This window comes from Psychrobacillus mangrovi, from assembly GCF_037104765.1.
Lineage (GTDB): Bacteria > Bacillota > Bacilli > Bacillales_A > Planococcaceae > Psychrobacillus > Psychrobacillus mangrovi.
The window spans coordinates 1-45869 of record NZ_JBAWSY010000024.1 but is presented as its reverse complement, the minus strand read 5'-3'; the positions used below and the strand labels follow the sequence as shown (position 1 = coordinate 45869).

Here is a 45869-nt window from a genome sequence, read left to right as displayed (position 1 = left end):
TCCAAAAGCTTTATAAGCCCTAACCCAATGTTTGATTGGCGTTGAAGATGGAATACCATGTTTTTGTGCTAATAATAAGTATCCCAGGTGTCCTTTTAAATACTCTTGAACAATCTTTAATTTAAAACCTTGGCTATATTTCGCCATATAAAAACACCCCAAAGGTTAGATTTATTACTCTAACTTTTGGGGCGCAGCACCAAAACGATGGTCTTGTTTAACTACAGCACCCGCTACTTGAAGAATTTTTTTAGCCTTGGTCCGAATAAGGTTACCGAAACCCCAACTAAATAATACCGGCACATATCCAATCGTATAAACCAGGTGTTTTTTTATCAATATTGTAGTCCATCATGAGTCAATTCCCAAGAAAAACTATTACATCAAGTGTTTTAGCGACTATTAGCTAAAATCATTGCGTGTTATTTATACAAACATCGGTCCATTCAATCCGCCCTCACTCTTTGGGATGAAGAAATACTAGGATTTTACCATCCTGAGCGTCATAAGAATAGCGTTCAGCTTCATCATCTGGGACTCCAATTTCCATAAGAGCATGCTTTAATCCGCCAGCACCAGAGTTTGCCCCTACCACCGCTCCTCCAATTGTTGTAATTATAGGACCTGCAGCCAACACTGCGCCAAATCCGGGAATCAATACAGTGGATAACCCTGCTATCACGCCCGCTATGCCAATTGCTCCTCCAGTTACAGCTCCAGCAATAGCTCCATCCTTAGTGGAGGGTTTTACTTCCTGTGTGATTTCAGATAGTTCTTTTGTATTTTTAGCAATAACTGAAATTTCGTCAGTTGTATAACCTTTCACTTTTAAATCTTCAACAACTTCAGCCGCTTTTAAAAATTACCTCCTATTTGCTTCAACTAAGTATTCTTTACCCGTTCTTTTGTTATTCTAGACACATTTCATTTTCAAGCTAGGGTATATGGAATTATTCTATTATATATTTATCAATTTCACTAAGAGGATCATAATTTTTTAATTTAGATTTATTAAAATTCATCTCTATCGCCTCATTTGTGAGAATATACTCAAATTGTTTAACATCATCATGAGCAAAATAAATATATTTTACATACGGTTCATCTTCAAAAACTACAACTACATAATATGGAGGCAATTTTACTCCATAAATTCCATCAACAGATTTTATATCTTTATTTTCATATCCCTTTTCATCCACTAGATAACTAGTCACTCTGTTTTCATATTCAGTTTTAGTGTTTTCTATTTTTAGATACCCTCCAAAGAGAACCACACAAATAAGCACAATTAATATGATTAAAATTCTAATTACTTTCTTACTCAAAATCTCACTGTTTTTTTTAACATAAAAACACCTCTTGTCTTCTACCATTCTTCATTACATTCATTATTTCCTTCTTAAACTAACCCGCTCTGTTAGTTGTGTGTAACATTCCACACGTGATCACCTTAATTTACTTTGTTTTGGACATAAAACATCGAATTGATGTTTGGGAAATTATCCTTGGGATTGCTGGTTACACACATGGCCAAATAAGGCGGGTAAGTCTGATGTTGGTTCTTGTCTTTTTTGTGTTAATATCTTTAATTTCACATAATAAATGGATAATCTTTAAATTTTCGCACAACATATATTTAGAATGAAAATATTATGAAAAGGCGAGGAGTGCAATTGTGGGAATATTAAGTGGAAATCCAAAAGATGAACCATTACATTATGGTGAAGTGTTTTCTATTTGGACGAATATTGCAACAAACAACGGTCTAATAGCCGCATATCAAACATTCGTTAATCACACTGGCGACGAAGATTTAGCAAAAATCATCAATGAATCAATTGAGTGTATGCAAGATGAAAACAAACAACTGGAAGTAATACTCAAAATTAATGGAATAGGACTTCCTCCGGCACCTCCAGAACGTCCAGAAGCTAGACTAGAGGAAATTCCTGTTGGCGCTAGATTTAATGATCCAGAAATTAGTGCAGCACTTTCTATGAATTCATCAGCTGGTTTAGTTGCTTGTAGTCAAGCTATGGCAATGTGTATTAGAGAAGATATAGCATTAATGTTTGGTCAATTCCAACTGAAGAAAGTACAAATAGGCGCCAAGCTCTTACGACTTAATAAAAACAAAGGCTGGCTTGTTCCACCCCCATTACATGTAAAAATTCCAAATTAATAACATCTTCTTTTTGGGCGATCTATTATGATTGCCCTTTAACTTTGTTTTACACGTCAAATGCAATGTAATTTTTCCACATAATTTAATACCTTCCCTAATAAAGTTTTCTAATGATAATAATTTCCAAATGCTTATAAAACTAAACTGCTTCGTTTGTGAATAAGAGTGTGTCTATTTCTACATGTCAAATGCCAAACTGTTAATCTTCCACTCATTGTTATACATTTTAAAAGTTAAATACAGGAATGTTGGAGGACTTTCAGGCTCTCCGTTTGAATCAAGATAAAATTCCCTTATAGCTATATTAAATGTATTCGTTTTACCATCATACTCATATCCTTGGATTACCCAATCAACGAATTGACCCTTGGCATCCTTATTAAATAATTGCCATTCATATCCATTAGAGTTATTCATTCTAGCGTATAATTTGTTTTCTTTTTCTACAAGAACGACGTCTGCTGATAGTAACTGGTGAAGTTTAACTTTATCCCCTGTTGTATGTGCTTCAACAAACTCCCTTGAATTATTACTCACGAAAGCGTAATGTTCTTTTTCCATATTGGAATCATCAATCTGTACATTCAATTGCTCTATACGTTGAGTTAATTCTTTAATCTTTTGTTCTTTTTCATTTAATTGTTCAGCAAGTTTAAGATTCTTTTCTTCAAGCTGGCTTTCATTCCCATTTAATTCTTCAGAACAAGCCGTTAAAAGCGTAAATCCACAAATTAATAGCAAAAATTTTCTCACCATTATCCCCCTATTCCTAAAATTTTTATCTTTTTGGAAGTATTCGACAAGTTGTAGCGCATTTCTTGTTCAACTTCAGCATCTCACTGTTCTTCAACTAAGCACCCGTTAGTGGAAATTTTAAATTAGATTAAAAATTAGTTTCATATTAAGTGCAGATTGTTAGAAATAATTTGTATAGCATCTACCGTCCTTGGTATATAAAAAACTAAATATCCGGTAATTACAATCAAACATATAGCTTTAATTAACCTGTATCTCTCCTCTGTCAAAGACTTCATCTCCCATCAATTTTATTTAAAAATTTTAATATTCTTCTAAAGTAACCTGCTTTGTTAGTAAAAAAAGACTCTACTCCTTATTGAAGTAAAGCACTCGTTAGTTGAATAACAACCCTATACAAAATATTTATGGTAGATATATCTCAGAAATGAAAACAACTTTTCCATTCTTTTCGTAAATTTGTAGTAAGCCTCTATGAGTAACAACCTTTTCCCATTCTACTTGAATTATTGAGGATGGATCCTTCAATAAATAAATCGGAACATTTTTAGAAATACTTAAGGTTAGAGTACCTCCCTTTGTCTCCTTCAAATGAAATCCATTAGGAGCGTCCTGATCATCGATCTTCTCTGTATAGGTAATATTTAGATTTAGTTTATCTCCATCAATCTCTGCATTATTTAGCATAGCAGTTTTGGAGTCTATTGTAAGATTAACCAGTTCATTCAAAGCATGAAAGTTATTATGCAGAACTGTATTGGAATCCTCAAGTGTTTCCATTTTCGATTCATTTAGCATTAATTTCTTCTCTTGTTCTTCATGTAACTGTTGTTGTTTTTCAATTGATTGACTAAGTATCAAAACTTCACTTTCTAATTTAATTATATCTTTCTCTAAATCTTCTGAAGCGACATTTTTATTCGTACAACCAACAATCGACAATAATAAAATCAAATAAAAAAAGGTATACAAAGTATTCTTTTTTGTCAAGTTACCCCTCCAAAATTCGAATTTAAATGCCCAACAATTTAATACCTTATCCTACTTCGCCATCCCTCCGAAAATACCTCCTTGTTCAACTAACCTGCTGTGTTAGTTCAATTGGAAAAAAACTACCTTTACAGGCAGCCACTTGTTCAAATAAAACATCCGTTAGTAAAAAACTCTCTGTCGAAGCAATTCCTTCTATTAAAGTTTGCACACGCATAACTAAAAAAAAGAGAGAAGTATAAACACTTCTCTCTTTCTGAAGATATTATTCTAACTCAATTGTTTTCCTAAACAAATTCTGATTCCTTAAAGCCATAATACTAACTATTGCAAGTAAAATACCAGAAAGAATAAAGATACTACGTACACCGAAGTAATCAGAAAGAATCCCCATTATTAGTGAGGCAATTCCAAATGTACCTGTTCCAATAGTGCCAAGAGAAGTATAAACAGTTGCTAATTGTTCTTTGGGTACACTTGTTTGAACCAATGTTTGTTGAGGTATATTTTTCAATTGTCCAAAAAGCCCTATTAAGGTGGATAGAATCATTGCGATTATAGGGAAACTAGTCAATCCAAATACAACTGTAAAAATGCATGTCATAAACGCTCCTATGATGATAAAAACATGCCGTTTTTTATCTACAAATAAGGAAAACTTAATGCACATTAAACTTCCCACTACTAAGCCTATAAAAAAAGCAGCATTAATAAAACCCCACCAATATTCTTGTGCGTTTAATGCCTGATCGACATAGACCAATATAATTGCTGCTATCCAAACTGATCCAGCAATAGTTTCAAAAAATTCCATACAGACCACTGTTTTTAATAACGGAGTCCGTTTAATAGTTTGCCATCCTTTTGTTAATTGAGACCACTTTTTTTCTTGTCTTTCTTCTCTGTGCACTACATTTTTTATCAAACTCAAGATCATGCTTGAAAAAACAAATAGTACAGTAACCAGCCAGATAAGTTGGTTTGGATTGAATACGATTAACAGCATACTCCCAAAAAACCAAGTCCCTATTTGGATAGACTGAGTAACTGTTTCTGCTACTCCGTTTGCTTTTACTAAGCTGTCCTCCTCAACATAATAAGGAATTAAAGTCTGTCTTATTGGATTTGCACAACCATCAAGAAGAGCAATGAAACAAATCACTACAAATATGAATATAAAGTTAATTGAATCAAACCCTATCATCAAAAAAATTCCTAAGCCAAATAAAAATAATGTTTTTCCAATTTGTGAACCAACTAATAAATGTTTCAAATTAAACTTACCTATTAGCAGCGGTGTTAAAACATTTGAAATAAACATAGAAAAAGTAATGGTAAACGGAACGAAAGCTGATGCGGTAGCTGACTCAGTTAAACTGTAAATAATGCTGATAACACTGACAATGTATAAAACATCACCTATATTTGCTAGTGATTGACCAACTATTAAATAATGAAAATTACGATTTGATTTCAATTTTATCCCCCATTTCTAAATTGTCTTTAAAAACAGGGAAGTTAAATTGGACTATTATGCAAAATGCTTTGCTCCTTTATATACGCAGAATGACAAAAATCACTGGGGGACATCAAGATTTATCATACTACGTTAGATTATTAACCTAATTGTACTTTAAAAATTTATTAAACTAAACTGCTTCCTTAGTTTAAGTGCAACATTTCACAATGGTATGACGCTTTAGATTCGAATTGTGTCACATACTATTGGCAATTACCTTAAAATAAAACTCAATTTAGGGAATAAATTTAACAACTAAGGTACATTCCATGGAAATAAGCTCTTTTAGCACAACTTTAAATCATTTCTCTTCATAAAATTACTACCCTTCATGAAATGTAGTGTAATTGGGAAATTATTTACCACTTTCATTTTTCAACTTAATTAGTTCTGATACAGTTACAAATTTATACCCTTGTTTTTGAAGTTCGGGCAATATTTTCTCTAGAGCCTTAACAGTCTGACGACGGTTCCCTCCACCATCATGAAATAAAATTACATTCCCTGGTTGTATTCCATTTAACACTTTTTTTTCAATTCGATGAACACCTGGGTTTCTCCAATCTTCTGTATCCTGATGCCAAGACCACATAACAACTTTGTATCCATTTTTGACCGCACTTTGAATTATACTGTCTGTATAATGCCCTTCCACTGGCCTGAAGAGTGTTGGATAATTACCTGTTATACTATAAATTAAATCATTTGTTTTTTTTAACTCTAACTCTAAATTAGCTATGGATGTTTTTAAAGGATGAGTATAGGTATGATTTGCGATTTCATGACCTTCGTTGTGTTGTCTTAATATTAGCTCTGGTTTTTTAGCTGCATTTTCACCAAGTATAAAAAAGGTTGCTTTTGCATTGTATTTAGCCAATAGATCTAATATTTCCGTTGTATATTTAGGGTGCGGACCATCGTCAAAAGTAAGAGCAACTACTTTTTCTTCCGTATCAATTTCCCATAGCACCTCTCCAGTTTTTTCATAATAACGTCGATCTTTGTCTGCTGAAGCCTTGTAGTTTAAGCTAAGTACAAACATAAAACCAACTAAAAATAAGACCAATATTGATAAATATTTATTTTTCATCTCATCACAATCCAATCTTTTTATTATTCACCAACCTTTTATTATTTTTGGTTATCTTACTTGATTTATACTGACATGCTTTTGTAAGTTTTTCCTAAAAACCTTAAGTTTTTATAGTGTTCGTAATGTGTATATCACTCTCTTCTTTTGTCTTTCTTACTATTGTTCTTGTAGCTATTTTTCTTCTTGAACTTGTACTGAAGAATTGACACCATATGAAGTTTGGATGATTGCCCTAGTTCGTATCCCTCTTTTGATTGATGTACCGCAAAGGCGTTTTCTATAACGCTTCCTCGTTCATCGATAAAGCAGGCGTAATGAACCCGTTTTGCAATGTCCATGCCAACGACGAGCCTATTTTCAATCACTTGTTTAATTTTGTAATTCATTTTAAAATGCATTTAGGACTCCTCCTAGTAGATTATGGGTCAATGGTCGTTGACGCTCAAAAACATACTAGAGAACTCTTTTTTCTGCATGACACTGAACATCTTTCAAGCAGGAATGCTGCCCCGTTAGCCCTACACTGGTTATTGCACCAGCCTTGCCTTTATTCTATATAATCAATTTTCAAAGGAGTTTAAGTTTAACATTTCACAATGGATTTCTGAGATCTACTTGTTGTTATGGATAAAAAATAGACCATCAAAATTGATGGTCTTGTTTAACTAAAGCACCCGTTAGTTGAATAAGAAAGGAGACGCTTATTAAACAATCGAACCCGATAGTTGAAGATAAGTACTTTCAAATACTTTACTCATTTCTACCGGATTTTATCGATAGATAAAGCAAGTTTGTAATTTGTAAACATAAGAAGTCCTCTAAAAGGACCCCCATTCAGGAAATCCACTGCATACCATAACCCTTCGGTTAAAGGATGACTTTACTTAATTCTAATCTCTTGTTTTAGAGCCATGTTTATCGTCATCAGCAGTACCTTCCCCCACCTTGTTGTCCAACGCTCTGCCAGAAACAGCAACAGTACCAAATGGATCAAGAGCAGAAGCCATGGTATCCCCATTAAAAGCACCTACACTAGTTCCTACTGCTTCGCCAGTATCGTAATTGTCACGTTTCCGTTTGTTTATATCAGCCATCTATTTCACTCCCTCGTTTTTTATAGGGAAGTGCTATTATTTTAGCAGCACTGGTCCCGTAACATATTTTGTCCAATCGGTATAAATTTATGAGGAGTGTTTAATAAGCGGACAGATAGTGACAAAACCAATTCATTTGATCACCGAAATTTACTTAATGTTTTGGACATAAAAAATAGACCATCGAATTGATGGTCTTGATTAACTAAAGCATCCTTTAGTTGAATAAGGCCATCTTTTCTATTACACATTATGTTAGCAATCTGTACATTTATTTTTCCTTCCTATTAATACGTTCTAGACAATTGTTTTAAGTTCATAAAATGATGAAAAAGTAGGAGGTGTATTTTGTGCAAGACCTTCTGAGTATTTGCAACCAATTTGTTCAAATTGTTAATGGTAAAGCAAATATGAAAAATGGTCTTTGTTCAGTGGAGCTTGAGCGAAATTTTCCACTTACAATACAAAACCACCAAAGTCGTAGTGCACTTCCTGCTGGAATAACTTTTGAGTCATTGGATTACGAAGGGATTACACTTAACTTTAGTGAAGTGGTAATACTTCGAGAGGAATTATCATCATTCATAATGAGTACTCGTAAAAAATAATTTAATTGTTAGTGCTATTCAAAATCACTGGATTTTTACTAATCCAACAATTTTATATGCTCACTTTCAGTCTGTAGAGTCTCCTCTATCTTTTGCACAAAAATTTGCAGAAGCGTTTAAAGTGTTAAAGCACTAAGATAGTGAATACAAACATTGCCTCTTTCAATTTAATCTTTTTCATATAAATTATTACAAAGCATACAATTATGTTGAGTTATTAAATTTTTTATATTAGGAGGATACTCAATATTGTCAATCGGTGAAGGTGTCAATCAAAATAATCAAAATTCCGATACAGAAATTCACGCGGTACAACGTTCTGTGATGGAGGCATTAATAACTACAATTTGCGATGCAATTTCTGCCACCTCTATAATACTTACATCAGAAGAAGAAAATCATAATGAACAACAAGGTAAAATAGACGACCTTAAAAATATGATTCAACAAGTTAGCAATTTAACTGAAAAAGTAAAGAATCTTAATCAACAAATTTACAAGAGCAAGGACATTGTTTAATAATTCAGTCGTATTGGAGGCTACTTTCTAAATGAACAATAGTGAAAATAATAATAAAAATAAACAAAATTCCAATTCATTTATTCGTGCAGCTGAACTTGCTGTCGTCGGCGAACTATTATCGACAGTCGGTGAAGTGATATCCACTATATCCGCTGTTCTAGCATTAGAAGAAGAACGACAAGAACAAAGTGAAAATAAAAATGTGCAGAAACAACTTGACTATTTAAATTCTGAAATAGAAAAACTAAAAAAACAAGTCAATTTCCATAATCATTAATTAAGGTTATATAATTATTTTTTTACACTTAATTAGCAAGCCAGCAAGCATAATAAAATCAAGGGTGTGTAAAAATGAAAAATGGGAATGATTTTCGAACGGAGGATAATCCTGAATCACCAGAAATTTATGCAGCTAGACTCTCATTACTTGGAACGACTCTTTCTACATTGGGTGATGCTATTCAGACAATCGCTGCCGGGATTACATTACAAGAATTAGAAAAAACAAATAATCAAAACTCCCAAAACCAACCGGACCAATCCAAAAAAATAGAAAGTATGCAAAAGCAAATTGATCAATTAACTAGAAAAATAGAAAGAATGGATCGTAGAAATAAGTAAACATTTTTTGGAAACAGGTCTATTAATCTTCAACATAACAGTCCAATTAAGTTGGGAAACCCGTATCACAATATTTGTCAAATGGGACCTTCAATCTCCACTTTTTTTATTAAACTAACCTGCACCGTTAGTTTAAGTGCAATATTTCACAATGGTTTTCTGAGGTCTACTTATGTTTTGGATAAAAAATAGACCATCGAAGTGATGGTCTTGTTCAACTAAATCACCCGTTAGTGAATATGAAAAAAGTGAAGACAGCAGACTATTTTCTTTAACTCCACATCGGATTATCTCATCATTTGAAATTCCATTCATATTGTATATCAGGTAAGTTTTCTTCATTTTCATTCCCTCTTTCAATAATTTTAAATCCATTTTTTTCATAAAATCGTTGTGCATTTTTATTTACCTCAAATGTTGATAGCTTTAATCTTCCGCTTGATTGTGCTTTTACTTAATGTCTGACCTATACCAATTCCTTGATAATCTATGTGAACATAAAGTTGACTTATTTCCGTTTCGTTATAGGTAATCATTCCAACTACTCTTTCTTCTATTAACGCTAAATCTATTTGAAACTGTTCAGGTATTATGTGGTTTAAAAAATATATGTGACTTTCTAGGCTATGAATTTCTTTCTGACCAATCCCCAGTTCCTTACTATTCCGCCACATTTCCACTGTTTGTTCAGCAATCTTGGGATTATACTGAGCAAATATGATTTGGTGTTGGTTCACTATAATACCTCCTCCGTTTGTTTTCTCCCTTTTTGTTGTATTCTTGTTAGGAAAATGCCACCTTCCTGTGACATTATTTATTCTGGAGGAAATTGTGAAGTATCAATACATAATAAGAACCTGCGCTTTCACGGCCCGATAATTTACTGTTACAATTAATAAATAACTACTGTTTATAATGAAAAGAATAGGATGGTACATATGGTTGGAATGGGATTTCGGACAATTAAAACTGCAATAGGGGCAGGGTTAGCAATTTGGATTGCGAGTTTACTCGACTTGGAATTCGCATCATTTGCGGCCATAATCGTCATTATGTGTATTGAGAAGACAAAGAAAAAGACATTGCATTCCATTCAGAAAAAGTTTTTTGCTTCACTTTTATCTTTAATTTTTGGTTCCATCTGTTTTGAAATTTTAGGATATCATCCAATCGTCTTAACTCTATTTACCTTATTATTTGTCCCAATCCTTATAAAAGCGCGTATTCAGGACGGTTTGGTCACAAGCATTGTTATCGTTTTACATATTTATACAGTAAGGGAAGCCAACCTGGAAAACTTATTGAATGAACTTTATATTATTTTCATTGGTATAGGAATTGCCTTACTCGTAAACAGCATTATGCCAAGCTTTAAGAAAGACATTGAAAAATATAAAACAGAAATTGAAAATAAATTTAGCGTAATCCTATACGAATTCTCTGCATTTTTAAAGGATAGTAAGCGAAACTGGGACAAAAAAGAATTGATCGAAGTAGAAAATATCCTTAATCGGGCTAAAAGCATAACTATACAAGATGTAGAAAATCATCTGTTAAGAAAAGAAAATAAAGATTATTATTATTTTGAAATGCGCGAGGATCAACTGGAAATTCTAAAACAGATGGCAACCATTGTAAGCATTGTTTCTTCATCAGAGTTAAATATCAAACAAAGAAGAATGCTTGCTAATATCTTTCTGAATATCAGTAAACATGTTGATTCAGGAGATACCACTATTGCATTAAAGCAATTAGAGGAGTACGAAGAGTCCATACGTGAAACAGAATTGCCGAAGACAAGGGAAGAGTTTGAAATTAGAGCAAATCTGTTTTATTTAAACTTTGAGATTAAGAACTATTTAATTATTAAGAAAAATATTTTTAATAGAAGCAAACAATAGGTCCAGTGGCTAGTCATCATTCTGGCAATGGCCACCAAAAGATAAAAACAACACTCTTCATCTAACTTGCTGCCTTAGTTCAATAAGAAAAAAGAGTTGCCTAAGCAACCCATAAATTTTAACTAAAGCACCTTTTAGTTGAAGAAGAACAAGAGACTAGAAACAATTGATTACGAAAATTATTTTACTTCTTTATACATGTTAATTTCTGTACTTTCTCGAAGTTTTCTAAGCTCTGGAACAATTTTTAAAACATGTTCACTTTTATTGTGTTGATTTAAAGCCTCTTCATCCATCCATTCTTCAATCATAGTAAGGATGGTAGGATCATTGATATCTTCGTGAAGAGTGTACATTATACAACCTTTTTCTTTTCTGGTTTTTGAAATAACTTCTCTAGCCATTATTAAATATTCTTCAACGTTTACACCCGATATTAATTTGGCTTTACATACAACTCTAATCATTTAATTAGCTCCTTCTCCTTTTTATGTTGTCTTATTACGAATCTAGCTAATCTTCATATATTTCTTATTTATCATAAATATCCAATTTCCATTAAATTGTTATTCAAGAAAATGGACCGATTGTTGAACACAAGTTAAACAGCACTGCTGCGAATTCACCTACTTATTCTATTAAAAACAAAATTTCTCAAGGTATCCTCGCTTTATCTAGAAATAATTTTATCATAGGGAAAGTTTCATATTTTTCTTTAACTAAACTCCCTCTATAAACATTGAGATATCAACGGTTTTCATCACTTCAGTGATGTAAGAAAAATATTTTTCCATCTCTTATCTAAACAGAGATTTGAATTTATAGTTTTTATTACCAAATAGAGCGTACGCTTCGCTAAAACTAATGAAAATCATTAGTTTTTTTTCTCCACTATTTGATGCACAATGGATCTCTGCGATGCTTATGACGACTTACCCTCCCATGTCTCTTAGCGTCAGTGCGCTTACATTCCTTCGTTCGGTCTATTCATAAGGCAGAGGCCTGCTAAGCTGCCCCGGGAACTCTTGGTCTAAGTTTAGTTATGTTGCTGGCTTCTCCGTGTCATCCTTCTTGGAATAGTTCGATGAAAAGAATTTGTTTACGCTGCCTCTGCGAGACAGTAGAGGTCTTTCATCATATGTTTCTCGTTAAAACGTACTTTCTTTTTACAAATACCATGTAATACCTTCAGTAATTTACCACACAGTACCACCATTGATTGCTTTCCACGTAAGGGATTTTGTTGGCGTGTTGTGTAATATTCATGAAGTTGCTTGAAAGCTTCGTTGTGACGAATGAGTGGTACTATTACTTTGAAAAGAATATATCTAAGTCTCTTTCTTCCTCGTTTGGAGATATGTTTTTGCCCCTTATGCTGCCCAGATGAGTTTTCACGTAATGTTAATCCCGCTAGTTTGATGAGTTGGCGTGGATTTTCATAAAGTGAAAAGCTTCCTACTTCTGAAAGTAAATCCACAATCGTCGCATCTCCTAAACCTGGAACCGATGCAAGTAGGTCATATTCCATCGTCATTTTAGCCATTTCGGCTAGTTGATTGTTTAAAGATTCAATTTCGTTTTCTAATAAGCGATACTGACGTAGGAGCGTGGCGATTTCACGTCGGGCCATCTCTGTTCCTTCTGTCAGTCCAATAGAGTTTATCGCAGCCTCAATGAGAAGCTGTGCTTTAGGTAACTGTGGAACTCTCATCCCCTCTACCTGACGGTAGAGAAAAACAAGCTGTTCAGCGGTTTTCCGTTCAATATCCTTTGGCAACGGAGTCTTTTCCAGCGTGGCAAGTGCCATCTTCCCAAAAGACGGAAAGACTTGAGTAAACTCTGGAAAGTAACGATCCAACCAACGAATGATTCGATTTTTAATACTTGATAAGTCCTCCGTTAATTTGGAACGAAGGGTAGAACCAATACGCAATTCAGCATCTATGTCTTTTAATAAACGTGGATAACTAAAACGTCCGTCTTTCACTAAACGAGCGATGACTAGCGCATCTTTTTTATCGTGCTTGGTCGGTAAATTATCGTCCAGTTCTTTCGAACGTTTGACGTGCATTGGATTGACCATGACGAGTGGAATTCCATATTGATCTAAGAAATATGCTAAATTCATCCAATAGTGGCCCGTAGGTTCAATTCCAACAACTACTTCTGTCTTCTGAGTTTCTTTCATCGTTAATCGAATCTTTTCATACAAACTTTCGAAACCTTCTTTTGATTGATGTACCGCAAAGGCTTTTTCTATCACGCGTCCTCGTTCATCGACAAAACAGGCGTAATGCACACGCTTCGCAATGTCTATGCCAACGACGAGTGTATTTTCAGTCACTTGATTAATTTTGTTATTCATTTTAGAATGCATTTAGGAGTCCTCCTTGTAGATGATGGGTCAATGTGCGTTGACACTCAGCATCATACTAGAGGGCTCTTTTTTCAGCAAGACCTCGAATAACTTTCAAACAGGAATGCTGCCCCGTTAGTATAAGTAAAATCCTGTAGGTTTTGAATAAAGTTTGAGTAAAAGTATTGGACCAACCCTTCTTTAGCAGCCAAAGTAAAGAAACTATTTTGAAAAAGGTTGTTCAAAGTGGTTTCTTTTAATATCAACGAGTTTGCTGTTTTGATAAAAAAGATTGGATATTTTATATGATTTCCTCAGCCAGCTCCAAAATAATTCCTTCTGGACCACGAACGAAGCATAATTTATAAGCGTTTTCGTAGTTTTGTATCTCACCAATAAGTCCTGCGCCTTTCATTGTCAATTTGGTAACAAGGGCTTCAATATCTTCAACAGCAAAGGCAATATGCTGGATACCCAGAGTATTTGCTAAAGGACGATGTATGCCATTTTCATATGATGGCGTGTGAAATTTTACTAGTTCTATATTTGTCTCACCGTCTGGCGTTCGCAACAATACTAGTTCTATATTTGCATCACCGTTTGGCGTTCGTAACATTTCAACTTCCCCTTTAACGTCTTGAAGCCCTATTATCCGCTCCATCCGCTCCACCCACTCGCCTTCCACTTTTCCTTCCCCCAGTATTTCAAGGCCAAAGTCAAGAAAAAACGTTTTCGCTGCAAGTAGATCATTGACGATTATACCGACATGATCTATTTTATGGATTTTCATATCTCAAACCACCTTTTTCCTAATTTTATCATATATGTCTCCTAGAGATTTCTTCTTGATTGCTTAATAGCTTTTCATCTTTTTCAACAAACTGTCACTTTAAGGGAACAATTTATTTTCAATTAAAAATTCATTAATCCACCTTTTAATTCAGATGTTCATTCCTTTTATTATAATAATGCCCCTTTAGATAAACATATCCAAAGGGGGAAAACATCGCAACTTTTTTACAAACGCACAACTTTATTCAAAACATCGTATCTTTTTTATAAACATCGCTACTTTATTTCAAACCTACAAATCCTTCACAATCTCTTTTAAAAGTTTGTAAGGTAACTTCCAATCAGACACCCAAGCGCAATCAATAAATAAATTGTTTTTGTAAACCAATATGGTAATTTATCTATCCAACTCGTTATAAATTCAAGAATGACAGAATCACTTGAACCAAACCCTTCTTCTGAGTGAATATTTTTATTGTGTCTAATCCCAAAAGCAATAAATCCTATACCGAAAATTAATAATGAAATAATTTCCATTAAAAATTCCTTTCTAAGTTAAAACCAGATACAGGTTTTTAAATCATAAATCGGTTCTACTGCTAATCCGCTGATAGATTTAAGTGTTGATGGTGGTACTTTTGCTAACTTGAATTGGGTTCAAGCATTAAAAAACTAAGAATACAGCATGCTTATTTTATTTGTTTACCCATATAGAAAAGTCTCCATCCCAAGAGAAATTAAATTTAAGAGTTTAGTTCTTAAAAATTGAGGTACATATAGACTAAGTATACAAATATTAAATATAATACTGGAGGTAAATATGATGAAAAGAAAAATGATTGCTTTACCACTAGCATTATCTTCTTTACTTATTATAGGTGCATGTGGTGACGACGATGCAGATGTAGAGGATATTGAAGTAAATGATCCAGTGCTAGAAGATGATGGAGAAAATGACACAGGAATTGAAAACGAAGCAAACGATGAGAAAGAGAAAATAGAGGAAGATGAGGATCCAGAAATGCAGGATGAGGGTTCAATAAACGATTCAACGGATGATGCTAACGATTAAACCAAAGCACTTTTCACTTTCATTAGTGAAAAATGCTTTTAGTATGAGCTCAGGCTAGTAATACGTGTTGCAAATTGATTAATCCTATTTCCAATTTAATCACTCGTTTAATTACAGCCCACTATTCATCTTCTGTTCCAGTAGCTTTTGCAGGATCATCAAAGCCCAATGCTCCCTCCTAAGCCGATATAAAACCAAACCGAGTCAGTTCTAATTTTGAATAGTAATAAAAATAATAGAATAAAGGCGGTCGTAATTTGATAAATCCAGAAACCCACTTTTTCTTTTCCTAATATGGAGCAAAGTAACTTGCACGTTTAGGCCCCTCTTTACCTATTAAACTCAATAGAACATACCTTATAAGTATAATTGGAATAACTGTCAAAAATGCATTCATTCTATTCCACCTTTTAGGTCTTTAATTTACAATTGGAGGTTATTATTTCATTATTATTACGAATAACCCCAAATATGTAGACTAACATTTATCCCATAATTTAATGAAACCATCTAATGTCTGAAACATATTCATCCTCTTCATAAATATATTCCACAATGCTGCGTTAGTTTAAGTGTAACATTTCACAATGGATTGCTACGATCTACTTGATGTTTTAGATAAAATATAGACCATCAAAAAAATGATGTTCTTGATTTACTAAAGCACCCGGTAGTGAAAAAGTGATTGTCATGGAAACAATCACTTTTTCAAAAAATATTATATGTATAACTTCACACTTTGAATAAACTCATAAACAAAATATCCTGCAAAACCAATTAATAAAATCCCCGATACTATTGTTAGCCATTTAATCATTTTTCGATTTAGTGCTTTTCTTGTAATAGATATAATTGTTAGTAATCCAATATCATGTAGCAATATTCCACTTAAAATCCCTAATGCAACAATGATAAAATGACTTTCATTGCTTGCATAATTTTTTGCAAGTACTACTCCAAATACATTTACCCAAAAAACCAGATTACCTGGGGATACAGCCACAAGAATACCATTCTTAAAAGAGCTAAAAAAAGATTTTGTTACTCTTTCTCCTGATAATGTGATATCTTTATCAGCATTTTTTATTGAATCGTAACCTAAGTACAATAAAAACACAGCTCCGATAAGCCACATTGGAATTTGAATAATAGGTAACGCCAAGATAGAAGCAAGTCCTGTTGATAGCAAAATGATTAAAGCACAATCAATTGTCATACCGCCTAACCCTACTGCCCATCCATGTATAAATCCATTTTTTAATCCTTGTTTTGTCATTTCGACAGTAATTGCCCCTACAGGCATTGCAATGGCAAGCCCTACCATTACATAAGCAAAATACAAACTCACATAACCACTTCTCTCAAAAGTAAAGATAGATAGCCTCTTACGACCGTTTATATGAATTATTATACAGAAGGAATAGAAGTTTATTCAATCTCTTCTTCTACTAAACTGCTGTGTAAGTTCAATAAGAAAAATAGTTACCTATGGCAACCCAAAATTCTTTTACTAAAGCACCCGTTAGTTGAACAGGCACCTTCTCTTCTATTACAAATTATGTTCGAACTGTGTAATAACAACTCCTATTACCCTTACAAATTTATGCTACAATTATTGTAATTAAGGCGACAGGAGTGTTTAAAATGAAGGTGTTACACAATTACATCAAAGCTACAAATACTCATATATTTGAAGAAGTTAGAAAAATACTTCATCCTAATGCTGTTTATTTCTTCTCGGATCGAAATTGCACGACTAACGAAGAAATACAAACATACTTTGAAAACGCTTGGTCTATTGTTCAGGACGAAAACTATCAAGCGCAAGATGTGAAGTGGCTATATACCGGAAGTGACTCAGCAACTTACATATTTCTATGAAGGCTATATCGATGGAATATATGCAAGTGGTCGTGGAAGAGCCACAAATATCTTCGTCAAAGAAACCGATGAATGGCTTCTTATCCACGAGCATTTAAGCCCATTACCCAAATGACTTTGAGAGAGACGTCCTCTACTTGTGGACGTCATTTTTATTTATTTCCCATTTTGTGTCAAATGCGACATAAAAACTCCCCATCTCTTATTAAACTAACCTCCCTCTATAAACATTGAAGTATCAACGGTTTACATCACTTCGTGATGTGAGGAAAATTATTTTTCTGCTAACTTATAAACATAGATTTGAATTTATTGTTTTTATTACCAAGATGAGTGTACGCTTCGCTAAAACTAATGGAAATCATTAGCTTTTCTTACCCATTATTCGATGCACAATGGATCTCTGCGATGCTTATGATGACGTACCCTCCCATGTCTCTTAGCGTCAATGCGCTTACATTCCTTCGTTCGGTCTATTCATAAGGCAGAGGCCAGCTAAGCTGCCCCAGGGACTCTTGGTCTTAGTGTTAGTACTGTGCCGGCTTCTCCGTGTCATCCTTCTTGTCATAGATTGATTGGTTTGAATGTCTTACGATGCCACTTCGAGACAGTGGAGATCGTTCATCATATGATGCTTATTGAAATTAACTTTCTTCTTACAAATTCCATGTAACACTTTTAGTAATTTACCGCAGAGCACAACCATCGATTGTTTTCCCCGTAGGGGATTTTGTTGGCGAGTCGTGTAGTATTCATGAAGCCGTTTAAACGCTTCGTTGTGCCTGACCAGTGGAACGATGACTTTAAATAGAACGTTCCTTAACCTCTTCCGGCCTCGTTTAGAGATCTGTTTTCGCCCCTGATGTTGGCCGGATGAATTTTCACGCAATGTTAATCCCGCTAGTTTGATGAGTTGGCGTGGATCCTCATAATGTGAAAAGCTACCGACTACAAAGAGTAGATCAACGACCGTGGCATCCCCTAAGCCAGGTACAGAAGAGAGATATACGTACTCTTCTGTAGACTTAGCCAACTCGGCTAATTGGCTATTTACCTCTTCTATTTCTTCCTCTAACAATCGGTACTGACGGATGAGCGTGGCGATTTCGAAACGTGCCATCTGCAATCCTTCCGTCCACCCGATAGATCGGGTGGATACATCTACCAGAAGTTTTGCCTTTGGTAATTGCGGAGCCCTCATCCCCTCTACCTGCCGGTAGAGAAAGACTAATTCTTCAGCTGTCTTCCCTACGATATCCTGTGGCAACGGTGTTTTCTCGAGTGTAGCGAAGGCCATCTTCCCGAAGGTTGGATAGACCTGTGTAAACTCCGGAAAGTATCGATCAAGCCAGCGAATAATCCGGTTCTTGATACTCGACAAATCCTCTGTTAATTTTGAGCGAAGGGTAGAACCAATCCGCAACTCAGCCTCGATATCCTTTAGGATGCGGGGATAGCTGAAACGGCCGTCCTTCATGAGGCGAGCAATGACCACTGCATCTTTCTTATCGTTCTTTGTCTGTAAATTATCATCCAGTTCCTTTGACCGCTTGACGTGTAATGGGTTGACCATTACAAGCGGGATTCCATAGGAATCCAAGAAATAGGCAAGGTTCATCCAATAGTGGCCGGTAGGTTCAATCCCAACGATCACATCTGTTTTCTCATGTACTTTCATAGCTCGAAGAACATTCTGATATAATGCTTCAAATCCTTCTCTGGATTGATGTATGGCAAAAGCTTTCTCAAGCACACGTCCTCGTTCATCTACGAAACATGCGTAATGAGTACTCTTGGCGATATCCATGCCGACAATTAATGTGTTTTCAGTCACTTGATTTAGCTTTTCATTCCACTTAGAATTCATAGAGTAGTCCTCCTGTTTGATGATGGGTCAATTTCCACGTTGACACTCAGCATCATACAAAAGGGCTCTTTTACTTTCAAGATGGCGCAAATCCTTCAAACAGGAATGCTGCCCCGTTAGTTTAAGTGTAACATTTCACAATGAATTTCTGAGATCTACTTGATGCTCTGGATAAAGAGGTAATGAACCTTTAAGTTCATGCTTTCTTAATACAGGTTCACAACTTTATTCAAGGCATTATCCATCATTTTTTTTTCATTCAATACTTCCTTTAGATATTTTTTATTAAACTAAACTTCTGCGTTAGTTCAACAAGACCTAATTAAGAATTAGCAAGTATTGTAATAGTTAAAACAATATAGGCTAAAGATACTTCGTTAGTTGAATAAGAAAAAAGAGTTGCCTAAGCAACCCCTAATCTTTAACTAAGCAACCGTTAGTTTCATTTCAATACTTATATTTTACTTTTTTTCTTTTCGCTTGCTTCGCTTCTTTTTCCCATTTCACAAGAAATGGATAAGGGTCGAATGCTAGTTCTGTTTTACCATTAAATTTATAGATTCCATAGTGAAGATGTGGTGAAAACTTACCTGAGGTACCTTCTTTTCCATATCCCGTACTCCCTACATATCCTATAACTTGTCCAGGTTCTACGATATCCCCAACTTTCAAATCTTCCTGAAACCTAGCAAGGTGGGCATAGTAATGATAAGAATTATGATTATCACGAATTCCAATTCGCCAACCACCGAATTGGTTCCACCCGATAACTTCTACTACACCATAAGATGCAGAAAGAACAGGTGTACTATTGTCTGCAAATATGTCAGTACCTTCATGAATTCTTCGTCCGCCCCAACCTCGATTTGCGCCCCATGTTCCACCATAGGAATACTGATATCCAAGTTCAATTGGGAATGTGTGAGCATCTAAATCAATTGTTCCAAATTTTTCAAATAGGATTGCAATAGTTACAATTTGGTTTATGACTGTTTCATTTTTGTAATAATCCCATAAAGCTAATTTATAATCATCTTTACTCAGTCCATACTTGCTCAAGTAAGAGACCATGGAAAACAATACATCTGCATCATCTTTTATATTTGCCAACCCATCACCGTTACCATCTAGGCCCAAACCGCCAAAATGATTAATGGCAATTGGGGATGTTTCATTCACTTGAGGATTTAGTGCTCCAGACCAAAATTCGTCAGAAAATTGGATTGACACAATCCCTTCTCTCTTTGGAATATCATTACGAACATCTTGGATATTTCGCTCATATTGATCGATAGCAGCTATATAGTACCAGGGAACAATGTAATCGTTATATCTAAGATAATAGCTCATTCGCTGTTGCAATATCTCTTCTTTAGTTGGCTCTACATCTTCCGCAAAAATTTTCATATTAGGTAACAGAATCCAAATTAATAATAATGTCATTAAGTGAATTAAGTATCGCGACAAATAATCTAGCCACCTTTCCACGTTACAATAACCTAAAAGTCAGATTTTCTAAATAACTTCTATAGTTGTTCTATTTGTCTTCTTCATTCACTGTTCGTTTCACGACTTTTCTTTTCATTCGTCTGCATTTTTATCTTTATTAAATCTTTAATCGTTACAAACTGATAACCCTGATTTTGAAGTTCTGGTAAGATTTTATTTAAGGCTTTCACGGTCTGCGCTCTATTTCCACCGCCATCATGGAACAGAATAACATCCCCTTCTTTTGTTCCTTCTAAAACCGTATTCACAATTTTATTTACACCAGGATTTTTCCAGTCTTCGGTATCTTGGTGCCATGACCACATGACAACTTTAAAACCAACTTTTACAACTTCTTCAATCATGGCATCGGTATATTGTCCTTCGACCGGTCGAAATAGGGTTGGCGCGTAACCTGTTATGCTGTAAATGGTGTCATTTGTTTGTTTAATTTCTTTCATGATCTTTGGAACATTCCTACTGTAAGGGTGTGTATAAGTATGATTCGCTAACTCATGTCCCTCTTCGTACATTCGTAATACAATTTCCGGATTTTTTTCTGCTTGTTCACCAACAATAAAAAAAGTCCCTTTTGCATCGTATTGTGCGAGTAAATCCAAAATTTCAGTGGTATACTTTTTATGTGGACCATCGTCAAATGTCAAGGCCACTACCTTTTCCTTTGTTTTAATATCCCAAATAATCATTCCTGCTTCTTCATAAAATTTTCGCCCACGGTCTGCCGAAACGCTTCTATTCTTGCTGTCATTAACGTAAAAAATGGCAACACCTATAAGGAACAAGCCTAGTAAAGAAAGTATCACTTTTTTCACAAAAACACTCCTTAACTATATTTCGATCTAATTTATTATTTGTTAACTTCACGGAATAAATGTACTTTTTTGTGAAATTAAATTTGCTAATTTTATCCATAGATGTTCAATTTTTGAGCTCGGTATAACGAAAATGAAGGGAGCTGACTTTGTCAGCCCCCAATGCGACTGCCCGTCGCACAAATAGACCATCGATACGATGGTCTTGATTAACTAAAGCATCCATTAGTTGAATAAGAATTACTGCATCCAAGTCAATATCTTGGACACAAAAAAGTTAAGTCCTTCTCAAAACGGCATCCATTCATGGATGGTCCTGTATTCAAAGAAACCAGTCAAGAGGAAGACAGCTCTTAAAAGCTTTCTTTGGATACAAGAAGGTAGAACCCATAGATTGCGTTCCTGAACAATTGGAAGGAAAAGGAGAATAGGCAATCCGGCATTCTCGAAAAAACCTTCCTATTATACCTATGCCACTTCCTTGCGACATGCATCTTCTCGTTGCTGTGGTGTTTCATAGTTGATTACCCCATGGATTCGTTTTCTCGAATCAGCACGGTTGGCACTCTTCCATTTCATTGAATCGTGGTATTTGTTATCCTTCCTACTCCATTATGGAAGATATTGCTCACTAATCTTAACTACTACTTTATCTTTTATACTAATCTTATAAAGTACATCATGTTATAGTAAGAGTTCTTCCAATCTTCCAAGCTGCTTCTTATAACAATGTCCCATCAAGAATTTCAATAGGCATAAGCTAGCAATTTCACATTTTCGTCTTCGTTATAAATATAAAAACCTGTTGTTAAATCTTCATTTTTCATACCTATCTCATTGAGTCTCTTTTCATCTGTTGAGAAAAGCAGTTCTACCTGAACTATTGTATTGTTTTGTTCTTAGTATCTACACCATTACCTACTCTTTGAGACTTTCCTAATAAGCTCAAAATATGTGCCACCACCGGATATAATTAATGTATTATCGTCTTTTATGAAGAATGTAGAAACATGGCCATTTGAATCTGTAACATTAATTTCTGTAATAGTAGGTGCTTTAATTCCTAAATTATCAAAAGGGATACGATATTTTGCTACGAAATCACTTTCTGAAATAATCGTTTCGGTGTAAATAGGATTGGTTGCCACCCTTTCTATATCTGAGGGTTGATCTCCAAAATAACTTGCTTTATTAGCTGTAAAAGTTAAACTTTTCCCTAATAAACTTTCTGCATCCTCACTACTATAAGTACCTACTCCATAAGCTTGAACTTGATTAATAATCCACTCACCATAGTACGACTCTGAATCACCTTGATTAGGCTCAATTACAACACCAGTATTAACTTCCTCTTTAGTACCAGTATCATTATTTGCTTCATCGTTTGTCACAAAACTGCATCCAGTTAAGCTGATTACACCAATAAAAACTATTACTACTATCGACAATAAAGTACTACTCTTTTTATTAATCTTATTCATTATAATCTCCTCCTAAAGTTGAACAAGAATATTTCCTTGGTTCTTGCATATCATTATGCTTATAATTACTTCTCATTACGATGATAGCAGAGTTGAACAACCCCAGAGGAAAACGTTTTTGTATTAACGAGTATTAGATTCAACCTCTGTTTTATGTCAATAAATAAGGGGTTTCCTTCTCCCAAAATAACTGGATGAACAGATAATCTAAATTCATCAATAAGCCCTAAATTTATAAAAGTTGTAATAAGACTCGCTCCGCCATACAGCCAGATGTCTTTTCCAGTCCCATTCTTTAATTTATTCATTTCTTCAATAATATTATCATTTATAAATATTGCTTTATTATCAGACTTTTTTTGCGTTTTAGAAAATACGTATTTCCCTTTACTATGAATTGATTTCCAAATTTCTTTTTCAGTATCAGAAACCTCTTTCTCTGGAGTGTATTGTCCCCATAAATCATAGCTTTTTCTTCCATATAAAATAGTATCAATCTGATTTAAGAAATTAATGAACTCCATTTCAGAGTCCATGATGCACCAGTCAACTTCCCCATTTTTCCCTTCAATAAATCCATCTAAAGTAACCGCTAAATCTAAAATTATTCTTCTTTGGCTTATGTTGTTGGACATAGTTTTCCCTCCTGTTAATCATAAAAATATTGTTTTTCTACCAGGCTTTCTTTAATGTATTTAACTAAACTTCCCCGTTAGCCATCCATGCAGCACAAAAATAGTGCTGCACCACAGAGAATGAAAATGGTTAGTGGAGTCAATACTAATAGTCTACCGAAAACAATAGACTATTAATGCCGCTCTCCTCTTTTTTTTAACGATTAAGCAGGGGTCTTATTAAGTATTGTCATTTTTCTTTTCTTGAAGAAATTAATTTTCATGGTAGTTCAATTAGTTCTATAAAAGAATTGTTAATGCCTTCTTGGTTTTAACCCAAATAAAATACAAAAAAGAATCCATAAATACGACCATTCGTATGGATTCTTTTTTTCTGTTATTCTACGGTTAGTCGCCACCTCCACCGCCTCCACCACAATCCCCACCGCTATCACTACTAAAACTAACGCTACCACTATTAAAACCTACGTTTCCACAATCCCCATTCCCACCACCGTAGTAGCTCCATGCGTAGTTGTTTTCAGATACGCTCTTTGGTTTCTTTTTCCCGTAATGAGATTTCGGCTTATCTTTGTGATGTCGAATAAATAAGGAAGCACTGCACCACCTATGAGTGACGATATAACGAGACCTGCTGTACTATTATCAGTTCCGATTAATATTAACGTTACAAAGGTTGCCATGACCCCAAGGAAGACTAGGAATTTGATTACTTCGAAGTTAAAACCTAGTTTGAATAACAAGTATATTAGATGGCCTATTTTAAATACGACTGTTATAGCAATACCTGTAAAAATCAACATAAATATGATGTTCATAATATCCCTCCTTAACAAATAGTACTTGTATTATGTTACGTTAGAATATTCAAAAAATTTCATATTTAATTTTAACATCCACTTAGCATTTATTAGATCGATTGCACACTCAATGACCTCAAGTAGTATTTAAAAAGGTATGTTCAAAAACACACTCATATTTGGCGACAAACAAAAATCAATTTTGAAATTTGAATTATTTCCTTATTGCTGATTTAATTTTTTTATTTTTAAGGGAGCCAATCATGACAATTATTAGCTAATTGCTGTAACTCCTCTATAAATATACTTGCGTGGTATCCATCGCAAACAGCATGATGAACTTGTAATGAAATAGGCAACAACGTTTTATCAGTCTGATTAAAATATTTCCCACCTGTAACTATAGGTAATAAGTAGTCGTTATCATTATTTATATTAAGGTTAAAACCAGTAAAACTAACCCATGGAATACTTGAAATATGAAAAGAGTTTTTTGGTACATTATCTTTTGCGTCAAGTTTCTTAATAACAATGTATTGCTTTATATCTTCTTGATAGCTCTTATAAAAGACACTAAAATCATTAGAAATCTCAGTCCAAACACTTGAGAAAGATTTGTTATCATTATGGAAGATTGTATAACTTGGTATCATTTTATCCCAATACCCTAAAGACCCCTCATCATTAAAGCAAATCCTAAATTCTTTATGTGAATTTACTGTTTTACTGACCATGTAAATAAAGGTGGGATAAAACTTAATTCCCTTGTTACGAAGCTGTTCCAATAAAGTTGTGATGTCTATATTTGCCGTTATACTAAAAGTGCACTTTTGATTTAAAAAATGTTCAAAATACTGCTTTCTTCCCCAATTTTCTCTATCAATAAAATTAAACTTCATTTAATTAGCCTCCTAAAAAATGTGTTTTTTGTCTTTAGGAGGCTAATTGTCTGCTTTCACCAAACCACTCACCTCATAATAAATCTTTGTATAAATCTAAATTAATCAGAATTCTTGTTCAACTAAACTGCTGCATTAGTTTAATAAGTTTTTACTTTAAGTAGAGCTTCAGCTTCCTTTATACTATCAGTCAACCAAATAGGAGCTTTGGGATGATTAACTATTTCATCTGTAGACATCCAAAATACTGCATCAACTTCTTCTGGACTTTTAGCAAAAGGTTCACCATTCTCAAACTCACATAAAAAAACAATATCAATTACTTCCCTACCATTATCTAATTTGAATGATGTGTTTCTTACATAGTCCATCTTCTCTTTTACCTTCACTCCAACTTCTTCGAACAATTCTCACCATGCAGCACAGAGAATGAAAATGGTTAGAGTAGTCATTACTTATAGTCCTCCTAAAACAATAGGCTTATTAATGCACGCTCTCCTCATATTTTTTTTAACAATTGAGCAATGTCTTTTTAAGTGTTGTCATTTTTCTTTTCTTAATGAAATTAATTTTCATGGTAGTTTAATTAGAATAAATGAATTGCAGCAGAAATCCCATTATCTCCAATCAAAATAGTTTATTTTTTACTTCAAGTTAAAAATTCCTTTACCAGTTTCCATATTTATAGGCAATGATGAATGTTCATGAGCTATGACCCAAGATTCATTCACTTTTTTTAAACAATATGTGAACCGATTTGTCATTTGACGAAGTTTCTCACCAGATTCTTCTTGGTGAGCAGCAAATCTTACAGCACAATGTACAAATGCAAGATATGAATTTTCTTCAACCACTAGGTCATTAAAAACAACTTTAAGTAAAATACCATCCTCACTCAATCCATTAAACCACTCTACCACACTTTCCTCCCATGAAATTCCTTTGCTCTCCCAGTTTCCCCAGCAATCATAAATATGCATTTCGGGAGCATACATAGATAAGAATTTTTCAACATCTTTTTCGTAAACTGCTGTTTTGTAATTTTCAAGTAGGTCTTGAACTTTGAAAAAACCCTCCGTCATTAAGTGCATCCCCTTTACTAATTTCAGAAATGTAAGAATGTTACTATAGATAAATTCTATACTCAAACTTTTTTTCCTTCTTCAATTAACCTACTGCTTTCGTTCAATAAGAAAAAAGGCTTTACTCCATCTTGAAGTAAAGCACCCGTTAATTGGATAAGCCTATTCTATTAAACATCGTCAATTCTTTCTATGAATATCGGTATGGTCTTCAAAGTAGAACAATGAATAATCTTTACTAATGTCTACTGTAAACGAGAAAAATTTCTTTGTTGTTATATCCTCAAGAAGAATTTCAAATAAACCCATACCTCTACGGTAATTAATTTCTACTGCTTGTATGTTCTCTCTACTTATTTCGTAATTTGTTTCAACATAGCTTGCTGCATAATTATATGCAACAGCACCTCTCGATTTAGAGTCATAATAAGCGTTACAAATAAAAATAACTAGTAGACAAAATATTATATTGAATAATATTATTTTCTTCACTTTACGCCCATTTCTCATCTTTAACTAACCTGCACCGTTAGTTAAAGTGTAATGTTTCACAAACTTTCAAAAAGAATGGTTTCTGTTTATTGGTTTATAGGTCTTTCAAAAACCATTTCATATTACTAATGCAGCTACTGAAGTTGCAAAGTCAAGAGAGAAAATTTAAAATAACGCCATCAATAAGTTCAACAAAAAGAGCGTTAATCCCTTCTTTCAAGAATCAACGCACCTATTTATTTCACCCGTTCTCTCAACCCCCTTTTTTAGGTTCAACTCGTTCAAAAACAACTTTTTCTTCATTAATTTCTTGTAGAGATAGTTTAGAAACGATTATTCTTTCATAAATAATTTTTAACCATCGGGTCAGAATTATTTGGTGCTGGTACAATACCGAAAACAAATTTTTCAGATACCAGTTCTAATGGTTTCAGAGCTTCGTTCTGATCGCCTAAAAGTGCCTGGAAGCTTCCTACATGAGCATGTTCCCCAGATGAAATAACTTAATCAGTGTGGGTTCAGGCAACATACATACGTTACTTTCCTAATGAGGACAAGAAAACATTTTGTGCTGCTTTTACTCCAGCCCCAGGCTCAAACCGATAGGAAAAATTCTGCAAACCTGCTTCCATTAGGGAAACTGCTTGAAGGATATCGCTAGGGAAGCAATAGCCCATATGCCCGAACCTGAAAATTTTGCCTTGAAGGTGACCGAGACCACCAGCAAAATCAAGGTGATACTTCTTCTTCAGGTGGCCTAAAAAGGCTGTAAGATCCAATCCTTCCGGGGTACGTATCGCCGTAATTGTCGGTGAGGCAAACTTATCACTTGTTAATAATTCAAATGACAGGGCTCTCATAGCCTCCCGAACCATGTTTTTCATAACTTCATGTCGTTCAACCGTTTTTGAAAATCCACCTTCCTCTTCAACTAAATCGCAGACAGCAGAAAGACCTCTAATGAGCGAAATCGCCGGAGTATTAGGTGTCATTCCTTTTGCAGCCCATTCACGGTAACTTAATAAATTTAAATAATAAGCAGTAATACGATTAGCCTCAATCACTTCCCATGCCCTTTCACTTATGGCTAAAAGTGCAAGTCCCGGTGGAAGCATCATCGCTTATTGTGAACCTGTTACCAAAATATCAATACCCCATTTGTCCATTTCAGCAGGGGCACCCCCAATACAACTTACTCCATCGACTATAAAGAGAGCATCTGAATGATTGCGAACCACTTCTGCTAATTGTTCAATAGGGTTTAGGATTCCTGTAGAAGTTTCGTTATAAGTAGCAAAAACAGCCTTAATATTGGATAGTGGTTTTAAAAATTCAATCAGATCTTCCTTCGTACAAGCCTCACCCCAATTTTTAGCAAGTTTATGTACATGTAAGCCATATTTCTCACATATGGAAACGAAATAATCCCCAAAGGCACCTACTGTAATGACGACTACCTCTTCTCCGGCGGAAACCGTATTTACCACAGCTGCTTCTAATGCTGCCGTCCCGCCCGAGGGAAGAAGTAAAATATCTTGCTTAGTCCCGAAAATAGGTTTCACAGGTTGTGTGGCTTCTTGGTATAGCTTGACAAATTCTTCAGTACGATGGCTAATCATATCCTGTGCCATTGCCAGTTCCACTTTTTTAGGAATTGGAGTAGGTCCGGGATGTCTAAGAATATTTGGATACATATTTTTCCCTCATTTCAAAATTTTCACGAAAATTATTTTTCTAGGTTGGATCAAATCTTACTTTCCTCCTAATAGCGTAATGAATCAATAATACAACGGTTATTTCTTTTGCTTTTAAGGAAATATTTGTTATTCTTAACTGTTATCTATTCCTCCTTCTTCTGCCATTTTAAGACAACTTTATTTTTTCTTTTGTTATAGATAAATATTCCACAAATATTCCCAAAAACCTTCGAAATTTACGAAGCACTTTACAAAGAAATGATTCTTATTCAACAAACCTGCTTCATTAGTTCAATAAGAAGAAAGAGCTGCCTAAACAGTCCATGATTCTTCAACTAAAGCACCCCTTTAGTTAAACAAGATGTATTAGTTTTGATAACAAGTTTCATACTCGTCTTTCATTATCCAACTTTCACAAGCTCGTCCTCTTTCATCATAAATTTCTTTCTCAATCCCTAACTCTATACTTCTTTCAGAATCAGGATATTCAGGACCTTCGTCATTTCTTATATAGATGGTGTTATCATCTTTCCACTCCATAGCAAAGTTGCTTTTCCCATCGCTATAATAGATAGTCCAAACTTTGCTATTCTCATTATTGGTGATTTCAACCCATACATGAGCCCCACCAGTTGCACCGCCCCAATTTTTATAATAGGAATCAGCCGTATATTTTCCATTTGGAGAATCAACAGGTCCTTTGAAATATGTACCTTGACCAAGACTACCAAACGTAAAGAAATATTTTTTATATCCAATTACCAATAAAATTGCGATAAAAATTAGTATGAGTATTTTATATCGCTTTCTCAAATAATCATCCTCTCTTGGTTAGTTAAATTCATTTGTTCAATATTTAAAGATATATTCGAGTATTCCTTGTTGAACTAAACTGCCTCTTTATTTCAATAAGTAAAAAGAGCTACCTAAGAAGCTCAATGATCTTCAAGTAAAGCACCCGTTAGTTTTATTGTAATATTTCACAACTATTATTTTATTAAAGAAAATTCATTTTCATCCTTATCCATTAACTCTATTGTTACTTTAATTACATTACTACACAAACTTCCTTAGTAATAAAAAGGCTGCCACAGTAACCATTATTCAACAGTATCTAATAATTCTACATCTACATTTTCAGTGTCTTTCCAACTATAAAATTTTTCTATATGCCATTTATCTTTGATCCTTCTATATTTGTTCTCTTCAATCCACAAATGTAAGTTATTATAGGCATCCATTATTTTATAGTTTACACCTTTATGTCTTGAAACAGCATATCTTTGAGGTGGAACTGTTAGAGTCACCATATCAGAAGGAATATCTTCGTACTCTTTAACTTCAACACAAACCCAATACCCATCTTCTTCATCAGTTCCATTCTCTACAACAAATGCACCAAATTGTAGTAATGGATTAACGACTTGTTTAATTTCACTAATACGTTCACTTAACTGTAATGACGCTTTAGGTATTTCAATTATATATTGGTCACCAGGACATAAAACTCGAAACCCAACTAACTTTATTTCATCTAGTTCTTTAATAGTCTTATTTTTTAATGTTGTTTCTGACATTTTTAATCCTCCCTTTATTAGTAAATAAACTGTTTCTACAAAAAATTCTTAAATACCTTCTTTATTTCAATAAAATCAACAAAAAAAGGACGTTGATCTTTCTTGAGCAACGTCCCATCATTTGTAGAATCAATAAGGATTCAAAAGTGGGATCATGTATCTAAAAGTACTTTCATTTGGTGACTCAAACTTTTCTAACTTTTAACCCTTTGTCTTAAAACCAAAACGGTGGACTAAACTCATAAAATTAAAACACATAAACTGATCATACACATTACATTCAATAGTAGCGTAAAGCATTGGTTCTTTTTGCTCTATATACATATAACTTTCATCGCAAATCAAGTTAGATGGATACCCACTATTTAGGATGAATCCCACCTCACCAACCATTGAATCCCCTTTAGATTCTAATATCCTTAGAAAAATTGTCCAAGGCTGTATCTCTCTACATCACCAACGGGTATTTCATATACATTTCCCTCTTTTCTTCCTTCATCAACCCCGCCATATTCTTTCATACCTAACATTTCTTCTTTAACAAGTATCTCCTCTACTGTACCTGTGAAAGTAAAACTTTCTTGATAATCATCAGAACAGCTAAAGTACTCGTTAATTGAAGAAGAAAAATTAAAATATACTTCTAATATTTTCCCAACCATATACAAGTTTATAAAGGATCTATCCTCTAATATCAACTTCAATAGAATCTATTTTTCTACCTCCAAGTGATTCATAAAAATGACGAGAAATGTTATCTTTCAAAACAAGAATAAGCATAGCGTTTAATCCCATTCCTCTAATTTCATCTATAATCTCTTCTTCATTTTACATAACTCAAATACATCTTCGATTGAATGGACAATTTCACAACCTTTGTAACCGATTAGGGACGTGAACTTGGCACTTTCAAATTTTTTTGTCACGCCGCTACATATGCGGTTGCAGCAGCCTTTTATACCGAGAACGAATCGGGTTTCTAGTTTTATAAAATATTCTCAGGGTATAGAAATACTATTACCATGACCTAAGGAGATGTAGCAATGATCATTAAAGCGCTAGTTTTAAATTGCAGTTTGAAAGACAGCACGCAGCAATCCAATACCCGTGCACTGATTAACGAGATTGTAAAAATTTTTGATGAAAACAGGGCGGAGACGGAAGTGCTCAGGATGGCTGATTATAATATCGGCTATGGAATTACCCATGAGGCAGTGAATGATAAAGATCAATGGCCAGAGATTTTTGAAAAAGTGAAGAAGGCGGATATTCTTTTGCTTGGCTCGCCGATTTGGCTAGGCGAACAGAGCAGCCTGGCCACTTTGGTTGTAGAAAGATTGTATGGTGGAAGCAGCCTTACGAACGAAAAAGGCCAGTACATTTACTATAACAAAGTGGGCGGAGTGGTTGTGACCGGGAATGAAGACGGTGCGAAAAACGTCTCAAGCTACCTAATTTACGCATTGTCACATATTGGGTTTACGATTCCTCCAAATGTGGATACCTATTGGGTGGGAGAAGCGGGCCCTGGTCCATCCTTTATTGAGGCAAACGGGAGTGAGAACGATTTTACGATGCAACACGCAAAAATAACTGCATACAATTTACTGCATTTTGCCCGGTTGCTGAAAGAGTATCCGATTCCGGCAGAAGGAAATGTGAATGAAAGTCAATAGTAAGGTGGCTTGAAAAGTTTGAATTTAAAACTCAAATAACATGTTAAACTAGCAGTCCAATTCAAATAGAATTGGATTGCTTCTTTTTTTGAAAAAATCGGACCCTATTATTAGTGTCATTAAGAACTGCCGCTTTAGTTCAATAAGAAAAAATGCTTTACTCCTTCTGGAAGTAAAGCACCCAATTTCTCTCTACTTACATTATACCTTTACATACAGGTTATTTATAGACTACTCTTTTTATAATTCCCATACTATACTGTTATTGTTATACACAAATCTAAAAATATAAGGAGTGTATCAGTATGAATGACAAAACAGATATCCTAGATAATGGTCCTTTTTTTCATGGTACTAAAGCAGAACTAAAAATTGGAGATTTATTAGTAGCCCAACACTTATCAAATTACCAAGATAAAAAATCTAACTATATATATTTTACTGCAACATTAGATGCTGCTAAATGGGGTGCTGAATTAGCAAGATCTAAATCAAAAGAAAGAATATATATTGTAGAACCATTAGGTTCTTTTGAAAATGATCCGAACTTAACTGACAAGAGATTTCCTGGAAACCCAACACGTTCTTATCGCTCTAAATCTCCTTTGAAAATAATAGCTGAATTAAGTTCATGGGAAAGACATTCCGACGAAGAAGTAAATCATATGCTTACATCTTTAAAAAAGTTAAGTGAACAAGGAAAAAATGTAATATACGATTAATCCGGAATATCTATAAGGTAATGATTTAAGAAACCAAAAATCTCTCCAAAGTGGAATAACGCTTTTTTTGATCAACTACCTGCCCTTAATTTAATGGTAATCCTTCACAATCTCAATTATTATTCGACTTGAATTCGTGAAAGCGTTCCTCCACAATCTGGTCCAATTGTTGAACACAAGTTAAACAACACTCTTCAACTTACCTGCCCCGTTAGTTTAGGTGTAACATTTCACAATAGATTTCTAAGATATATTTGATGTTTTAAATAAAAAATAGACCATCAAAATGATGGACTTGTTTAACTAAAGCACCCGTTAGTTGAAAAAGGTATAATCTCAATTTGTTATCCTAAGATGATTTTTAAGCACTTTAAATGGAGTAGCATAAGATTCATTAAATTTCTTTATATGATTTCCTAACTCAAACCAATTACTTTCAAGGAATGGGTGTATCTGAGTGGTATCTGCAATACTATACAGTTCAATTAAAAAGTAAAGGGTTTCCCATATCAAATAGTCTTTGTCTAACTTAAATAACATCTCAATGACTTTTGGTAAATAGCTATATGCATCTTCTGAAGTCATTCCCTTAGTAATTGATTCAAAAGAATTACTGAAATACCACTCGTCCTTTTCTAATTTAGCTTGCCATTCTTCATAAATTTCCAGTAATCTATTATCCGTTTTATTCACGTCCCATAGTTAAAACTTTATTACTTCTTATTCAACTAAACTGCTGCTTTACTTTAATACGTTTAAAACAAATAGAGGTTCCAACTTTAAATAAATTTTCCATTTGAAATAAGCATAAATCCATTTTTCTTCGTCAACTAAACTGCTTCCTTAGTTCAATAAGAAAAACTACTATTGCCAAAAAACATAACTAAGAAACCACCTTTCGAAGCCGTTATCTTTACCAAATAATTTAAAAGTCCTAAAATATAAATGATTTATCTTTGTTAATATGTAAACTACGAAAGAGAGACAAGGGTGATTTAATTGTCATTTGTCGAACCTATGTTATTAGAAAAAGTAGATCATCCATTTAATGACGAGCGCTATATATTTGAACAAAAAATGGATGGTTCGTTTGCTAGTCAATAAACAGAATAGTAATGTCCGATTATGGACTTGGCATAGAAACGATATAACCTCGCGGTTACCTGAACTTCAAGACATTCCGGTGAAGGGCGATGTCATTCTTGATGGTGAGTTGGTTTGCTTGGATCCCAAAACCCGCTGTGTAGACTTTGAACTAGTCATGGTAGTTAATGTATAATGTAGATATCCCTCATGAACTAAGGAGAACTGAAAATGAGAAAACTTGTTCTATTTTTGCACGTTTCGCTTGACGGTTTTGTTGAAGGGCCAAACGGTGAAATGGACATTGGCTGGGTTTCCTACGATGCTGATTTGGAGAAACACGCGAAAGAAATTCTGAGTACTGCCGACACTGTCATTTGGGGACGTGGGACTTATCAGATGATGCACAGTTACTGGACATCTGTGCCTTCGAACCCATCAGCTTCGCAGCATGAACGGAATCATGCCGAGTGGATCGAAAAGACAGCCAAAATCGTTTTTTCCACGACGCTGGAGAAAGTCGAATGGAACAATTCTAGACTGGTGAAAGAAGATGTCGAGGAAGAGATCAAGAACCTTAAACAGCAGCCAGGCAAGGATATGGTCATCCTCGGCAGTCCTAGGTTCGCACACTACCTTATGCAGTTTGATTTAATAGATGAGTATAAAATTACGGTTTCTCCCGTCCTGATCGGCAACGGGTTGCCGTTATTCCAAGGTCTCAAGGAGAAGATCAATCTTAAACTTATCGAAAACAAGACATTTGATTCTGGAGCCATAGGCCTCGTTTACCAGACGGTTAAATGACCTTGTCTCCTAAAGTAGATTACGCTAACGGATTACGTTAGCACAATAAAAGCAGCGGCAGTCTAGGTCTTTCGAGTTCCTAGTCCGTCACTGCTTTTTTTACGAGTCAGTCTAATTCAGAGATGCTCGAAAACTAACCCGCTATATTTACGGTTTTAGCACAACTTTTATACAGTCTTCCATTTTGGTGTCAAAAACTTCATAGCCATGCTTAGCTTGATCTAAAGGAAGTACATGAGTGACAATATCGCTTGGATCAACCTTACCTTCCGCAATTAAATTATATAAATGCGGCATGTAGTGAATAACTGGAGCTTGGCCTGTCCTAATATTCACATTTCGTTGAAAGATGTCACCCAATGGGAATGCATTATAACGTGCCCCGTAAACTCCTGTAATTTGAATTGTTCCACCTTTGCGAACAGCTTGACTTGCAATTACTAGAGCTCCCATTGCTCCTCCTTGTAATTTCAGACCAGATGCAAGAAATTCCAGTGGAGTCATTTTTCCACTCATTCCTACGCAGTCAATGACTACATCTGCTCCCCCCTGTGTTATTTCTCTTAAATATTCACCACAGTTTTCATGGTCTTCAAAGTTAACAATCTCCACGTTATTCGTACGTTTTGCATGTTTTAAACGATAACTAACGTAATCAACTGCAATAACTCTTTTTGCACCTTTTAACCACGCGAATTTTTGTGCTAACAGACCAACTGGACCGCATCCTAAAATTACGACCGTATCCCCCGCTTTCACTCCCGAATTGTCTACACTCCAAAATGCTGTAGATGCAGCATCTGCAAGTAACACTAAACTTTCATCCGTTACTTCACTGTTTTCTGGAATCTTAAAAGGTGTAAAATTAGCATATGGAACTCGCATAAATTCCGCTTGACCTCCTGGGAACCCTCCCGTCGTGTCTGAGTAGCCGAAATAAGCGCCCATTTCTCCATTTTCATTCGCATTGTCGCATTGACTTTCTAATTCATGATTACAGTACCAACATTGACCACATGCTATATTAAATGGGATGATAACGCGATCCCCTTTTTTAACTTTCGTTACATCCTTACCGACTTCTTCTACAATTCCCATAGGTTCATGTCCAATAACATAATCCTCTCCTAGGTTTGGAATCATCCCATGAATTAAGTGTAAGTCTGATCCGCAAATGGCAGTAGTAGTCAGTTTAACTATGATATCATCCGCTTTTTGGATGCTTGGGTCTTTCACGTTTTTTACCTGAACATTTTTAACACCTTGAAAAGTAACAGCTTTCATTATTTAAATCTCCTTCTCTATTCATTAATTCTTCGGTGGACTTGGAAACATTCCTTTCCGATTTGTAACGCCCGGAAAGAGATTTAAATTAGCTATATCTACTGCATTTTGAGCGGATTTTATATCCAATTGTTTTTGAAGTTCCAAATCGTATGGGTTTAACCATTGTTTTTCCATCATGAGATCTGCAATTTCGAAATATAAGGCAATGGTTACATCAAGTTGTTCCTGTAATAACTTTCTAATTGTAGGTGTTGCTGTTTCTGTCAATGCAATTGAAAGATTTCTAACCCCAGTTTTTGCTGATAACAAAAATTCAAGGGCTATCCCTGAATCAGTAAGTTCCGGCATGCCAACAGAATTTATAGGATCTAAATAGTCATTCATACGAACCGACCTCCGATTATTTTAACTCAGAATTTGAATATAGTTTAATCATTGCAGTTAAAGCTGGTATAGATTGTTTTACGTCCTTCTCCATTAGTGCTTTTAGATCTTGATCAAAAATGATACCTTGCATCATTTTAGATTTAAGTAAACATACTGTCTTAAAATTTATTACTTCATGAAATTCCAAAGTTTCATGAAGTGCTAATTTTTTTTCAAACATTCCTCCACCTCCGAATTTTTTCATCCATTGAAGTCTGCTCAAAAAATGAGGTTTATATTCAGTTGATTTTTATTCATGACTAATCTTTTTCCATTTTGTTTAAAAAGGTTCTATCTTGAACAAAATGGGTTGAAAAAGAAAGGTATTTGAGCTATGTTTTCATTTTTAAAACGTAAGAATCAAAAAGATGATAGAAAGATTCAAGAGAAAAACAATCAAATTCAATCTAATAACAGACTTCCGAACCTCATTGAAATCTCCTTGTCCAAAAATCTTGAAGTCATTAAACAAAAAACAGGAAACAGTTCAGATATCGTAATCCGCCCATTAAAAATTGGTCATAATTCCAAGATAAAAATAGCCATTTTATATGTAAAAGGAATGGTTGACAATCAATCGGTTAACGATTTTGTTATCGAATCAATTATGAATAACCAAAATTTAAGTGAAAAGCTCATACCACAAGACGTGTTAGAAGTTCTCACCGAAGATGTTGTTGCTGTTGGCGGAATCAAAGTAGTTAGTGACTGGGAAAAACTATTTACTGCATTAATGTCGGGTGAAACTATTACACTAATCGATGGAATAAGCAAAGGGATTTGTGCGAGCACACAAGGTGGACAGAGACGGTCTGTTCAGGAATCTACTACAAATGTTTCTATTCGAGGCTCTAAAGAAGCGTTTAACGAGTCAATAGAGACAAATATAGCCATGGTTCGTCGAATAATTAACAATACAGATTTATGGGTTGAGTCCATTAATATTGGCAAAATGACAAAAACAGAAGTTTCAATTATGTATATAAATGGCATCGCAAAGAATGGAATCATAGAAGAAGTACGTAAACGTTTAAAAAGAATAAACATTGATGGCATCTTAGAATCCGGATATATTGAACAGCTAATAGAAGATCAAACAAATACTACTTTTCCTACGATACATCATACAGAGAGGCCGGATAGTGTGGCGGGAAATTTATTAGAAGGAAAGATTGCCATTTTTGTAAATGGGACTCCTTTTGTATTGCTGGTACCTGCCCTATTTATAGATTTTTTTCAATCAGTTGAAGATTATTATGAACGATTTGATATTTCAACAGCTATTCGCTTTTTACGTACTGTAATCTTCTTTATATCCCTTGTCGGCCCTGCAATTTACATCGCAGCTACCACCTTTCATCAGGAGATGATTCCAACAGAGTTGGCTATTATTATTGCTGCACAAAGGGAATCTGTTCCGTTTCCTGCATTTATTGAAGCACTCATAATGGAAATAACTTTTGAAATTTTAAGAGAAGCCGGTATTCGCATGCCCAAAGCTATGGGTTCCACTATATCTATAGTAGGAGCACTTGTCATTGGACAGGCTGCAATACAGGCTGGAATTGTGTCACCTGCAATGGTAATAATAGTCTCTTTGACAGCAATCGCCAGTTTTGCGACCCCTTCCTATGCAGTTGCAATATCAGCCCGTTTAGTTAGATTTATTTTTATGGTCAGTGCAGCTACATTCGGTTTTTATGGAGTTATTCTAGTGTTTATTCTGCTGATAGTTCACTTATGTAGCCTACGTTCGTTCGGTGTTCCATATATGTCACCTCTTGCACCATTTATCCGTGAGGAAGCAGGTGATACCATTTTCCGTAGACCAATTTGGGCATACAAGAAAAGACCACGATTGATGAGTGGCCAAAATAGGGTTAGTCAAGGGGAAGATCAGAAACCACAGCCTCCTCGTACTCGTATTATGAAAAATACTACTAACATGGAAAAAGGTGAACGGAATGAATCATAAATGGATTCTTCTTTTCTTTATTATGACAAGCACAGTTTTCATCTCAGGGTGTTGGAGCAAAAAAGAGTTAAATGAACTAGCGTTAATATCTGCCATGGCGATTGATAAAAATGAAGAGGGTAAGTATGTCAAGACCATTCAACTTGTCAATCCTGGAAACGTAGCGGGAGGACTTCAAGGTGGAGGAAGTGGCCAAAGCCCCACCGTTACCGTTTACACTGCAATGGGAGACAGTGTTCTGGAAGCACATTTCCATGCGACATCTAAAATTTCAAGAAGGCTATATCACGGACATGCAAATCTAATTGTTATTAGTGAGGAGTTAGCAAGAGAAGAAGGCATTACAGATATTTTAGACGCCTTTGAACGAGATCCAGAAATTCGAACGACGTCAAGGGTTGTAATAGCCCATCATACAAAAGCAGGTGATCTTCTTAAATCTTTGACTGCGATTGATAGGATTCCAGCCGAGAAAGTGAACGGAACTTTACAGACTACAGAAAGAGCAAGAGGAGAAAGCATGAAAGTTACCCTCCAGAACGTTATTACTACTCTCACCTCTGCAGGGAAAGAAACAGTTATTAGCGGATTTAGCATAAAAGGTGATATCGAACAAGGAAAAAAGATGGAGAATGTTCAACAGTCTGAACTGGATACCACCCTTGAATCTGACGGACTTGCCATTTTTAAAGAAGGAAAGTTGATTGACTGGTATCAAGGTGATATGTCTAGAGGAGTAGTATGGATCTTGGACAAAATCCAACAGACAGATGTGATATTAGACTGGGAAGGACAGGAAAACATCTTGGCTTACAACGTGCTCCGTCAAAAAACAAAAGTCTCAGCTGATACAACAAACGACCTCCCTGTCATTACAGTTAGAGTACGAGCGGAAGGTGATATTCGCGAAGTAAGGTCACAAATTGATCTAACCGATCCGTATGAGATTTTGGATATAGAAAAGGAATTAGAAAAAGAAATTAAGAAGCAATTAGAAAACACTGTTATACGAACGCAGCAAAACAAATCAGATATTTTTGGATTTGGGGAAGTGGTCCATCGTTCTGATCCAGAAAAATGGAAAAAGATGAAGGACGATTGGAATGACACATATTTTCCAAACTTAAAGGTAAATGTGAAGGTAGAAGCATTTATACGACGTTCTGGTCTTAGAACCAATTCGTATCTTTCAGATATGAAACAATAAGTGTCAAGAAATGGAGTGAAAAATCATTGGAAAAGGCAAAAATCAGCGCGTATCAGCTATTCATTCTAATTGTCTTGTTTGAACTTGGTAGTGCCTTGTTGGTACCTATTGCAATAGAAGCAAATCAAGATGCATGGCTTGCTATTTTGATAGGTATGGCTGGTGGTTTTTGCTTATATTTGGTCTACCATGGTCTCTACTCATATTATCCAGATATACCTCCAACTGAATATATACAAAAAATTATGGGAAGTTTTTTGGGGAAAATATTGGCCTTCATTTACGTACTCTATTTTATATATCTTTCTGCAAGAGTGTTGAGGGATTTCGGAGAAATGCTGATTACAGCCTTTTATTGGGAAACTCCTTTGTTTATTTTAAATACATTGATGGTTCTTTTAGTTATATATACAATTCGTAAGGGTATTGAGGTATTAGTGCGAACAAGTGAATTACTATTTATTCTAATAATTTTACTTGGGATTAGCGTTCTTTTTTTAATAGTTGTTTCCGGGATAATACAAATTTCTAACTTAGAACCTGTGCTTGAAGAAGGTATCAAGCCCGTTATAAAAACGACATTTACTCAAACCCTGTACTTTCCATTTGGTGAGGTGATTATATTTGCTATGATCTTCCCCTATTTAAATCGACCGAAAAAAGTGAAACGAATTGGTTTATTAGCAATAGGATTCAGCGGACTCGTATTAGCGTCAGTCATAGCCATAAATGTTAGTGTACTTGGTGTAAATAACATTAACCGTTCACCCTTCCCCCTTCTTTCTACTATACAAACAATTGAAGTATCTGGATTTTTAGAGCGGTTAGATGTTTATTATATACTAATAACGGTTATCGGTGTATTTTTTAAAATGTGTGTGTTTTTCTATGCATCTGTAGTAGGAACAGCCAATTTATTTAAAGTCAAAGAATCCGCACGATTATCTTTCCCATTAGGACTAGCCATCCTGATTCTATCCATAACAATCGCCAGTAATTATTCTGAACATATTAAAGAAGGGCTTCATGTTATCACCCTTTATTTGCATCTCCCGCTTCAAGTAATTATTCCAAGTTTGTTACTTCTGATTGCATTTATTAAGAACAAAAAAAAGAAAAGTAAGCAAAGCAAAAATTTATTTCCAAAAAGGAAGTATCGTTTAGTGGAGCGTGATAAAAAATGAAAATAATCGGTATTTCTATTCTGATGTTCGTCTTTTTAACTGTTTTTTCTCTATGCATGGACATTCTTTTAGGATTTGACCTAAACACCTCCATTAATAATGCTATTAGGCCTTTTCTAGTGATGGAAGTAACAGAAATAGTTATTTTCTTTCTCTTAATTGTTCTTATGGTTGTTGGTCCAGTTCGTACCTTTTATAATAAAAGAAAAAAGAAAAAAGAAACAAAAAAGATAAAAAATATGTAAGTATATTACTGTACAGTTCTATTGCATTGTTTGTACATAAACTTCTTGGAATAAATTACTGAGTATTAAACACCCCAATTTCCGTTCATACTTATGCATCTAATAGTCGAATGCTAACATTAAAAATGGGCTCCAGTCAGCCTTTTTTCAAATTGGCAAGGATGGAGGATTTCTTGAGACAAGAGTATCACTAAATGAATTTATTCTTATGAGTGCCGAGCGTATAGATATGATAATTGATTTTTCTAAATACTATGGTCAGAATATTATTCTCAAGAATGTCCCCAATAGTGCATCCCCCGAAACAACAGATGTCATGCAATTCAGAGTTACCGTTCCGTTAAAAAGTACAGATAACAGTTCCATTCCATTCTATTTAGGTCCAATCAAACGACTTCCAAAAAGTATGGCAAAGAGAACAAGAGATTTAACACTCGTTAGAATCAAGGATCAATATGGTCAATCCCTAGTCCTCTACTAGTGGAAGACTTTTTAATATAACTAAACTGCTGCGTTAGTTTATGTGTAACATTTCACAATGGATAGCCAAGATCTGCATGATGTTTTGAAAGAAAAAATAGACCATCGAAAAGATGGTTTGTTAAACTAAAGCACCCGTTAGAAATCCATGCAGCACAAAATAGTGCCGCACCACAGAGAATGAAAATTGTTAGAGGACTCAATACTAGTAGTCCACCCAAACCAATAGTCTTATTAATTAAGTACGGGTCTTCTTAAGTATTGTCATTTTTCTTGAAGAAATTAATTTTCATGGTAGTTGAATAAAAAGCATTTAAATATTTAATGATTGATTTGCTTTTTATTTACTCACTAAATGTTTTTTACTCCACTCGCCCATACTATGCAATATGGGGATAAAACTTTGTCCCAAAGGTGTTAACGAGTATTCTACTTTAGAAGGAACTTCTTTATATACTTCTCTGTGAACCATTTGGTCTTCTTCCAATTCTCGCAACTGACGTGTCAGTATTCCTTTTGAAATATTAGGTAACAACCTTTGAAGTTCATTAAACCTTCTTGTCTGTATGCTTAAATGCCATAGAATGATGATTTTCCATTTCCCTGCAATTATGTCTTGAGCTTGTGTAACTGGACAAACCTCAATTCCCTCAATTTGTTCCTCTGGCGGATCGCCGAACCAACTTCGTGCCATAATAAATGCCTCTCTTTCTAAATGGTACTATTTTTGAGACTAAGTTATAAAATAATGACTACTTTTAAATAAATGTCTAACACTATAATATTAGACTAAGCTTAAAAAACAAATAAAAAGATTGGAGAGATAAATAATGAAATTATTAGTAACAGGAGCAACAGGGAAATTCGGCACTAAAGTTGTAGATAAGTTATTGGAGACTGTACCAGCAAGTCAATTAGCTGTCAGTGTGCGTAAACCAGAGAAAGCAGAAGGATTCCGAGCTCGTGGAGTAGAAGTTCGACATGGAGATTTTGATTATCCAGAAACATTGGATTCTGCCTTTGCAGGAATTGATCGCTTATTAATTATTTCTGCTGATGGAGACAATGAAACACGAATTCGTCAGCATGGCAACGCAGTCACAGCTGCTGAGCATGCTGGAGTTAAATTTATCGCTTATACAAGTTTGGCAAATATAAGAGAAAGCAAATTATCCCTTGCTGAAGTTCACCGTTTTACAGAAGAAGCAATTTTGAAAACAGGTATTCCATACACTTTTCTACGAAACAACTGGTACTTGGAAAATGAAATTGCAAGTATTCAAGGTGTACTAGCGGGAGCTCCTTGGGTGACATCTGCTGGAAAAGGAAAAGTAGGTTGGGCAACTCAACAAGATTATGCAGAAGTTGCTGCTGCAATACTTTCTGGCAAAGGACACGAAAATACCATATACGAGCTTTGCGGTAAACCATTGACTCAGGAAGAATTAGCATCTGCTGTTGGTGATGTTTTAGGAAAAGAAGTAATTGTTCAACAAGTGGATGACTCCACTTATTCCGATATTATGAGAGGTGTAGGTGTACCAGAATTTGTTATTCCAATTCTTGTCGAGATACAAAAAAGCATTAGAGAAGGTTCACTTAATTTAGAGAGTAATGATTTAGAAAAAGTTCTTGGTCGTCCTACTACGCCAATCAAAGAGGCACTTACTCAAATTGTAAATGGAATTACCCAAAATAAATAATTGAACTGAACCGACCTTGTTTATTCTAAAGAGGTTCGGTTTTTTTTTTACTTTTAAAAAACTAGGGATATATACAACTACACTAGTTATATCAACATTATTGTTTGTTGAACTAAACCACTGCGTTTCCACGAGTCACAGTAGTATAGAGTACTCCTTCCTCAAGTTTTAAAGAAATTCGATAAGCCTATTACTTGATTCAATCTGATTGTTTTGCGAAACCTCATTTGATTCCTCTTTTGCTTTCCCTCCTGTTGAGTTTTGTTGAACCTCTGTCACATTTCCATTACTATAAGCAATAAGTGTGAGAGGTATCGCCACAAAAGCAAAAGACTGAATTAAATATCTTTTCATATATTTCCTCCTAAACTATCGGGGGTTTTGATAATCCATTAGTAATCCACGCTATTACTGTTTCCGATGGCAGCAATAAAAAATTTAAGTATTAAATCCTTACTTAATCCTTGATTTTTTCCTTTGGTTATATCTACTTCCCCCTCTAACTCCTCGATTACAAATTCTAAGAAATGGCTGCGAAAAGCAGGTGCTCCTTTACTGACTAACATTTTATAAAAGGATGAATAATAAATATTCAAACCACATCAGATTTCCATCAGCAAAACTTAATTGAGCAGCGGATTATAATCGTACCCACTTCATTACAACCATATAGCTACTTTTTCATCTAAGGGTTTGTTTTGGGAATATGGTAGAATCTTTTATTGTAGTTTACTATCTGAATTGTTTCTTGCACAGGTACCTGTTTCTTATTTTAACTGACAAAAAAGCAGCTCCCTGATGAGGGATAGCTACCTCCGTTTAAGATTATTATGAAAAGGTAGGAGCAGGGAATTCATCAATTCTCATACGAAGTAAACTATATGGTTTTTCCCGCAGGTCTCTTCCATAATGAAATCTCGCCTGCCGATGTAATTGATTCACTATGACATATAAGTATTGATCGGGTCCAATCGAAAAAGTATCCGGCCATAAAATTCTCGGGTCATGTGCGATGGTTTCCAGCGAGCCATTCGGCAATATCTTCCGGATACTGTTGTTTTCATAGTCTCCCGCATAAACGGTTCCTTTTGCGCCGGTGATCATTCCATCAGACGCACCTTTTTCCCCCCAATACTGCACATATTGGGATAAATTCATGTCCTGTATCCTTCTGTCTCTTAGGGCTTCTGTTGAGATTGAGAACAGCTGACGGCTGGTTAGCGGAGCATAAAATAAAACCTTTCCATCAGAAGAAATCGCTAAACTATCGGAAGCCAATCTAAATGGAAAAGTCGAGCCGTCCGGGTTTCGATTCATCAAAATTTCACCTTCTACTTTCGGTAAAAAATAGGGATCAGGTGAAGTTGATATTGCCCCATTTAAACGTCTAAACGCGTTCCCATTTTCTAAATCTACGACGATAATACCCCCTGGCCCTCTGGAAGAAGAATCAGTTATATATGCATAACCTGCACTTCCAACCCGAAAATCCAAACGGACATCATTCAAATAAGTTGTTGGCAAGACAACATCTTCTGTAAAGGTATATACTCTCCTTATTGTATTCGTGCTTAAATCAACAGCAACTAATTTTGCTCCCCCTTTAATAGGTTCAGAAAAATTTGGTGCCCCTGTATCTAGTACCCAAAGTGTTCCTCTTCCATCAGCAACGATACTTTGGACACTGACGAAAGACATCGTAACATCCCCAGTATTAACCAAATTAGTTTCTAAACTGGGATAAGGCTGCAATTCACCCTCAACAATTTCCGCCACAGTAAATTGAACGTCGTCTCCCCATTTCGGAAAGCAAACAAAAATACGACCAGTTTCGGAAACGCTGACACCTGTAGGCATAGCCCCATAAAAAGCATGCACCAGTTCAAACTGCCCAAAATATTTTTCCATAGGTAGTATAGGCTGCATGATATCCTCCTCATCAAATTCGTACGGATATCACCTATATATGTTGAAAAAATTTTTTAGTGCCTGGTTCTTGATAAATTTTTCTATCTTGATGGATCTATGGGTTTATTTGATTCTTGCACAGCTACCTGTTTCTTCATACTATCAACCACCCGCAATCTAGGTAGACGGGTTCTAGTTCATTATTTAAGTTCTTAAAAGCCATCTCAATTTGGTTCTTTGTATTTCGAGCTATAGATAAAGGAGGTAGCAAAGAATTCTACAGCACTGTCTTCTCTCTCCACTGTTGGTTGACCAACAATTATTTAACATTGAATTAACATTTATAAACATGAAAAGGAGATGGAAGATGCGGGTGGCAATTCTGATCAAGTACAGCCAACGACTTTGTAGCCTTTATGTCAAACACCGATTCTTCTTTTACTTCTTTAATAGCTACCTCACTTGGTGTTAATCCGATGTCAGTCCTGGCTGTGCAATGAACTGAAGTTGTTTGGCAAAATCAAGCCATTTATGTTCCACTATAAACACCACCATTTATCGAATTTTTTAAGAATTGTTTTTTAATAGAACTAACCATCCACGTTATATAAGAAGAATAAGCGCTGCCTAAATTGCCCATTTCAATAATGAAATTAAAATAATTAGTTCGCAATAGTCCAGTTTTATTGACGGGTTTAAAGTGTTCCTATTTAGTCATAAATATAGTTCAATATACTAAAGTACTTTGTTATGAACGTTCTCTTTTAACTCTCACTTTTACGAACACTTGTAGGTAATCGAGTAGAGGGAGAATAAGTTAACTTATTTTCGCCCCTCTCACAACACCGTACGTACGGTTCTCGTATACGGCGTTTCAATTTATATTACAGTGTGTACTTCTAAGTAACGTTCTAAAGCAGAG

54 protein-coding genes and 4 pseudogenes are annotated in these 45869 nt (G+C 34.9%); 18 read left to right on the top strand and 40 right to left on the bottom strand.

The genetic code is table 11. From position 1 onward, the window contains the following. The 3 genes from WAX74_RS21075 to WAX74_RS18925 all read right to left on the bottom strand — a co-directional run. Positions 1-147: transposase (locus WAX74_RS21075; RefSeq protein WP_413788989.1), on the bottom strand; the 147-nt coding region annotated here is incomplete at its 3' end. 310 nt (positions 148-457) lie between these two features. Continuing rightward, on the bottom strand, positions 458-826 hold the full coding sequence (locus tag WAX74_RS18930; protein WP_336499221.1) for a general stress protein: 369 nt from the start codon (positions 824-826) through the stop codon (positions 458-460). A gap of 124 nt (positions 827-950) precedes the next feature. Next, on the bottom strand, positions 951-1376 hold the full coding sequence (locus WAX74_RS18925; protein WP_336499220.1) for a DUF3139 domain-containing protein: 426 nt from the start codon (positions 1374-1376) through the stop codon (positions 951-953). 302 nt (positions 1377-1678) lie between these two features. Between WAX74_RS18925 and WAX74_RS18920 the strand changes: the two genes are divergently transcribed. Next, on the top strand, positions 1679-2185 hold the full coding sequence (locus WAX74_RS18920) for a DUF3231 family protein (protein WP_336499219.1): 507 nt from the start codon (positions 1679-1681) through the stop codon (positions 2183-2185). A 180-nt stretch (positions 2186-2365) separates the two neighbouring features. Here WAX74_RS18920 and WAX74_RS18915 read toward each other — a convergent pair whose 3' ends face one another. From WAX74_RS18915 to WAX74_RS18885, 7 genes and pseudogenes are all read right to left on the bottom strand, one after another. Further along, complete coding sequence (locus tag WAX74_RS18915) at positions 2366-2944, bottom strand: hypothetical protein (RefSeq protein WP_336499218.1); 579 nt, start codon at positions 2942-2944, stop codon at positions 2366-2368. 405 nt (positions 2945-3349) lie between these two features. Continuing rightward, positions 3350-3934 carry a hypothetical protein gene (locus WAX74_RS18910; protein ID WP_336499217.1) on the bottom strand — a complete coding sequence of 195 codons (585 nt, stop codon included), beginning with the start codon at positions 3932-3934 and terminating at the stop codon, positions 3350-3352. Positions 3935-4019: 85 nt separating this feature from the next. Further along, positions 4020-4151 carry a hypothetical protein gene (locus WAX74_RS18905; protein ID WP_336499216.1) on the bottom strand — a complete coding sequence of 44 codons (132 nt, stop codon included), beginning with the start codon at positions 4149-4151 and terminating at the stop codon, positions 4020-4022. A gap of 48 nt (positions 4152-4199) precedes the next feature. Further along, positions 4200-5411 (bottom strand): MFS transporter, encoded by a 1212-nt coding sequence (locus WAX74_RS18900; protein WP_336499215.1) that lies wholly within the window; start codon positions 5409-5411, stop codon positions 4200-4202. 397 nt (positions 5412-5808) lie between these two features. Further along, positions 5809-6543: a polysaccharide deacetylase family protein gene (locus WAX74_RS18895; RefSeq protein ID WP_336499214.1), complete on the bottom strand. Its 735-nt coding sequence runs from the start codon at positions 6541-6543 to the stop codon at positions 5809-5811. 239 nt (positions 6544-6782) lie between these two features. Beyond that, positions 6783-6944 (bottom strand): annotated as a pseudogene (locus WAX74_RS18890) (IS110 family transposase); the annotation flags it as partial. 492 nt (positions 6945-7436) lie between these two features. Beyond that, entirely contained in the window at positions 7437-7640 is a 204-nt protein-coding gene (locus tag WAX74_RS18885; RefSeq protein WP_336499213.1) for a hypothetical protein, read from the bottom strand. Between the two features lie 350 nt (positions 7641-7990). Between WAX74_RS18885 and WAX74_RS18880 the strand changes: the two genes are divergently transcribed. From WAX74_RS18880 to WAX74_RS18860, 5 genes are all read left to right on the top strand, one after another. Continuing rightward, positions 7991-8248 carry a DUF1259 domain-containing protein gene (locus tag WAX74_RS18880; RefSeq protein ID WP_336499212.1) on the top strand — a complete coding sequence of 86 codons (258 nt, stop codon included), beginning with the start codon at positions 7991-7993 and terminating at the stop codon, positions 8246-8248. Positions 8249-8252: 4 nt separating this feature from the next. Beyond that, entirely contained in the window at positions 8253-8384 is a 132-nt protein-coding gene (locus WAX74_RS18875; protein WP_336499226.1) for a DUF1259 domain-containing protein, read from the top strand. A gap of 113 nt (positions 8385-8497) precedes the next feature. Beyond that, positions 8498-8767 (top strand): hypothetical protein, encoded by a 270-nt coding sequence (locus tag WAX74_RS18870; RefSeq protein WP_336499211.1) that lies wholly within the window; start codon positions 8498-8500, stop codon positions 8765-8767. A 31-nt stretch (positions 8768-8798) separates the two neighbouring features. Further along, a complete protein-coding gene (locus WAX74_RS18865) occupies positions 8799-9047 on the top strand; it encodes a hypothetical protein (protein WP_336499210.1) in 249 nt (82 codons plus the stop codon). Positions 9048-9121: 74 nt separating this feature from the next. Then, positions 9122-9391 (top strand): translation initiation factor 2, encoded by a 270-nt coding sequence (locus WAX74_RS18860; protein ID WP_336499209.1) that lies wholly within the window; start codon positions 9122-9124, stop codon positions 9389-9391. Between the two features lie 295 nt (positions 9392-9686). Here the strand turns inward: WAX74_RS18860 and WAX74_RS18855 are convergent. Beyond that, positions 9687-10128 (bottom strand): annotated as a pseudogene (locus tag WAX74_RS18855) (GNAT family N-acetyltransferase). Between the two features lie 201 nt (positions 10129-10329). Here WAX74_RS18855 and WAX74_RS18850 point away from each other — a divergent pair. After that, positions 10330-11292, top strand: coding sequence for an aromatic acid exporter family protein (locus WAX74_RS18850; RefSeq protein WP_336499208.1), 963 nt, complete (start codon positions 10330-10332; stop codon positions 11290-11292). Between the two features lie 179 nt (positions 11293-11471). Here the strand turns inward: WAX74_RS18850 and WAX74_RS18845 are convergent, their stop codons facing one another. The 4 genes from WAX74_RS18845 to WAX74_RS18830 form a co-directional block, all read right to left on the bottom strand. Next, on the bottom strand, positions 11472-11759 hold the full coding sequence (locus WAX74_RS18845) for a putative quinol monooxygenase (protein WP_336499207.1): 288 nt from the start codon (positions 11757-11759) through the stop codon (positions 11472-11474). Positions 11760-12391: 632 nt separating this feature from the next. Next, complete coding sequence (locus tag WAX74_RS18840; protein WP_336499206.1) at positions 12392-13669, bottom strand: IS110 family RNA-guided transposase; 1278 nt, start codon at positions 13667-13669, stop codon at positions 12392-12394. A 280-nt stretch (positions 13670-13949) separates the two neighbouring features. Continuing rightward, positions 13950-14438, bottom strand: coding sequence for a VOC family protein (locus WAX74_RS18835; RefSeq protein ID WP_336499205.1), 489 nt, complete (start codon positions 14436-14438; stop codon positions 13950-13952). Positions 14439-14755: 317 nt separating this feature from the next. Continuing rightward, positions 14756-14977 carry a hypothetical protein gene (locus WAX74_RS18830; RefSeq protein ID WP_336499204.1) on the bottom strand — a complete coding sequence of 74 codons (222 nt, stop codon included), beginning with the start codon at positions 14975-14977 and terminating at the stop codon, positions 14756-14758. Between the two features lie 283 nt (positions 14978-15260). Here WAX74_RS18830 and WAX74_RS18825 point away from each other — a divergent pair, with 283 nt between their 5' ends. After that, a complete protein-coding gene (locus WAX74_RS18825) occupies positions 15261-15512 on the top strand; it encodes a hypothetical protein (protein WP_336499203.1) in 252 nt (83 codons plus the stop codon). A 718-nt stretch (positions 15513-16230) separates the two neighbouring features. On the opposite strand, the gene WAX74_RS18820 is transcribed toward WAX74_RS18825, so the two are convergent. Next, complete coding sequence (locus WAX74_RS18820) at positions 16231-16860, bottom strand: LysE family transporter (RefSeq protein WP_336499202.1); 630 nt, start codon at positions 16858-16860, stop codon at positions 16231-16233. Between the two features lie 296 nt (positions 16861-17156). Here WAX74_RS18820 and WAX74_RS18815 point away from each other — a divergent pair. After that, a pseudogene (locus WAX74_RS18815) lies at positions 17157-17508 on the top strand (YybH family protein). Between the two features lie 474 nt (positions 17509-17982). Here the strand turns inward: WAX74_RS18815 and WAX74_RS18810 are convergent. From WAX74_RS18810 to WAX74_RS18735, 16 genes and pseudogenes are all read right to left on the bottom strand, one after another. Continuing rightward, a complete protein-coding gene (locus tag WAX74_RS18810) occupies positions 17983-19260 on the bottom strand; it encodes an IS110 family RNA-guided transposase (RefSeq protein WP_336499201.1) in 1278 nt (425 codons plus the stop codon). A gap of 447 nt (positions 19261-19707) precedes the next feature. Next, positions 19708-20703, bottom strand: a complete 996-nt coding sequence (locus WAX74_RS18805; RefSeq protein WP_413788998.1) for a M23 family metallopeptidase — start codon at positions 20701-20703, stop codon at positions 19708-19710. A 107-nt stretch (positions 20704-20810) separates the two neighbouring features. After that, positions 20811-21581 (bottom strand): polysaccharide deacetylase family protein, encoded by a 771-nt coding sequence (locus tag WAX74_RS18800; protein ID WP_413788997.1) that lies wholly within the window; start codon positions 21579-21581, stop codon positions 20811-20813. 914 nt (positions 21582-22495) lie between these two features. Then, on the bottom strand, positions 22496-23062 hold the full coding sequence (locus WAX74_RS18795) for a hypothetical protein (RefSeq protein WP_336499200.1): 567 nt from the start codon (positions 23060-23062) through the stop codon (positions 22496-22498). A gap of 65 nt (positions 23063-23127) precedes the next feature. Then, positions 23128-23697 (bottom strand): dihydrofolate reductase family protein, encoded by a 570-nt coding sequence (locus WAX74_RS18790; RefSeq protein WP_336499199.1) that lies wholly within the window; start codon positions 23695-23697, stop codon positions 23128-23130. Positions 23698-23990: 293 nt separating this feature from the next. Further along, positions 23991-24152, bottom strand: a complete 162-nt coding sequence (locus WAX74_RS18785; RefSeq protein WP_336499198.1) for a hypothetical protein — start codon at positions 24150-24152, stop codon at positions 23991-23993. 9 nt (positions 24153-24161) lie between these two features. Next, positions 24162-24515: a hypothetical protein gene (locus tag WAX74_RS18780; protein WP_336499197.1), complete on the bottom strand. Its 354-nt coding sequence runs from the start codon at positions 24513-24515 to the stop codon at positions 24162-24164. A gap of 230 nt (positions 24516-24745) precedes the next feature. Beyond that, the gene (gene catA / locus WAX74_RS18775) at positions 24746-25396 is read right to left on the bottom strand and encodes a type A chloramphenicol O-acetyltransferase (RefSeq protein WP_336499196.1); all 651 of its coding nucleotides are present in this window, start codon (positions 25394-25396) and stop codon (positions 24746-24748) included. Between the two features lie 140 nt (positions 25397-25536). Beyond that, positions 25537-25803, bottom strand: coding sequence for an NUDIX hydrolase (locus WAX74_RS18770; RefSeq protein WP_336499195.1), 267 nt, complete (start codon positions 25801-25803; stop codon positions 25537-25539). Between the two features lie 237 nt (positions 25804-26040). Beyond that, positions 26041-26478 (bottom strand): YybH family protein, encoded by a 438-nt coding sequence (locus tag WAX74_RS18765; protein WP_336499194.1) that lies wholly within the window; start codon positions 26476-26478, stop codon positions 26041-26043. Between the two features lie 180 nt (positions 26479-26658). Continuing rightward, positions 26659-26988 carry a histidine kinase gene (locus WAX74_RS18760; protein WP_336499193.1) on the bottom strand — a complete coding sequence of 110 codons (330 nt, stop codon included), beginning with the start codon at positions 26986-26988 and terminating at the stop codon, positions 26659-26661. Between the two features lie 518 nt (positions 26989-27506). Further along, a pseudogene (locus WAX74_RS18755) lies at positions 27507-28664 on the bottom strand (pyridoxal-phosphate-dependent aminotransferase family protein). Between the two features lie 369 nt (positions 28665-29033). Then, positions 29034-29480: a DUF5412 family protein gene (locus WAX74_RS18750; protein WP_336499192.1), complete on the bottom strand. Its 447-nt coding sequence runs from the start codon at positions 29478-29480 to the stop codon at positions 29034-29036. A gap of 287 nt (positions 29481-29767) precedes the next feature. Continuing rightward, the gene (locus WAX74_RS18745) at positions 29768-30244 is read right to left on the bottom strand and encodes a GyrI-like domain-containing protein (RefSeq protein WP_336499191.1); all 477 of its coding nucleotides are present in this window, start codon (positions 30242-30244) and stop codon (positions 29768-29770) included. Between the two features lie 419 nt (positions 30245-30663). Further along, positions 30664-30906: a hypothetical protein gene (locus tag WAX74_RS18740; RefSeq protein WP_336499190.1), complete on the bottom strand. Its 243-nt coding sequence runs from the start codon at positions 30904-30906 to the stop codon at positions 30664-30666. 19 nt (positions 30907-30925) lie between these two features. After that, the gene (locus WAX74_RS18735; protein ID WP_336499223.1) at positions 30926-31057 is read right to left on the bottom strand and encodes a GNAT family protein; all 132 of its coding nucleotides are present in this window, start codon (positions 31055-31057) and stop codon (positions 30926-30928) included. A 230-nt stretch (positions 31058-31287) separates the two neighbouring features. On the opposite strand from WAX74_RS18735, the gene WAX74_RS18730 reads away from it, so the two are divergent. Beyond that, positions 31288-31920, top strand: a complete 633-nt coding sequence (locus tag WAX74_RS18730; RefSeq protein WP_336499189.1) for a flavodoxin family protein — start codon at positions 31288-31290, stop codon at positions 31918-31920. Between the two features lie 305 nt (positions 31921-32225). Next, positions 32226-32642, top strand: a complete 417-nt coding sequence (arr, locus tag WAX74_RS18725) for an NAD(+)--rifampin ADP-ribosyltransferase (RefSeq protein WP_336499188.1) — start codon at positions 32226-32228, stop codon at positions 32640-32642. A gap of 336 nt (positions 32643-32978) precedes the next feature. Here arr and WAX74_RS18720 read toward each other — a convergent pair whose 3' ends face one another. After that, positions 32979-33335 (bottom strand): ABC transporter, encoded by a 357-nt coding sequence (locus WAX74_RS18720; RefSeq protein ID WP_336499187.1) that lies wholly within the window; start codon positions 33333-33335, stop codon positions 32979-32981. A 621-nt stretch (positions 33336-33956) separates the two neighbouring features. Here WAX74_RS18720 and WAX74_RS18715 point away from each other — a divergent pair. Beyond that, positions 33957-34532 (top strand): dihydrofolate reductase family protein, encoded by a 576-nt coding sequence (locus WAX74_RS18715; RefSeq protein WP_336499186.1) that lies wholly within the window; start codon positions 33957-33959, stop codon positions 34530-34532. A gap of 147 nt (positions 34533-34679) precedes the next feature. Here WAX74_RS18715 and WAX74_RS18710 read toward each other — a convergent pair whose 3' ends face one another. The 3 genes from WAX74_RS18710 to WAX74_RS18700 are packed head-to-tail and all read right to left on the bottom strand — an operon-like array spanning position 34680 to position 36426. Beyond that, positions 34680-35816: a zinc-dependent alcohol dehydrogenase gene (locus WAX74_RS18710; protein WP_336499184.1), complete on the bottom strand. Its 1137-nt coding sequence runs from the start codon at positions 35814-35816 to the stop codon at positions 34680-34682. A gap of 24 nt (positions 35817-35840) precedes the next feature. Next, entirely contained in the window at positions 35841-36203 is a 363-nt protein-coding gene (locus tag WAX74_RS18705) for a spore coat protein (RefSeq protein ID WP_336499183.1), read from the bottom strand. A gap of 16 nt (positions 36204-36219) precedes the next feature. Next, positions 36220-36426: a spore coat protein gene (locus tag WAX74_RS18700; RefSeq protein ID WP_336499222.1), complete on the bottom strand. Its 207-nt coding sequence runs from the start codon at positions 36424-36426 to the stop codon at positions 36220-36222. A gap of 153 nt (positions 36427-36579) precedes the next feature. Between WAX74_RS18700 and WAX74_RS18695 the strand changes: the two genes are divergently transcribed. From WAX74_RS18695 to WAX74_RS18675, 5 genes are all read left to right on the top strand, one after another. After that, entirely contained in the window at positions 36580-38220 is a 1641-nt protein-coding gene (locus WAX74_RS18695) for a spore germination protein (protein ID WP_336499182.1), read from the top strand. Beyond that, on the top strand, positions 38210-39427 hold the full coding sequence (locus tag WAX74_RS18690; RefSeq protein WP_336499181.1) for a Ger(x)C family spore germination protein: 1218 nt from the start codon (positions 38210-38212) through the stop codon (positions 39425-39427). Before WAX74_RS18695 ends, WAX74_RS18690 begins: the two co-directional genes overlap by 11 nt. Positions 39428-39453: 26 nt before the next feature. Continuing rightward, positions 39454-40611 (top strand): GerAB/ArcD/ProY family transporter, encoded by a 1158-nt coding sequence (locus tag WAX74_RS18685; protein WP_336499180.1) that lies wholly within the window; start codon positions 39454-39456, stop codon positions 40609-40611. After that, positions 40608-40856 carry a hypothetical protein gene (locus WAX74_RS18680; protein ID WP_336499179.1) on the top strand — a complete coding sequence of 83 codons (249 nt, stop codon included), beginning with the start codon at positions 40608-40610 and terminating at the stop codon, positions 40854-40856. Before WAX74_RS18685 ends, WAX74_RS18680 begins: the two co-directional genes overlap by 4 nt. A gap of 208 nt (positions 40857-41064) precedes the next feature. Next, entirely contained in the window at positions 41065-41337 is a 273-nt protein-coding gene (locus tag WAX74_RS18675; RefSeq protein WP_336499178.1) for a cupredoxin domain-containing protein, read from the top strand. A gap of 339 nt (positions 41338-41676) precedes the next feature. Here the strand turns inward: WAX74_RS18675 and WAX74_RS18670 are convergent, their stop codons facing one another. Then, positions 41677-42030, bottom strand: a complete 354-nt coding sequence (locus WAX74_RS18670; RefSeq protein ID WP_336499177.1) for a winged helix-turn-helix transcriptional regulator — start codon at positions 42028-42030, stop codon at positions 41677-41679. 136 nt (positions 42031-42166) lie between these two features. On the opposite strand from WAX74_RS18670, the gene WAX74_RS18665 reads away from it, so the two are divergent. After that, positions 42167-43039: an SDR family oxidoreductase gene (locus tag WAX74_RS18665; RefSeq protein WP_336499176.1), complete on the top strand. Its 873-nt coding sequence runs from the start codon at positions 42167-42169 to the stop codon at positions 43037-43039. Between the two features lie 168 nt (positions 43040-43207). Here WAX74_RS18665 and WAX74_RS18660 read toward each other — a convergent pair whose 3' ends face one another. The 3 genes from WAX74_RS18660 to WAX74_RS18650 form a co-directional block, all read right to left on the bottom strand. Next, positions 43208-43393: a hypothetical protein gene (locus tag WAX74_RS18660; RefSeq protein WP_336499175.1), complete on the bottom strand. Its 186-nt coding sequence runs from the start codon at positions 43391-43393 to the stop codon at positions 43208-43210. A 38-nt stretch (positions 43394-43431) separates the two neighbouring features. Next, positions 43432-43605: a hypothetical protein gene (locus tag WAX74_RS18655; protein WP_336499174.1), complete on the bottom strand. Its 174-nt coding sequence runs from the start codon at positions 43603-43605 to the stop codon at positions 43432-43434. Between the two features lie 262 nt (positions 43606-43867). Continuing rightward, positions 43868-44965, bottom strand: coding sequence for an L-dopachrome tautomerase-related protein (locus WAX74_RS18650; protein ID WP_336499173.1), 1098 nt, complete (start codon positions 44963-44965; stop codon positions 43868-43870). Between the last annotated feature and the right edge of the window lie 904 nt (positions 44966-45869).

Bases quoted from the DNA above. Each gene is read 5' to 3' on its own strand.
- WAX74_RS18925 (WP_336499220.1), bottom strand. From the start codon at position 1,376: ATGGTAGAAGACAAGAGGTGTTTTTATGTTAAAAAAAACAGTGAGATT.
- WAX74_RS18915 (WP_336499218.1), bottom strand. From the start codon at position 2,944: ATGGTGAGAAAATTTTTGCTATTAATTTGTGGATTTACGCTTTTAACG.
- WAX74_RS18905 (WP_336499216.1), bottom strand. From the start codon at position 4,151: ATGCGTGTGCAAACTTTAATAGAAGGAATTGCTTCGACAGAGAGTTTT.
- WAX74_RS18895 (WP_336499214.1), bottom strand. From the start codon at position 6,543: ATGAAAAATAAATATTTATCAATATTGGTCTTATTTTTAGTTGGTTTT.
- WAX74_RS18885 (WP_336499213.1), bottom strand. From the start codon at position 7,640: ATGGCTGATATAAACAAACGGAAACGTGACAATTACGATACTGGCGAA.
- WAX74_RS18865 (WP_336499210.1), top strand. From the start codon at position 8,799: ATGAACAATAGTGAAAATAATAATAAAAATAAACAAAATTCCAATTCA.
- WAX74_RS18860 (WP_336499209.1), top strand. From the start codon at position 9,122: ATGAAAAATGGGAATGATTTTCGAACGGAGGATAATCCTGAATCACCA.
- WAX74_RS18850 (WP_336499208.1), top strand. From the start codon at position 10,330: ATGGTTGGAATGGGATTTCGGACAATTAAAACTGCAATAGGGGCAGGG.
- WAX74_RS18845 (WP_336499207.1), bottom strand. From the start codon at position 11,759: ATGATTAGAGTTGTATGTAAAGCCAAATTAATATCGGGTGTAAACGTT.
- WAX74_RS18840 (WP_336499206.1), bottom strand. From the start codon at position 13,669: ATGCATTCTAAAATGAATAACAAAATTAATCAAGTGACTGAAAATACA.
- WAX74_RS18835 (WP_336499205.1), bottom strand. From the start codon at position 14,438: ATGAAAATCCATAAAATAGATCATGTCGGTATAATCGTCAATGATCTA.
- WAX74_RS18830 (WP_336499204.1), bottom strand. From the start codon at position 14,977: ATGGAAATTATTTCATTATTAATTTTCGGTATAGGATTTATTGCTTTT.
- WAX74_RS18825 (WP_336499203.1), top strand. From the start codon at position 15,261: ATGATGAAAAGAAAAATGATTGCTTTACCACTAGCATTATCTTCTTTA.
- WAX74_RS18810 (WP_336499201.1), bottom strand. From the start codon at position 19,260: ATGAATTCTAAGTGGAATGAAAAGCTAAATCAAGTGACTGAAAACACA.
- WAX74_RS18805 (WP_413788998.1), bottom strand. From the start codon at position 20,703: ATGACATTATTATTAATTTGGATTCTGTTACCTAATATGAAAATTTTT.
- WAX74_RS18795 (WP_336499200.1), bottom strand. From the start codon at position 23,062: ATGAATAAGATTAATAAAAAGAGTAGTACTTTATTGTCGATAGTAGTA.
- WAX74_RS18790 (WP_336499199.1), bottom strand. From the start codon at position 23,697: ATGTCCAACAACATAAGCCAAAGAAGAATAATTTTAGATTTAGCGGTT.
- WAX74_RS18780 (WP_336499197.1), bottom strand. From the start codon at position 24,515: ATGAACATCATATTTATGTTGATTTTTACAGGTATTGCTATAACAGTC.
- catA (WP_336499196.1), bottom strand. From the start codon at position 25,396: ATGAAGTTTAATTTTATTGATAGAGAAAATTGGGGAAGAAAGCAGTAT.
- WAX74_RS18765 (WP_336499194.1), bottom strand. From the start codon at position 26,478: ATGACGGAGGGTTTTTTCAAAGTTCAAGACCTACTTGAAAATTACAAA.
- WAX74_RS18760 (WP_336499193.1), bottom strand. From the start codon at position 26,988: ATGAGAAATGGGCGTAAAGTGAAGAAAATAATATTATTCAATATAATA.
- WAX74_RS18745 (WP_336499191.1), bottom strand. From the start codon at position 30,244: ATGTCAGAAACAACATTAAAAAATAAGACTATTAAAGAACTAGATGAA.
- WAX74_RS18740 (WP_336499190.1), bottom strand. From the start codon at position 30,906: ATGGTTGGGAAAATATTAGAAGTATATTTTAATTTTTCTTCTTCAATT.
- WAX74_RS18730 (WP_336499189.1), top strand. From the start codon at position 31,288: ATGATCATTAAAGCGCTAGTTTTAAATTGCAGTTTGAAAGACAGCACG.
- arr (WP_336499188.1), top strand. From the start codon at position 32,226: ATGAATGACAAAACAGATATCCTAGATAATGGTCCTTTTTTTCATGGT.
- WAX74_RS18715 (WP_336499186.1), top strand. From the start codon at position 33,957: ATGAGAAAACTTGTTCTATTTTTGCACGTTTCGCTTGACGGTTTTGTT.
- WAX74_RS18710 (WP_336499184.1), bottom strand. From the start codon at position 35,816: ATGAAAGCTGTTACTTTTCAAGGTGTTAAAAATGTTCAGGTAAAAAAC.
- WAX74_RS18705 (WP_336499183.1), bottom strand. From the start codon at position 36,203: ATGAATGACTATTTAGATCCTATAAATTCTGTTGGCATGCCGGAACTT.
- WAX74_RS18700 (WP_336499222.1), bottom strand. From the start codon at position 36,426: ATGTTTGAAAAAAAATTAGCACTTCATGAAACTTTGGAATTTCATGAA.
- WAX74_RS18695 (WP_336499182.1), top strand. From the start codon at position 36,580: ATGTTTTCATTTTTAAAACGTAAGAATCAAAAAGATGATAGAAAGATT.
- WAX74_RS18690 (WP_336499181.1), top strand. From the start codon at position 38,210: ATGAATCATAAATGGATTCTTCTTTTCTTTATTATGACAAGCACAGTT.
- WAX74_RS18680 (WP_336499179.1), top strand. From the start codon at position 40,608: ATGAAAATAATCGGTATTTCTATTCTGATGTTCGTCTTTTTAACTGTT.
- WAX74_RS18675 (WP_336499178.1), top strand. From the start codon at position 41,065: ATGAGTGCCGAGCGTATAGATATGATAATTGATTTTTCTAAATACTAT.
- WAX74_RS18670 (WP_336499177.1), bottom strand. From the start codon at position 42,030: ATGGCACGAAGTTGGTTCGGCGATCCGCCAGAGGAACAAATTGAGGGA.
- WAX74_RS18665 (WP_336499176.1), top strand. From the start codon at position 42,167: ATGAAATTATTAGTAACAGGAGCAACAGGGAAATTCGGCACTAAAGTT.
- WAX74_RS18660 (WP_336499175.1), bottom strand. From the start codon at position 43,393: ATGAAAAGATATTTAATTCAGTCTTTTGCTTTTGTGGCGATACCTCTC.
- WAX74_RS18655 (WP_336499174.1), bottom strand. From the start codon at position 43,605: ATGTTAGTCAGTAAAGGAGCACCTGCTTTTCGCAGCCATTTCTTAGAA.
- WAX74_RS18650 (WP_336499173.1), bottom strand. From the start codon at position 44,965: ATGCAGCCTATACTACCTATGGAAAAATATTTTGGGCAGTTTGAACTG.